Consider the following 49,130-nt stretch of genomic DNA (forward strand, 5'->3'; position numbering starts at 1 on the left):
CTCCCGACCCCCTCTTGACCCCCCTCCGCAGCCCACCTAGCCTCGGCTGGAAACAGCTGGACAGGCAGGGGTGCGACGATGACGGACCCGTACGACAGACCCCCGGCCGACGCGGCGGACGGTGCCGGCCGCCGGCCCCTTCAAGTGGAGACCCACGGTCTCGACGTCATCGGCGACGCCGAGCGCAAGGGCACGCCCCGCACGCTGTTCTGGCCCTGGTTCGGCGCCAACGTCTCGATCCTCGGCCTGAGTTACGGCGCCTTCGCCCTCGGCTTCGGCATCTCGTTCTGGCAGGCGCTGGCCGCCGGAGCGATCGGCATCGTCTTCTCCTTCCTCCTCTGCGGGTTCGTCGCGGTCGCGGGCAAGCGCGGCTCGGCCCCGACGATGGTGCTCAGCCGCGCCGCGTACGGCGTGCGCGGCAACCGGCTGCCTTCGGTGGTCTCCTGGGTGCTCACCGTCGGCTGGGAGACCGTCCTCATCGCCCTCGCCACCATGGCCACCGCGACCGTCTTCGACCGGCTGGGACCGGGCGGCGGCACCGGGACCGAAGTGGTCGCGCTCGTCGTGGTGGGCGCCCTGACCGTCGGCGGCGGCGTCATGGGCTTCGACCTGATCATGCGGTTGCAGACGCTGATCACCGTGGTCACCGGCGTCCTCACCGTCGTCTACATCGTGCTGGTCGCCGACCACATCCACTGGGACACCGTCCGCGCGATCCCCGCGGGCAGCGCAGAGGAGTTCATCGGCGCCCTCGTCTTCATGATGACCGGCTTCGGCCTCGGCTGGGTCAACGCCGCCGCCGACTACTCCCGTTACCTGCCCCGGAACTCCTCCAGCCGCGGCGTGGTCGCCTGGACCACGTTCGGCTCCTCGCTCGCCCCACTGCTCCTGCTCGTGTTCGGCCTGCTCCTCGCCGGGTCCTCCGAAGGTCTCAGCAAAGCCGTCGCCGCCGACCCCATCGGCGCGCTGACGACGATCCTGCCCACCTGGTTCCTCGCCCCGTTCGCCGTCGTGGCCGTGCTCGGCCTGGTCGGCGGCGCCGTGCTGGACATCTACTCCTCCGGACTCGCCCTGCTCTCCGCCGGGTTGAGGATCCCGCGCTACCTCGCCGCGGGGGTCGACGGCGTTCTCATGCTCGCGGGCTCGGTCTACATCGTCTTCTACGCCGACGACTTCCTCGGCCAGTTCATGGGGTTCCTCACCACACTCGGCGTCCCCATCGCCGCCTGGTGCGGCATCATGCTCGCCGACATCGCCCTGCGCCGCCGCGACTACGACGAGGGCGACCTCTACCGCCCGCGCGGCCGCTACGGCGACGTACCGCCCGCCCCGCTGCTGCTCACGCTCGCGGCCACCGCGGCCGGCTGGGGCCTGGTCACCAACACGGCTGCGGGCTGGCTGAATTGGCAGGGCTATCTGCTCGGTCCGCTCGGTCTCGGCGGCAGGTCCGGCGACTGGGCCTACGCCAACCTCGGAGTGCTGGTCGCGCTCGCCCTCGGCTTCCTCGGCGCCCTCCTCCCCGGGCGGACGCGGGTGCGCGAGCAGGAGACGCGGACGCCGAGCGGGGCCTCGGCCGAGGAGGCCCTGCGCTCGTGACCGAACGCGGACCCGAAGAGTCCGAACGCGGACGCGGATTCGGACCCGAATCCGCAGCCGAATCCGGACCCGAATCCGGACCCACTCCGCTGTCGGCCTCCGCGCATCTGGCCGTCATCGACATGCAGCGTGTCTTCGCCGACTCCGAAAGTCCCTGGGCGACGCCGGACTTCGACCGGGCCGCGGCCGGTGTGCGGCGGCTGCTGCCCGCGTTCGGGGACCGCGTCACGTTCACCCGGTTCCTCGCGCCGAAGGAACCGGCCGGGGCCTGGCGGGCGTACTACGACCGCTGGTCCTTCGCCCGCCGGCCACCGGACGCGGAACTCTGGTCACTGCACGAGGAGTTCGCCGCCACGGCCCATCATGTGCTGGACGCGACGACGTTCGGGAAGTGGACCCCCGAACTGGCCGCTCGCACAGGCCCGGTGGGCCGACTCGTCCTCGCCGGCGTCAGCACCGACTGCTGCGTGCTGTTCACCGCGCTGGCCGCCGCCGACGCCGGGATCGAGGTGCTCGTGGCCGCCGACGCGTGCGCCGCCGGGGACGACGACGCGCACGCCAGGGCGCTCCATCTGCTCGACCTCCACCGGCCGTTGATCCGTGTGGTGACGGTCGACGAACTGCTCGGCGCCGACGCCATCCCGGTCTGACCGGTCGAGGAGGACCGACGATGCCCGCGACACCGCCCCCGCGCCACGTCGCCCTGCTCGGCGGAGGCTTCTCCACCGATCGCGACGGCCTTCTCGACGACTGGGTTCTGGAGCGGGCCCGCAGCGGTCGGCCCAAGGTGTGCTTCCTGGCCACCGCGAGCGGTGACGCGCCCGCCTACGTCGAACTCTTCCGTACGGCGTTCGCCTCCCGGAGCGGGTGCGAGACCTCCGTACTGCCCTTGTTCCAACGGGACTTGGACGACGACGCGCTGCGCGCCCGGCTCCTCGCGCAGGATGTCGTCTACGTCGGCGGCGGCAACACGGCCAATCTGCTCGCCGTCTGGCGGGTGCACGGCGTGGACCGCCTGCTGCGCGAGGCCTACGACCGCGGCACGCTCCTGTGCGGTATCAGCGCGGGCGCCAACTGCTGGGCCGAAGGCTCCCACACGGACTCCTTCGGGCCGCTGACCTTCCTGCCCGACGGGCTGGGGCTGCTGCCGGGCTCGGTCTGCCCGCACTACGACAGCGAGCCGGGCCGCCGTCCCTCCTACCGCGCCGCGGTCGCCGACGGGTCGCTGCCCGCCGGATGGGCGGTCGAGGACGGCGCGGGCGCGCTGTTCACGGACGGTGCGCTCACGGAAGCCGTGAGTCGCGTTCCCGGTGCCGGGGTGTACCGGGTCGAGCCGGACGGTCGGGGCGGCAGCGTGGAACGGGCCCTGGCGGCTCGACTGCTGACCGCTTGAGGGAGGCGGGGCAGGGAGGTAAGGCCCGCCCGTCCCGTCCCCCGCCCCGCCCCGCCCCGCCCCGCCGCGGACGGGCGCACGCGGCCCCGCCTCCCAAGCGGCGGCACATAGCGCCGGCACATAGCGGCGGCACATCTCCGATTTCTTCCGATCATCCGATCTTCCGGTACGGCGGAATGCTCCCGTCCGGTGTGGGTAGGCGTTCGGGACCGCGCCCGTGGACTTGGGGGTACGGGACGGCCACGACCGCCGCGATCAGGGGATTGACCATGAACACACCCGCGAACGACAACACCGCCACACCGGCCCAGCGGGCACTGGACGCGCTCGCCGTGAACACCGAGGACTCGGTGGCGCTGGACACGCTCGCGAGCAGCGACGTCCTGGTGCCCGTCCCCGACGACGCCACCGACGAGGACGTCTCCAACCCGGCCGCCGTGGCCCTGCCCGTGCTGGAACAGCCCAGCGGCGAGCAGGTCGTCCCGGTGTTCACCACCGAGGACGAGATGGTGGAACTGCTGCCCTTCGTCTCCCGATACCGTCTGGTGCCGCTCGGCGCGCTGGCCTCCCAGTGGCCGACCGGCGATCTCGCCCTCACCATCGACGGCAGTTCGTCGCACGGCCTCACGCTCACCTCGGAGGGGGTGCGCACCCTGCTGGTCCGGCCGCACGGCTGAGCCCGCCGCAGGGCTCGTCCGGCCCGCCGCCGAGCCCGCCGCGGGGCCGTCCCGCCCGCCCCGCCGAGCCCAGCGCACCATCACGGCCGTCACACGGTTCACAATGACCCCATGGAATGGATCTCCGGCGTCGCGGGCGGGCTGATCCTGGGCGTGGTCCTGAGCAGCATCCTGCGCACGCTCGTGGTGCCGCGCGGTCTGTACTCCATGCTGGTCTTCCGGTGGTGGTGGGCGCTGCGCAGGGTGCTGCGCCTGGCCGCGCCCTCGGGCCGCTACGAGGCCATCGACCGCGCCCAGACCTGGCTCGCGCCGCTGATGCTCATCGGGATGCTCGCCACCTGGCTCGGCGGCGCGCTGCTCGGCTTCGGACTGCTGCTCTACGCGCTGTCCCCGCTGTCCTGGACGACCGCGTTCCGCGAGGCCGGCTCCAGCATGTTCACCCTGGGCTTCGCCAGCGGCGCCCGGCTGCGGCTGTCCGTGCTGGACTTCGTCGCGGCGGCCACCGGGCCCGTCGTCATCGCCCTCCAGATCGCCTACCTGCCCACCCTCTACGCCGCCTACAACCGGCGCGAGCTGGAGGTCACCCTGCTCCAGTCCCGGGCCGGGGAGCCCGCCTGGGGACCGGAGATCCTCGCCCGGCAGTGGCTGGTCGACACCGAGACGGCGCTGCCCGAGCTGTACCGCTCCTGGGAGCGGCTGGCATCGGACATGGGGGAGAGCCACTCCACCTACCCGGTGCTGCTGGCCTTCCGCTCGCCGCGCCCGTACCGAAGCTGGCTGGTGGGGCTGATCGCCGTCATGGACGCCGCGGCCATGCAGCTCGCGCTCGCGCCGCGCACCGCGCCGCCGGAGGCCCGGCTGGTGCTGCGCGCCGGGTTCACGGCGCTGCGCGACATCGCCCGCTCGGTGCGCGCGGACTTCGACGAGGACCCGGCGCCCGACGCCCCGATCCAGCTGACGTTCGTCGAGTTCGACGCGGCGGTGGCCATGCTGGAGGCGACCGGTTTCCACGCCGAACGCCCCATCAAGGAGGCGTGGCCGCACTTCCACGGCTGGCGGGTCAACTACGAGGCGGTCGCGTACGAGTTGTGCCGCCGCTGCGACGCGGTGCCGGCGCTGTGGACCGGCCCGCGCGACTTCGCGTCGGCACCCGTCGCACCGCGCAGACCGGTGGACCGGCAACCGGGCGCGGACGGGCAACCGGGCGCGGACGGGCAGCCGTAGCGCCGGGTGCGTCGATGTGCGGCGGCCGGACGGTCGTAGCGCGTGCGGGGTGTCCGTGTCCCACGGGCCGAGCGGACGGCCCGCCGCGGCGCCTCCCCGGCTGGATGTCCTACGGCCTGACCTGCGTCAGCATCCGCCCGAGGACCTCCCGTTGCAGCGGAAGCACCTCGGCGTGCAGCTCGCGACCCTTGCGCGTGAGCTCGACCCACACCCCGCGCCGGTCCTCCGCGCACACGGAGCGCTCGACCAGGCCCTCCTTCTCCAGGCGCCCGATCAGCCGGGACAGGGCGCTCTGGCTCAGATGCACACGGCCGACCAGGTTCTGCACACGGCAGTGCTCGCCCTCCCGGTGCGACTCGGTGGCGAGGATGTCGAGCACCTCGAAGTCGCTGGCGCCCAGTCCGTGCGGGTGCAGGACCCGGTCGATCTCGCACATCGTGCGCGCGTGCACGGAAAGGATGTCCCGCCACTGCTCCTCGAGCCGGGAGTCGGCCGTCTTCGCTGCCATACCCGCACGGTAACACCGTCCAGGACCGTCGTTGAGCGTGCAACTAGTGCGGGGGCCGGGGCGAGGGAGACCTCCGGGGGGCCTTCCTTCGCCCCGCGGCCCCACCCGCTCAGGCGCCCGTGTCCTCGAGCAGGCCGATGAAGTTGCCGTCCGCGTCCTTCACGGCGGCGATCAGGCGACCGCCGCCGACGTCCTTGACGTCCTCGTGCAGCTCCGCGCCGGCCTCCACGAGGGCGGCGACCCGCGCGCGGATGTCGTCGACGTGCCAGTACGGCACCGGGCCGGTGAGGCCGGCGGCGTGACCGTTCGGGTTGAGGCCGATGTCGATGCCCGCGTCCTTGAAGCCGACGTAGTACGGCTGGTCCGCGTACGGCTCGGTGCCGAGCAGCGTGGTGAACAGGGCCTTGGCGGCGTTGACGTCCTTGACGGGGTAGATGATCGTCTTGACACCGGCGGTCATGGTTGACTCCTCGGTCGAAGGCTGAAGGCTGAAGGCTGAAGGCTGAGGGCTGAAGGTCGAAGGTGGAAAACGTGGATCCGACGGGCTGCGTCGGTGATCCCACGCTAGGCCGCGGGGCCGTGAATCCGCTTCTTCGATCCTGACCGCTTCCCGGAACCGCCCGCTCGGCCCATCTCGGCGGGCTTCCGCCTCTCGCCCGCCCTCCGGAGCCCGAGTCCCGCCCGCGCCGCCGCCGGCATCACGTCGACTCGCGCCGCACCAGTTCCGTGGGCAGGATCACCGCCGCCGCGTCCTCGCCGCCTATCTGCGCGAGCAGCACCCGGACCATCTCCGCGCTGATGCGGTCCCACGGCTGGCGGATGGTGGTCAGCGACGGGGTGGCCGCGGTCGCCGCGGGGGAGTCGTCGAAGCCCCCGACAGCGATGTCATCGGGCACCCGGCGGCCGGCCCGGCGCAGCGCCGCCAGCACGCCCTGGGCCATCAGGTCGGAGGCGACGAACACCGCGTCCACGTCCGGGGCCTGCGCGAGCAGCCGCTCGCCGCCCGCCTCGCCGCTGGCCCGGCTGTAGTCGCCGGGCACGATCAGCTTCTCGTCCACCTCGATGCCCGCCTCGGCGAGCACCTCCTTGTACCCGGCGAGCCGCTCGACACCGCCGGGGGTGTCGAGCGGGCCGGTGACGACGCCGATGCGCCGGTGGCCGAGCGAGACCAGGTGGCGCACCATGTCCCGGGCGCCGTCCCGGTCGTCCGCGGCCACATAGCTCACCTTGGAGCCGATCCCTATCGGCTTGCCGCACGCGACCAGCGGCACGCCCGCCTCGCGCAGCTCCAGCGCCACCGGGTCCCCGGAGTGGCTGGAGACCAGTAGCACGCCGTCGACGTGCCCGGCGGTGATGTAGCGGGTGATGCGCCGCCGTTCGTCCTCGGTGCCCGCGAGCATCAGCAGCAGCGGGATGTCGTGCGCGGCCAGCGCCTGGGTGCAGCCGCGCAGCAGGACGTTGAAGTTCGGGTCCTCGAAGAACCGTTCCTGGGGCTCCGTGAGCAGGAAGCCCACGGAGTCCGAGCGTCCGGTGATCAGCGAGCGGGCGTGCCGGTTGACGACGTAGCCCGTCTTGCGGATGGCCGCGTTGACGGCCTCCTGGGCGGCCGGGCTGACGTAGTGGCCGCCGTTGAGCACGCGCGAGACGGTGCCCCGTGAGACCCCCGCCTCGCGCGCCACGTCGTGGATCGTCGGCGGTCTGCGCCGGCCCCCCGTTTGGTTCATGGTCACGACTTTACGGCTCCCGACAGCAGATCAAGACTCCAGAAGCGTTGTACGACAAGGAAGAGGGCGATCAGCGGGATCACCGCGAGGAACGCGCCCGTGATCACCAGTGTGTACAGCGCGGGCTGGTTGGATCCCTGGGCGAGCAGCGTGTACAGGCCGAGGGTGAGCGGGAAGCGCTCGTCGTTGCTGAGCATGATGTACGGCAGCAGGAAGTTGTTCCAGACCGCGACGAACTGGAACAGGAACACGGTCACCATGCCGGGGATCATCATCGGCAGGGCGATCCGCGTGAAGATCCGCCACTCGCCCGCGCCGTCCATCCGCGCGGCCTCCACCACGTCGCCGGGGACCGCCGCGGCGGCGTAGATCCGCGCGAGATAGACGCCGTACGGCGACAGGATCTGCGGGAGCAGCACGGACAGGTAGGAGTCCGTGACGTTGGCCTTGGCGAGCAGCAGGTACTGCGGGACCGCGAGGATCACCGGCGGCATGAGGACGCCGGCGAGCAGCACGTTGAAGACGCTCTCGCGGCCGCGGAAGCGGTAGGTGGCGAGGGCGAAGCCGCTGAGGGCGGAGACGCCGGTGGACAGCAGCGCGCCGAGGCCGGCGTAGAGGGCGGAGTTGCCCATCCAGCGCCAGTAGATGCCGTCGCGGTAGGCGCCGAGGTCCTTGAGGTTCTGGGTGAACCCGGTGCCCGGCAGGAAGGTGAACGTCGAGAACAGCTCGTGCCCCGACTTGGTGGAGGCGATCACCACCCAGGCGACCGGCAGCAGCGTGTAGACCGCGCCGAGGACCAGCGTGAGGGTGGGCACGAGCGCGATACGGCGGCGTGGGCGCGGGGCGCGGGCGGTGCCGGAGTCGGCTCCGGCCGCGGGTCCCGCCTCGCGCACGGCGAGCGAACTCATCGGGTTGCCTCCTGCTTGTTGCGGCGGTTCGCGGCGCGCAGGAACCCGAAGGACAGCACGAGCGTGGCGAGGGCGATCAGGACGGCCTCGGCGGCGGCCGCGTAGATGTCACCCTTGCCGAAGGCGTCCTGATACACCTTCATCAGCGGACTCCAGCTGGTGTTGACGGAGTTGGTGAGCGGCTTGAGGGTGGTCGGTTCGCTGAACACCTGGAGCGTCGCGATGATCGAGAAGAAGAAGGTCAGCACCAGCGACGGCGCCACCATCGGGATCTTGATCCGGACGGCGATCTGGAACGGGGTCGCGCCGTCCAGCTTCGCCGCCTCGTACACCTCGGCCGGGATGGCCCGCAGCGAGGTGTAGATGACGATCATGTTGAAGCCGGTGCCGCCCCAGACCGCGATGTTCGCGAGGGCGCCGTACAGGGCGCCGCCGTCGAGCAGGTCGGGCTGCGGCAGGTGCAGCGCGTCGAGGACGTAGTAGAACGGGCTGACGTCGGGCAGGTACAGAAAGCCCCACAGCAGCGCGGCGACGACGCCCGGGACGGCGTACGGCAGGAAGATCGCGAGCCGGCTGAACGACGTGAGGCGGACCCGCTCGGTGTCGAGCATCAGCGCGAACAGCAGGGCGAGGCCCAGCATCAGCGGCACGACGATGCAGCCGTAGCCGAGCACGCGCAGGGCGCCGTCCAGGAGTTCGGGGTCCTTGAGGGCGTCGGTGTAGTTCTCCAGGCCGGCCCAGACCTCGTTGCGCGCGCCGGCGCCGAGCCCGAGGCCGGAGACGTGCACCTTGCGGAAGCTGAGCCAGATCGCGTAGCCGATGGGCAGCGCGAAGAACAGCGCGAACAGGACGGCCGCGGGCACGAGGAAGGCGTACGGCGCGGCGGCCGTGCGGGCGCGGGCGGGGGCGGGGGACCGGCGGGCGTACGGGGCGCGCTCGGCCCCGTACGCCCGCCGCTGGGTGGCGCTGGTCACTGGGAGACCCCGAAGCCCTGCTTCTTGAGGTCGGCGACGGTGGCCTCCTGCATGGTGTCCAGGGCGGCACCGAAGTCCGACTTGTTCTTCGCGGCGGCGCCGAACGCGTCGTTGAAGCTCGCGTAGGCGACGTTGACGTTCGGGCCCCACGCGGACGGCGCGGTGGTCTTCGCTATCTCCGCGGCCTTCGCGTAGAAGTCCGGCTGGTTCGAGAAGTAGTCCGGCGCGGTGGTGAAGGCGCCGGAGGTCTGCGCGGAGGTGGCGGCCGGGTAGATGCCGCTGTCCTTCGCGAGGGCGCTCACCGCGTCGGCGTCGGTGTTGAGCCACGCGGCGAACTTCGCGGCGGCCGACCGGTGCGCGGAGTCGGTGGTGACGGCGGTCGACGAGCCGCCCCAACTGCCGGTGACGTTCTCGGACTTCGACCACTGGGGGAGCGGGGCCATGGCCCACTTGCCCTTGGTGTCGGGGGCGGCCGTGGTGAGCGTGCCCGGCGCCCACACCGCGCTGACCCAAGCGATCTGCTTGCCGGTGTCGAGCGCCTTGTTCCAGGCGGGCGTGTACATCGGCTGGTTGTCGATGACGCCCTCCTTGACGAGGCCGCCCCAGAAGTCGGCGACCTTCTGGGTGGCCGTGTCGTTGATGGCCACCTTCCACTTGTCGCCGGACGTCGTCCACCACTTGGCGCCGGCCTGCTGGGCGAGGCCCGCGAACAGGCCCGAGTCGTTGGCGGAGAACGTGGTGAGGTCCTTGTCGGGAGCGGCCTTCTTGAGCTTGCGGGCCGTCTCGGCGAACTCCTCCCAGGTGGTGGGGACCGTCAGCTTGTACTTCTTGAAGAGGTCCGCGCGGTAGTAGAACATCATCGGCCCGATGTCCTGCGGCACGGCGTAGACCGCGTCGGTGCCGAGCGTGGTCTGCTGCCAGACACCGGACGCGAACTTGCTCTTCGCGTCGCCGACGTCCTTGGAGATGTCGGCGAGCGCGCCGTTGCTCACCAGGGTCGGCAGCGCCTGGTACTCGGCCTGGACGAGGTCCGGCGCCTTCTTCGCCTTGTGCGCGGTGAGGATCTTGGTGACCAGTGAGTCGCCGGACGCCTGCTTCTTGACCGTGACGTGGATCTTGTCCTTCTTGCCCTCGCCCTGGTTCCACAGGTCGACGACCTTGTCCATGCCGGGCGTCCACGTCCAGTACGTCAGCGAGACCGGCCCGGATTCGGCCTTGCTGTCGTCGGACGAGCCGCAGGCGGCGAGTGCGGTGGCGCCGAGGGTGGCGGCGACGGCGGAAGCGGCGACCTTGAAGAGGTGGCGGCGCCTCGGGTTCGGCATGGATCTCTCCCCTGACCTGGGGCCCTCCGCCTTGTGCGGGGGCCCTGCCATGCGTGGACACGAGCTCGCGACAGGAGCTCGACGCGAGCACTGTGTGAGCGCTATGTGAGCGTTCACATGGGCGGGATGCCGACTGGCGTGACACCCTGCCCGGCGTCTGTGAGCGTTCACAGTAGAGAAACATCCCGGACACTTGTCAATGGTTGATGCTGTGCGGTTATGTTGGCCTCGCACCGCCGCCGCTGTGTGTGCACGTTCCCAAATGATCGATTCAACGGGAGAGATCCATGCCGGAGACCACCCCCAAGGGCCTCACCGGGCTCGCCTTCGGTGGGGACTACAACCCCGAGCAGTGGCCGGAGAGCGTGTGGCAGGAGGACGCACGGCTGATGCGGGAGGCCGGCGTCACGATGGTGAGCGTCGGGATCTTCTCCTGGGCGCTGCTCGAACCCGAGCCGGGCCGCCACGACTTCGGCTGGCTGGACCGGGTCCTCGACCTGCTGCACACCTACGGCATCCGCGTCGACCTGGGCACGCCGACCGTGGTTCCGCCCGCCTGGTTCTACCGGGCGCACCCCGACGCGCTGCCGGTGACCGCCGAGGGCGTGCGCCACGAGTTCGGCTCCCGCGGCGCCATCTGCCACAGCAACGTCCACTACCGCGCGGCCGCCGCGGACATCACCACCCGGCTCGCCGAGCGCTACGGCGACCACCCGGCGCTCGCCCTGTGGCACGTCCACAACGAGTACGGCGTCCCCGTCTCCGCCTGCTACTGCGACTCCTGCGCCGCCCACTTCCGCACCTGGCTGGCCCGCACCTACGGCGACGTCGACGCCGTCAACGAGGCCTGGGGCACCGCCTTCTGGGGGCAGCACTACACCGACCTCGGCCAGATCAACCCGCCGCGCGCCACCCCGACGGTGGGCAACCCGGCCCAGGCGCTCGACTACAAGCGGTTCGCCGACGCCACGATCCGCGAGAACTTCACCGCCGAACGCGACATCCTGCACCGCCTGTCGCCGGGCGTCCCGGTCACCACCAACTTCATGACCGCCCTCAGCCAGTGCGACTCCATCGACTACTGGGCCTGGGGCCGCGAGGTCGACCTCGTCACCAACGACCACTACCTGATCACCGACGGCCGCCGCACCCACGTCAACCTCGCGATGGCCGCCGACCTCACCCGCTCCGTCGCCGGCGGCGCGCCCTGGCTGCTGCTCGAACACTCCACCTCGGGCGTCAACTGGCAGCCGCGCAACCCCGCCAAGGCCCCCGGCCAGATGGCCCGCAACTCCCTCGCGCACGTGGCGCGCGGCTCGGACGGCGCCCTGTTCTTCCAGTGGCGGCAGTCCCGGCGCGGCGCCGAGAAGTTCCACTCGGCGATGCTGCCGCACGGCGGCACCGAGACCCGCGTGTGGCGGGAGGTCGTCGGCCTCGGCGCCGCGCTCGACTCCCTGAGCACGGTCCGCTCCACCCGCACCGAGGCCGACGTGGCCGTCCTGTGGGACTGGCACTCCTGGTGGGCCCAGAACCTCCAGTGGCGCCCCAGCGAGGACCACGACCCCCGCGAGCGCGCCGACGCCTTCTACGAGGTGCTCTACGACCGCCACCTCACCGTCGACTTCGCCCACCCGGAAGCCGACTTGTCGAGCTATCCCCTTGTCGTCGTGCCCGCGCTCTACCTCACGACGCAGGCGGCCGGGGACAACCTCAGGCGCTATGTCGAGGGCGGCGGCACGCTCGTGGTGTCGTACTTCTCCGGCATCGTCGACGAGCACGACGCCGTCCACGAGGGCGCCTACCCGGGCGCGCTGCGCGACGTCCTCGGGCTGACCGTCGAGGAGTTCTCACCGCTGCTGGCGGGCGAGCGGGTCCAGGTCACCGGCCCCGACGGCCTCGCACTCACCGGGGACGTCTGGACCGAGTTCGTGGTGGAGCGCGGCGCCGAGACCGTGTGGAGCTACGGCGACGGCCTGACCGCGGGCCGGCCGGCCGTGACCCGGCACCGGCTGGGCGAGGGCACCGCCTGGTACGTGTCCACCCGTCTGGACGCCCACGGCCTGGACGCGGTGATCGGCCGGGCCGCCGAGGACGCGCACATCGCCCCGCGCACCGACCTGCCCCGCGACGTCGAGGTCGTGCGCCGCACCGGCGCCTCGGGCAGCCATCTCTTCGTGATCAACCACACCGCCACCGACGCCAAGGTGCCGCTGGACGCGGCCGGCACCGAGCTGCTGACGGGCGAACGCGCCGCGGGCCGCCTCGCGGTCCCGGCGGGAGCCGTCCGGGTCGTACGACTCGACGGCTGAGCCGACTCCCCTCCGCCCGCGTGCGCCACCCGAGCCGCGGGCGGAGGGGGCCCGCCCCCATCCCCCCGCACCACCCAGGACACGTCGTCGCCCGGCACCTCCAGGGGTGCTTCGGCGTGCCCGCAGCACCCCGGGGGCACCCCCATCCCCATCACGTCGAAGGGACGACGGACGACCATGTTCCATCCCAGACGCACGATCAGACACACCATCAGGGCCCTGCTGCTCCCCCTCCTCGCCGGGCTCGCCCTGACCGCCCTGCCCGCACCCGCCGCCCAGGCCGCGAGCACCCTCACCAACGGCGGCTTCGAGTCCGACGGCGCGGCCGTGGCCGCCCCCAGCGGCTGGACCGAGTCCGGCAGCACCGGCGCCTCCTACACCGAGTCCGGCGGCCACAGCGGCAGTTACCGCCTCACGCACTACTCGTCGGCCGCCTACAAGGTGGAGACGTACCAGACCCTGACCGGGCTCACCAACGGCACCTACACCCTCACCGCCTGGGTCCGCTCCGGCGGCGGGCAGAACTCCGCCTACCTGGCGCTGAAGAACTGCGGGAGCACCGAGCAGCGGACGGATCTGCCGATCTCGTCCAGTGGGTGGATCCGTATCGTCACGCCCATCAATGTGACCGCCAACCAGTGCACGATCAGCGTCTACAGTGACGCGAACGCGGGCAACTGGATCAATGTGGACGACCTGACCTTCACGTCGGGCACCACCAGCACGTCGATCCATGGCGCGGACATCTCCTCCCTCGCCAAGAGCGAGGCCAAGGGCGGCGTCTACAAGACGTCCTCGGGCACGACGGGCGACGCCCTCGCCATCCTGAAGTCCGCCGGGATGAACTACGCCCGGCTCAAGGTCTGGGTGAACCCGGCCGACGGCTACAACGACAAGGCGCACGTCCTCGCCATGGCCAAGCGGATCAAGGCCCAGGGCATGAAGCTGCTCGTCGACTTCCACTACTCCGACACCTGGGCGGACCCCGGCACCCAGACCAAGCCGGCCGCCTGGGCGAACGACTCGTACAGTCAACTCAAGACGGACGTGTACAACCACACGTACGACGTATTGAACGCATTGAAGAGTCAAGGCACCACCGCCGACATGGTCCAGATCGGCAATGAGATCAATGGCGGCATGCTGTGGTCCGACGGCTCCACCGACAACTGGAGCCAACTGGCCGGGCTGCTCAACTCCGGCTACTCCGCGGCCAAGGCGGTCTCCTCCTCCACCGTGGTGGCGCTGCACCTGGCCAAGGGGGGCGACAAGGCGGGCACCGAGTGGTGGTTCGACAACGCCGTGTCCTACGGCATCAAGTTCGACGCGATCGGCCTGTCCTACTACGGCTACTGGCACGGACCGCTGTCCGACTTCCAGACCACCCTGGACGACGCGGCGTCCCGCTACGGCAAGCCGGTCTTCGTCGCGGAGACCGCCTACCCGTTCCGGCTGGACAGTGACGACTCGCTCGTCAACCAGATCGACACCACCGCGGAGCTGGTCTCCGGCTATCCGGCGACCGTGGCCGGCCAGACCAAGTGGATGAACGACGTGGCCTCGATCGTGGAGGCCGTGCCGAACGGCCGCGGCCTCGGGGTCTTCTACTGGGAGGCCACCTGGACCGCGGTGACCGGCAACGGCTGGGACCCGACGGACGCCACCTCGGGCAACGGCTGGGAGAACCAGGCGCTGTTCGGCTTCGACGACAAGGCGCTCACGTCGATGTCCTGGTTCAGCCACCGCTGAGCCGACGGCCGCTCGGTGCGGGGACCGGGTCCGGCGTCCGCCGGGTCCGGTCCCCGGCGGTCGCCGGGCTTGTCCAGCCGGGGGCCCGTCCTCGGCGGTCGCCGGCTTCGCCCCCAGTGGCTGTGGGGCCCGCCCCTATCGCCCGACTGCCGTGTACGCAAGGGCCGTTCGTCCCCTGTCGAAGGGCCTCGGAGCCTTGGACGAGGTGGCCGCACCCGCGGGACAGTGGGGGAGCGCGGTCCGCGGCGCCGGGACGGAGGGACGCGATGCTGGGGACACCCGTCGGCCGGAGGCGGCTGACCATCCTCGAGTGGCTCAAGGACCCGGCCACCCACTTCCCGCCCCAGCCGCCCGGCGACCTTCCTGCCGACGGCGTCACCGCCGGGGCGATCGCCGCGAAGCTCGGGGTGCCCCTCGCCCTCGTCGAGACCGACCTGCGACTCCTCGTCGCCGTGGGCGTGCTACGCGTCCGGCGCATCCGGCGGCGCGCCTACTACCGGCGCGACGAGGTGCGGATCGCCGAGGTCGCGCGGATGTTCGAGAAGGGCTGGTGAGCCCAGCAGCGCGCCGATCACCCGGCGGGCGTGCCCGGCCATCACCGGATGCGAACCCCGGTAGGCCTGCAGCTCCATGAGCGCGACCGACAGGGCCCAGCCCCGCCCCCGTTCCCAGGCGCCGGGGTCGGCGCCGGTGACGGTGCGGAACGTCTCGCGCGCCCGTGGCGGGAGCACGTACCAGGCCGCGATCAGGTCGACGGCGGGGTCGCCCAGGCCCAGGCAGCCGAAGTCGATGACCGCGGCCAGCCGGCCCGCACGCAGCAGGAGATTGCCCGGTTGCAGGTCGGCGTGGATCCACACGGGCGGGCCGGCGTGGGCCGGAGCCCGCAGCGCGGACTCCCACAGCGCGGCCGCGGCGCCGCCGTCGACCTCCGCGCGCAACTCGGCGATCGCGGCGCGGGTCGCGCCGTCCCGCTGGGCCAACGGCTCGCTGCGGTAGGACGCCGGACCGCCGGCCGGATCGGTCCCGTGCAGCGCGCCGACGCACTCCGCGAGATCCCGTGCCAGCGCGGACGCCTGAGGTTCCGTCAGGGAGTCGACGTCGGGCGGGGCGCCGTCCAGCCAGCGGTACACCGACCACGGCCGGGGGAACGCGTCGGTCGGCTCTCCCCGGCCGAGCGGCACGGGCACCGCGACCGGCAGCCGGGGTGCGAGCAGGGGCAGCCACCGGTGCTCCTTCGCCACGTCGGCCGCGGACCCGTCGGTCCGGGGCAGTCGTACGACCATGTCGGGGCCGAGCCGGTACATGGCGTTCGAGGTGCCGGCCGACGGGACCGGTGCAACAGACAGCCCCGCCCAGCGGGGGAACCGGTCGGCGACGAGACGCCGTACGAGAGCGGTGTCGGGCTGCGGGGTGCCGGTGCGCATCGGGCCATCCGAACCGCGGGCCGCCCCCTGGGTCAACTCCTTTTCCCGCGCCGCCGTTTCGTCCGCCGGGAGCCGGGCGGAATCCGGCCGCCGGGCAGGGGTGCGCCGGTTCCCCGTCTGACACGATGAACGACCGGAGACACCGAAGGGCAGGCGCGCATGAACAGTCCCACCGCTCTCGTTCCCCGTCACTACCTCGCGCTCGGCGGTCACGGCCCCGAGGACGTGGTGGCCGACCCCCGTGGCCGGGTGCTGACCGGCGTGGCGGACGGGCGCATCCTGCGGGTCGAAGGGGTGGGCGATCCGGTGGCGGCCCGGGTGAAGGTCGTCGCCGAGACCGGCGGGCGCCCGCTCGGTCTCGAACTCCTCCCCGACGGCGACCTGTTGGTCTGCGACGCGGAACTCGGCCTGCTGCGGGTCGGCGTCGACGACGGGGTGGTGCGGGTGCTGGCCGACTCGGTGGCGGGGGAGCGGCTGCGGTTCTGCAGCAATGTCGTCGCGCTGTCCGACGGGACGGTGTGGTTCACCGTGTCCAGCCGCCGCTATCCGCTCGGCCAGTGGCTCGGTGACGTGGTCGAGCACACCCGCACCGGGCAGCTGCTGCGGCTCGCGCCGGGCAGCGAGCGGCCCGAGGTGGTGCTGGACGGGCTCGACTTCGCGAACGGGCTCGCGGCGAGCGCCGACGAATCGTTTCTGGTGGTGGCGGAGACCGCCTCGTACCGGCTGACGCGCTACTGGCTCACGGGGCCGCGGGCCGGGCACGCCGAGCCGTTCGTGGAGAACCTGCCGGGTATGCCCGACAACGTGTGGCGGGGTGGGCCCGGCGGGCCGATCTGGGTGGCCCTCGCCGGGCCGCGGGTGCCCGCGCTGGACCTGCTGCACCGGGCGTCCCCCGGGGTGCGGGCGGGGGCGGCACGGGTGGCGGTGCGGGCGCCGTACCGGCCGGTCGGGGCGGCCGCGGTCGTGGCCGTCGACGACCGGGGCGAGATCGTCCACCATCTGGCGCGGCGCGGGTCCGGGTTTCGGATGGTGACGAGTGTGTGCGAGGTGGAGGGGGTGCTGGTGCTGGGGAGTATGTGGGAGCGGGGGATAGCCGTGTGCGGGGCGCCTCCGGCGTGAGGTGGGTTGGGGTGGGTTGGGGGGCCGGGGTGCCTTTGCGGCGGCGGGTGTCTGTGCGGGGTTTGCGCAGTTCCCCGCGCCCCTGGGGGCGGGGTGGCTGGTTTGGGTTTGTGGGGCCGTGGCGGTCTGTGGGGGCTGGTCGCGCAGTTCCCCGCGCCCCTGAGGGGGTGGGCCTGGTGGGTTGTGGTGCCGTGACGGTGCGTGGGGGCTGGTCGCGCGGTTCCTCGCGCCCCTGCGGGGGGTCGGGTGGGAAGTGGGGGGCGGTAGGCTGAGGGGGGCCGTGATCATCCCTCGCGATGCGGTGGTGGGGGCCGACGGAGGAGACGTACGACCATGACAGCCCCGGAAGCCGAGAGCCTCCGCGTCCCCGCGCGCTCTCCGCGACAGCCTGTCTGGCGCGGTCAGGCCCCCGTCGTCGGTGTCGTGGCGCTCGGCGGCGCCCTCGGGGCCACGGCGCGCTACGCGGCCGGCCTCCAGTGGCCCACCCCGGCCGTCGGCTTCCCCTGGACGACGCTCTGCGTCAACGTCGTCGGTTGCGCCCTGATGGGCGTCCTCATGGTCGTCATCACCGAGGTGCGCTCCGCGCACCGGCTCGTCCGCCCCTTCCTGGGCACCGGGGTGCTCGGCGGGTTCACCACCTTCTCCACCTACGTCGTCGACATCCGCCGGCTGATCGACTCGGGCCGCCCCCTCGTGGGTCTGGCCTATCTCGCCGCGACCCTGGTCGCGGCCCTCGCCGCGGTGTGGCTCGCCGCCCTGGCGACCCGCCGTGCCATGACCCGGAGGCAGCGATGACGAGGCTCACCGGCAGCGCCCTGCGCGTGACCGTCTTCATCGGCGAGAACGACACCTGGCACCACAGGCCCCTCTACTCGGAGATCGTGCACCGCGCCCACGCGGCCGGCCTCGCGGGCGCCAGCGTCTTCCGCGGCATCGAGGGCTTCGGCGCCTCCTCCCTGATCCACACCTCGCGGCTGCTGTCCCTCAGCGAGGACCTGCCGGTCGCGATCGTGATCGTGGACACGGAGGAACGGGTGCGGGCCTTCCTGCCGCAGATCGACGAACTCGTCTCCGAGGGGCTGGTGATCCTCGACGACTGCGAGGTGATCCGGTACGTCGGCCGCGGCGGAGAGCGGGGCGACACGGACGTGAAGGGTGAGAAGTCGTAGTGAACTGGCTGCTGGTCGTCGCGGGCGCCGTGGTCGGGGCCCCGCTGCGCTACCTCACGGACCGCGCCGTGCAGTCCCGTCACGACTCCGTCTTCCCCTGGGGGACCTTCGTCGTGAACGTCGTAGGCAGTACGATCCTCGGTCTGCTGACCGGCGCGGTGGCCGCGGGCGCGGCGGGGACCCACCTCCAGCTCCTGCTGGGCACGGGCCTGTGCGGGGCCCTGACGACATACTCGACGTTCTCGTACGAGACACTGCGCCTGACCGAGACCGGGGCGGGGCTGTACGCCGCGGCCAACGTCGTCGGAAGCGTCCTCGCGGGGCTGGGCGCGGCATTCGCCGGGGTGGCGATCGCCCAGGCCCTGTGGGCATAGCGGAGCGCGCCCCGAGCGGTTCGGGCGTCCACGTCCCACGGGGCACGCCCTTACGGGCCCGGACGTCCGTACCCGGGGGGCGTAGGCACGAGGGGCCTCCCCCTGGTAATAAGTTTGTCTACAGCACTGTCGACCAACCATCTCCTCAGAACTGGATCCCATGAGCGTCATCAACGTCGGTCAGGCCGCCGTCCTCGGAGTCGTGGAAGGGCTGACCGAGTTCCTCCCTGTCTCCTCGACAGGACATCTGAAGATCACCGAGGGCCTCATGGGCATCCCCGTCGACGACGACGCCGTCGTCGGCTTCTCGGCCGTGATCCAGGTCGGCGCCATCGCCGCCGTGCTCCTGTACTTCTTCAAGGACATCGTGCGGATCGTCACCGCCTGGTTCCGCGGATTGTTCAACAAGCAGGAGCGCTACCACCACGACTACAAGTTCGCCTGGTGGGTGATCGCCGCCACCATCCCGATCGTGGTGGTCGGCCTGGCGGCCAAGTCGCTCATCGAGGGCCCGCTCGCCTCCCTGTGGGTCGTCGCCGCGTCCCTGATCGTCGGCAGTGGCGTGATGTGGGCGGCCGACCAGATGGGCCGGCACAAGCGCGGTGAGGACGACACCACCTTCAAGGACGCGATGCTGGTCGGCAGTTCGCAGATCCTCGCCCTGCTCTTCCCCGGCTTCTCCCGCTCCGGCGCCACCATGTCGACCGCGCTCGTCCGCGACCTGGACCGCGTGGCCGCCACCCGGCTCTCGTTCTTCCTCGGCATCCCCGCGCTGACCGGCGCCGGCCTCTACGAGCTCAAGGACGCGCTGGGCACCGGCGTGGGCGTCACCCCGCTCGCCGTCGGCACGATCGTCTCCTTCGTGGTCGCGTACGCCTCGATCGCCTGGCTGCTGAAGTTCGTCGCCAAGCACTCCTTCAACGCCTTCGTGATCTACCGGATCGTCATCGGCGTACTGCTCTTCGGGCTGCTGGGCGCGGGCGTCCTGAACGCCTGACCGCGACCTGACCGCGATCTGACCGCGATCGGTGCGGTCCGCGGGGCACCGTACGGGGTGTGATGCCTGTTCCCGGGCGTCACACCCCGTTGTCGTGTCGTGCTCCGTCCGGTCCGAGCGCCGTCCGCCATCCGTGGTCTGTGACCGGCTGCCTTGACACCCGGGCCTCGCTCCCCGCACCATCGGCTCCGTGAACCTGTCAGACAGCCAGACAGCCGGGAAGGCCGGGACCCGTGCGGTCGCCGGTCCGCCCCGGCGGGTCAGCGCCATGGAGGCGGTCCTCGCCCACCTGCGCGGGGCCATCGAACGCGGTGACTACGCCGTGGGCGACAAGCTGCCCTCGGAGGCGGAGCTCTGCCGCACCCTGGAGGTCTCGCGCCCCGTGCTGCGCGAGGCCCTGCGGGCGCTCCAGACGATGGGTCTGACGGTCTCCCGCACCGGCCGGGGCACCTTCGTCGTGGCCGCCGCGGTGGAGAACCCCACCTTCGGCGACTACACCGCCGGTGACCTCATGGAGGTGCGCCGGCACGTGGAGATCCCGGTCGCCGGGTACGCCGCCCGCCGCCGTACCCCGGACGACCTGGACCGGCTCGCGGGCCTGCTCGACCGGATGGAGCGGGAGACCGACACCGCCGCCTGGGTCGCGATGGACACGCTGTTCCACCTGGCCGTCGCCGAGGCCGCCCGGAACCCGGTGTTCCGGCGGGTCATCGAGGAGATCAGGGACGCCCTGGCGCGCCAGTCGGCCTTCCTCAACGAGCTGGGCGGCCGCCGCGAGCAGTCCGACCGGGAACACCGGGCGATCGTCGAGGCCCTGACGGCGGGTTCCGAGACCGGCGCGGAGCGGGCCATGACCCACCACCTCGACCGCGTCGGGACCACCCTGACCACGCTGACGACTCTCGCGCGCCCGACTCGTCCGGACACCCCGGACACCCCGGCACGCGTCCTCGGTGCTCCGCCCGACGCCACCCCCGAGGTCCCCCACCAAGGTGGCCCCGGGGCGTGAGCGAGCAGTACCAGCAGTGCCTCCACGGCGGTCACCCCCGCCCCCCGCGCCGGCGCGCCACCCCCGTGCCGGTCCATCCCGTCCCGTCGACCCCGAAGGCGGCCATGCACACCAGCTCTCCCGCGGACGCGCCCGTCGTGCGCGAGCCGCTCCACACCCCCGTCGCCCACCTCATACGCGGTGGGGTCGTCGAGGGCGTCCACTACGGCTCCGTCGTCGTCCTCGACGCCGACGGGGAGGTCCTGCTGCGGCTCGGCGACATCGAGGCCGCCTTCTACCCGCGCTCCGCGCTCAAGCCCGTCCAGGCCGTGGCCATGCTGCGGTGCGGGCTCCCGCTCGACGGCGAGCTGCTCTCCCTGGCCGCGGCCAGCCACTCCGGGGAGGAGCGGCACCTCGCCGGGACCCGGCGCATCCTCGAAGGCGCCGGTCTCACCGAGGGGCATCTGCGCAACGTCCCGGACCTCCCGTTCGACCCGGCCGTCCGCGACACGTGGGTGCGCGCGGGCCGTACGGCCGACCGGCTGGCCCAGAACTGCTCCGGCAAGCACGCGGCGATGCTCTACACCTGCGTGCTCAACGGCTGGTCCCTCGACGACTACCTCGACCCCGCGCACCCGCTGCAGCGGACGATCGCCGAGACGGTCGAGGACCTCACCGGCCAGCGCATCGCGCGCGTCACCGTCGACGGCTGCGGCGCGCCCCTGTTCTCCGTCTCGCTGCACGGCCTGGCTCGCGCGCTCGCGCGGCTCACCACCGCCGCGCCGGGCACCCCCGAGGCGCGGGTCGCCGACGCGATGCGCGAGCACGCCGAGACCGCGTCGGGCGCCGGACGGGACGTCGCCGCCCTCATGCGGGCGGTGCCCGGCCTGCTCGCCAAGGACGGCTTCGAGGGCGTCCAGGTCGCCGCGCTGCCGGACGGCCGCGCCGTCGCCGTGAAGATCGCCGACGGGGCCGACCGGGCCCGGGTCCCCGTGGCCGCGGCCGCCCTGGTGCACGCGGGCGTGGACCCGGCCGCGCTCACCGCGTTCGCGGGGCAGCCGCTGCTCGGCGGCGGGACGCCGGTGGGCCGGGTACGACCGGTCCCGGCACTGGACCCGGACCCGCACGCGGCCTGCGCGTAGCGCCACCGCGGAACCCGGCGGCCCCCTGCCGGACGTCGCGGCCGTCCCCCTGCGGAGGCACAATGACGATCATGACCGCCACGTCGTCCTACGCCTACGAGCCGATCCTCGAGCGCATCGCCGAGGAGATCGAGCGGACGCCCGGCCGGGGCCGTCCCGCCGACTACATCCCGGCGCTCGCGGCGTGCGACCCGCGCCGCTTCGGCATGGCCGTCGCGGAGCTGGACGGCACCGTGTACGGGGTGGGGGACTGGCGTCAGCCGTTCTCCACCCAGTCCATCACCAAGGTCTTCACCCTCGCCCTGGACCTCGCCCGCGAGGGCGACGAACTCTGGGAGCACGTGGGTCGCGAGCCCTCCGGCAACCCCTTCAACTCCCTGGTGCAGCTGGAGTACGAGAACGGCCGCCCGCGCAACCCCTTCATCAACGCGGGCGCGCTCGTCGTGACCGACCGTCTCATGACCCGCACCGGGGACGCGGCGGGCGAACTGCTCACCTTCCTGCGCGAGGAGAGCGGCAACGCCTCCCTCGACTTCGACAAGGAGGTCGCCGCCTCCGAGACCGCCAACGGCGACCGCAACGCCGCGCTCGCCCACTTCATGGCGTCGTACGGCAACATCGACAACGACGTGCCGGCCCTGCTCGACCAGTACTTCCGGCAGTGCTCCGTGGAGGCCTCCTGCGCCGATCTCGCCCTGGCGACCGGCTTCCTGGCCCGGCACGGCATCCGCGCCGACGGCTCCCGGCTGCTCACCCGGAGCCAGGCCAAGCAGGTGAACGCGGTGATGCTGACCTGCGGGACGTACGACGCGGCGGGCGACTTCGCCTACCGCGTGGGCCTGCCGGGCAAGAGCGGGGTCGGCGGCGGGATCATCGCCGTCGTGCCGGGCCGCTGCACGCTGTGCGTGTGGAGCCCCGGCCTCGACGAGCGCGGCAACTCGGTCGCGGGAGTCGCCGCGCTCGACCGTTTCACGACCCTCACCGGCCTCTCGGTCTTCTGATCACACTGCGGTCATGCACCCGCCGCCGGGCCGAAGTCGGCATGTCGGTTCCCGGCCATCCCGCGTTGACACGCTTCCCGAGTGTTGGCCATGGCCTTTCCCGTCGATCTCCGCCGCTGTCAGGCCCTCGGGCTGGCCGGCACCGCCGTCCTCACGCTCGGCGGCGAGACCGCCGGTGCCCTGCCGGTGCAGAACCTGATCGCCCCCTCCTCCGCACGCGCCGCCGCCGGCCTCGTGGGGGTCTACTTCGGCGTGGTGCTGCTCATAGCGGCCTGGGCGCTGCTGGGCCGGGTCGTGCACGGTGCCGACCCGCCGACCCCGCGGGCCCTGCTGCTCGTCCTCGCCACCTGGGCCGCCCCGCTGCTGCTCGCGCCGCCGCTGTTCAGCCGGGACGTCTACAGCTATCTCGCGCAGGGCGCCATGGTCGACGCCCACATCGACGTGTACGCCCACGGCCCCGACCAGCTCGGCGGCCCGCTCGCCGCCGAGGTCGCCCCGCTGTGGCGGCACACCGCGGCGCCGTACGGACCCGTCTTCCTGGCCGTCGCCTCGGTGCTGAGCGGCCTGACCCGCGGCGCGCTGCCCGCCGGGCTGCTCGGCATGCGGCTGGTCGCGCTCGTCGGGGTCGCCCTGATGGCCGCCGCGCTGCCCAGGCTGGCCCGGCACAGCGGCGCCGACCCGGCCGCGGCGCTGTGGCTCGGCGCCCTCAATCCGCTGGTCCTGCTGCACCTGGTGGCCGGTGCCCACAACGACGCCATCATGCTGGGCCTGCTCGGCATCGGCCTGGTCGCCGCGCTCGGCCGCAGACCGTTCGTCGGCGCCGTCCTCATCACGCTGGCGGCGCTGGTGAAGGCGCCCGCCGCGCTGGGTCTGGCCGCGGTCGTCGTCGCGTCGGTCCGCGCGGGCCGCACGCCCGTCCGGGCCCTGCTCACCACCGCGCTGACCGCCGCCGTCACCACGGCCCTGGCCACCGCCGCCACCGGCACCGGCTACGGCTGGATACGCTCCCTCAGCACCCCCGTCTCGCCGCACAACTGGGCCCTGAGCAGCCTGCTGGGCCGCGCGACCGGGGCCCTGCTGACCCGGCTCGGCAGCGGCCTCGCCCCGCTCGCCGTCCCCGCCTGGCACGCCCTCGGCCTGGCGCTCACCGCGGCCCTCGTCATCGCCATATGGCTACGGCTGCGCCCCGCACCCGTCTACGCCCTGGGCCTGAGCCTCGCCGCCGTCGCCGCGTTCGGCCCGGCGATCCGCCCCTGGTACGCGCTGTGGGGCCTGTTCCTCATCGCCGCGGCCGCGCCCAGCACGTCGGTACGGGTCCGGGTCGCCGCCGTCACCGGCGTACTCGCCCTCGCCGTGCTGCCCAGCGGCGGCCCCGCGGACACCGGGCAGCTCGTGCTCGCCGTGTCCGGCGGGGCGCTCGCCCTCGTGGTCCTGTGGCAGGTCCATCTGGCCAACAGCGTCCCGGCCCTCGGGACCACGGCATGAGGGCCCCCGAGAGCGACCGCGGCCGCATCGCGCTCCTGCTGGTCCTGGCCGGCGCGGTGACCGTGTTCACCGCCACCGTGCCGCTGCTGCGCGACTGGTTCGACCTGCGCGTGTACTACGGCACCGTGCACACGTGGCTCCACCACGGGGGCCGCATCTACGACTACCACGTGCCCGGCACGGCGTACGGCTTCACCTATCCGCCGTTCGCGGCCGTCGCGATGGCGCCGATGGCCCTCGTCGGACTGCACACCGCGATCGTCCTCGCGCTGCTGCTGAACCTGGCCGCGCTGGCCGCCGTGCTCCGGCTGCTCGCCGGGCCGGACGCGCGCCGGATCGGCTGGTACGGCTGGGCCCTGACGCTGTGCGGGCTGGCCCTGTTCGAGCCGCTGCGCGACACCTTCAGCTTCGGCCAGGTCAACCTGGTGCTGCTCGCCCTGGTGCTGGCCGACGGGCATCTGCTCGCGACCGGCCGTGACCGCCGGGCGGGCGCCGGGATCGGGCTCGCCGCCGCCGTCAAGCTCACCCCCGCCCTCTTCATCGGCCTGCTGCTGCTCGCGGGCCGCCGACGCGCGGCGGCGGTCGCGACGGCCGTGGCGGTGGGCGCGACGGGGCTCGCGTACGCGGTCGCCCCGGACGCCTCCCGCTACTACTGGACCGAGGCCCTGTGGGACACGAGCCGGGTCGGCCGCCTGGACTACGTCTCCAACCAGTCCGTGCAGGGCGTCCTCGCCCGGCTGGGCGTCACGGACCGGCCGGCCTGGGCGATGGCCGCCGTGATCGTGCTCGCCGTGTGGGCCTGGCGGTCCCGCCGCGCGCTGGCCGCGGGGGACTGGCCGGCCGCCGTCGCCCTCACCGGGCTGACGGCGTGTCTGGTCAGCCCGATCACCTGGGTGCACCATCTGGTCTGGCTGCTGCCGTCGTTCGTGGTGCTGGTGCGCACCGGGCACGCGCGGGTGGCGGGCGCCCTCTACGCCGTGATGTGCACCAGCGTGGTGTGGCTGTGGTTCCACGACGCGTCCGGCGTCGACGGGTTCCTCGGCAGCAACCTCTACACCTGGATCACGCTGGGGCTGCTGTTCGGGCTGCCGGTCGGTCAGCCGCGCGCGGCACGGCCGTTCCTGACGCGCAGCGCCCAGGCGACCGCGGCCGCGCCCAGTACCGCGGCGGCGGCGATGGCACCGGCCACCGGCCACCCGGACCCGCCCCCGGCGGCGTCCTGAACCTCGGCGGCGGCCTGCGGGCCCCGGGCGCCCCGCGCGTCGGGCGAGGACGGCGCGGCCACCGGCCGGCCCGCCGGGCCCGCCTGCGGGTCGAGCGTGTGCGGTCGTACGGCCGTTGCCCGGGGCCGCAGGGCGTCGAGCGAGCCCACGGGGTCGACGTGTCCGGCGGCGGCGAACCCCCAGTCGAGCAGCTCCCGTGCCTCCTCGTACACCGTGAACCCGCCGCCGGCCTGCGGATTCATGACCGTGACGACGAGGGTGCGGCCTCCGCGGCGGGCCGCGGCCACCAGGGTGTTGCCCGCGTTGGTGGTGTAGCCGTTCTTGACCCCGATCAGACCCGGGTACGGCTCCACGCCGTTGGCGCCGGTGAGCAGCCGGTTGGTGTTCTGGATGCCGTACGTCGAGGTGCCGTAGCCGGGGAACCACGCGTCGGCCGTGGCGCAGTAGCGGGCGAAGTCGGCGTTGTGCAGCCCGGCCCGGCCGAACACGGCGAGGTCGTAGGCGGAGGAGACCTGGCCGGGCTCGTCGTAGCCGTCGGGGGTGACCACATGGGTGTCGAGGGCACCGAGGGCGCGGGCCTTGGCCTGCATCTCGGTCGTCGTCGCGTCGATGCCGCCGTTCATCGCGGCGAGCACGTGCACGGCGTCGTTGCCCGAGCTGAGGAAGACCCCGCGCCAGAGGTCGGAGACCTTGTAGGTGAGCCCCTCGGCGATGCCGACGAGGCTGCTGCCCTCCCCGAGGCCCTCCAGTTCCTGGTCGGTGACCGTGTGCCGCAGGCCCGCGGGCAGTCCCGGGAGCACGGTGAGGGCGAAGAGGGTCTTCAGCGTGCTGGCGGGCGGCAGTTGCCGGTGTGCCTCGGAGGCGGCGAGCACGTCACCGCTGTCGGCGTCGGCGACCAGCCAGGACAGCGCGGAGACGTCCGGTACCGAGGGGGCGCCGTCGTGGCGCCGGACCTGGGTGCCGTGTCGCTCCAGGAGCGAGGGCTGCGGCAGCTGCGCCGCCCTGGCCCGGGACGACGGGGACGCGCCGGGGCCGGTGCGGGCGGCCGCCGTGGCCGGCGTGAGGGCGAGGGTGCCTGCCAGGCAGAGGGAACAGGCCGACATAACGGTTCGAGCCGAGAATCCGATAGTCATACAAATCAACGTAGGAAGGCCCGCGCCGTCCGTGGCGATGCCGGGCCGGACCGGGCCCCGGGAGCACCCGGATGCCGCAGCGGGGCGCGGGGCGGGCCCGTCCCCGCCGGACGGTCATCCGGCCGGGAGCGTCGGCTGGATCCGGCGCAGGAAGGCCGCGTTGTCGGGGGTGTCCCGCATCCGCTCCAGCAGGGTCTCGACGCCGCCCTGGCCGTCGCGCGTCTGGAGCACCCGTCGCAGTCCGCGCACGGTGGTCAACTCGGCCGGAGGCAGAAGGAGTTCCTCGCGGCGGGTGCCGGAGGGGCCGATGTCCACGGCGGGGAAGACGCGGCGGGAGGCGAGGTCGCGGCTGAGCCGGAGCTCCATGTTGCCGGTGCTCTTCAGCTCCTCGAAGAAGTAGTCGTCGGCGCGGGAGCCGGTCTCGACCAGCGCGGTGGCGAGGATGGTGAGCGAACCGCCCTCCTCGGCGAGGCGCGCGGCGCCGAAGAACCGCTTGGGGCCGAGCAGCGCGGCCGCGTCCACACCACCGCTGAGGGTACGGCCGCCCGACGCGGCCGCGTTGTTGTGGGCCCGGCACAGCCGGGTGAGCGAGTCGAGCAGGACGACGACGTCCTCGCCGGCCTCGACCAGCCGCTTGGCGCGCTCGACGACCAGTTCGGCGAGGGCGATGTGCTGCTTGGGGCCGCGGTCGAAGGTGGAGGCGTACACCTCGCCGTGGACGGAGCGGCGCATCTCGGTGACCTCTTCGGGCCGTTCGTCCAGGAGCAGGACCATCAGCCGGGCCTCGGGATGGTTGCCGGCGACCGCGGCCGCGATCTGCTGGAGCAGAACGGTCTTGCCGGTCTTCGGCGGGGCCACGATCAGGCCGCGCTGGCCCTTGCCGACCGGGGCGAGCAGGTCCATCACGCGGCCGGTGAGGCCGGACGCGGGGTGTTCCAGACGGATGCGCTCGCGCGGGTGCAGGGGGGTGAGGTCGTGGAACCGGCGGCGGCCGCGCAGCTCGTCGGGGGTGCGGCCGTTGACGCGCGCCACGTCGGTGAGGGTGCGGCGGTCGCCGCGCGCGCCCTCGACGAGGTCGCCCTTGCGCAGGCCGTGCCGGCGCACGAGCGCGGCCGGGACCTGCGGGTCGGTGGGGGTGGCCAGGCAGTTCTCGGGGCGCAGGTACCCCTTGCCGTTCGCGTCGATGTCGAGGACACCGGTCACGAGCTGCGCCGAGGGCTGCTGCCGTACAGGAGGGTGTTCGAGTGTGGTGGTCATGGTGTGGGTGTCCTTTCACGGACCGATGGCATGGGACATGCGAAGGGAGGGGGTGAGGTCGCGCGGGGAGGGCCGTCGGGGCGCCTCGGGCGACGGGAAACAGCACCTCGGGTACGGCGGACGTCCGAGCCGTCGAGGTGGTGCTGGAGAAGCTGATCGCCGCACGTCCGGACGACGGGCTGATCAGCGGTGGAGGGTGATACCGGCACCGGCGCCCTCAAGCGGGGCGTGCACAGGTGCTGTTCGCACTGTAGCACCCGGTGCAGGGTACGGGGGAGGAGGCGGGCTCGCCGTCGTGCTCACCGGGTGGCGAGCAGTCCGTAGAGCAGCGGGATCCGCGGCTGTGGCAGGCGCCACCAGCCGGACGCGGTGCGCTCCATCCGGGGCCAGCGCGGCCAGGGCAGCTCGTCGTGCTCGCGGAGTCGCCTGACGGTCAGTCCCGCACCGGTCAACGCGTTGACGACCTCGTCTATTCCGTGCATCCACTCGTAACTGTCCGTGGCGCCCTCGACGGCTGGTCCGTCCGTGTACGTGTGCGTGGCGTCCCGGCGCACGGGCCCGCCGCCGCCCAGGTAGTCGTGGCGCAGCTGCAGTTCGGGGCCCTCGCCCGAAGCGGGCTTCGGACCCAGCGAGTTGAGCAGCGGATGGAACTCGGTCAGGCACAACCGGCCGCCGGGACGCAGCAGTTCGGCCACGACGGTTGCCCAGCGGTCCAGGTCGGGCAGGTAGCACAGGGCGCCCTTGCCGGTGTGCACGACGTCGAACCGCCGCCCGCCCAGCGCCTGGACGGCGTCGTAGACGTTCGCCTCCACGTAGGTGACGTCCGCGCCCGCCCGGGCCGCGATCTCGCGGGCGGCGGCGACGGACGCGGCGGAGAAGTCGAGCCCGACGGCGCGGGCGCCGCGCCGTGCGAGGGCGATGGTCTCGGTGCCGAGGTGGCACTGGAGGTGCACCAGGTCGCGCCCGGTGAGGTCGCCGAGGTCCGCCCACTCGAAGGGCGCGAACCAGCGCTCGGGGTCGAGGTCCTGGTCGAGGCCGTAGAACCTGCTGGCCACGTGGACGGGGGTGCGGGCGTCCCAGTTCGCCTGGTTGGCCCGCATGAGCCGGGCCGCCGGATCGGCGTCGGTGGTCATGGCCCCATCCAACCGTGCGGGCGGCCGCCGGGCGTGGAGAACCGCCGAGTGTGCGGTGATCCCGCTATTCCCATCTCGATAGATGCATCTTTCTTGATGTATCTCGATCGATGGGATAGCGTGAGGCGCGTCGGACCGGGCTTCCCGAAAGGGCCGCGAGAGCCGGCGCCCGGCCGTTACGACCGCATCCCCGTCCGTGTCCTGTGTCCGTGTCCGTGTCCTGTGTCCGAGGAGTCCGCCATGCCCGCCGCCACCCACACCGCCACGCTCCAGGTCCCCGGCGCCACGCTCTACTACGAGGTGCGCGGCAGCGGACCGCTGCTGCTCGTCTCGCAGAGCGGGGAGGGCGACGCCAACCGCAGCGACGCGATGACCGACCGGCTCGTGGCCACCCACACCGTGGTCACCTACGACCGGCGGGGACTGGCCCGCAGCGTGCTGGACCAACCCGGCCGCGGCGCGACCCTCGACGAGCACGTGGACGACGCCGCCCGCCTGCTCGCCGAGGCCGGCTCGCTCACCGGACGCGCCGGTGAGCCCGCGGCGATGCTCGGCTGCAGCATGGGCGCGGTGATCGGCCTGCGCCTCGCGCAGCGGCACCCCGAGCGGCTGCACACCCTCGTGGCCCACGAGCCCGCCATCCCCGGCCTGCTCCCCGAGCCCGAACGGGACCGCACACGCGCCGAGTTGGACGAGATGCGGACCGTCTTCCAGCGGGACGGCTGGCTCGCCGGGGTGCGCCGGATCGGTGAGCTGCTCGGCATCGACCCGGCCCGGCAGGAGACCGAACCGGGCGCCCGGCTCGCCCCGTTGGACGCCTCGCGCGAACCCGGATTCACCTTCTTCGTCCTCTACGACGCCTGGACCATGCGCTGCGCCGACCTGACCGGCGCGGAACTGCGCGCCCTGCGCGAGGGGCCCGTGCGGATCGTGCCGGCGGCCGGCCGCAGCACCCCGCGGACGGTCTTCGACTACCGCTGCGCCGAGGAACTCGGCCGCGGAATCGGCGCCGGACTGGTCCACTTCCCCGGCGGCCACAACGGCAACATCACCCACCCCGCCGGCTTCGCCGAGGTGCTGCGCGGACTGCTGTGACCGGTCCGCGGCGCCCCGCGCCCGATCGGTACGGCGGGCCCCGTGGTGCGCCGAGTGCGGGCGGCGGCACAATCGGGCGGCGGGGGCCGCCGCCCCCGCCGCCCGCCCCGAACCGGAGGACTCCGTGGAGCCGTCGACCGCCGCACCGCACCGCATCGACCCCGCGGGCGGCTGCCCGCACGCGGCCAACGCCCGGCTCCTCGCCCGCGGCACGGCGGCGCGGGTGCTGCTGCCCGGCGAGATCGAGGGCGCGGTGGTGCTCGGGCACGAGGACCTCAAGGAGTTCCTCGCGCACCCCGACGTCGCGAAGGACGCACGGCACTTCACGGCGCTCCAGGAAGGCCGCATACCGGTCGGCTGGCCGCTCGCGACCTTCGCGACCGTGCGCGGCATGACCACCGCCGACGGCGACGACCACCGGCGGCTGCGGTCCCTGGTGAGCCGGGCGTTCACCGTCCGCCGGGTGGAGGAACTGCGGCCGCGCATCGAGGAGTTGACCGACTCGCTGCTCGACGGACTGGCCGCGGCCGCCGCCGCGGACGGCGGAGCGGCCGATCTGCGACGGCACTTCGCGCTCCCGCTGCCGATGGGCGTGATCAGCGAACTGCTCGGCGTGGACGCGGAATTGCGGGACCGGCTGCACCACCTCACCAGTCAGGTCGTGGCCACCGACATCAGCCCCGAGGACGCCGTCGCCGCCAACCGCGAACTGGTCGAGGTCCTCGCCGCGGTCGCCGCGGCCAAGGCCGAACACCCCGGTGACGACCTCACCAGCGCGCTGATCGCCGCCCGGGACGAGGACGGCGACCGGCTCCGCCACGACGAGCTGATCGGCACCCTCATCCTCATGATCATCGCCGGGCACGAGACGACGCTGAACCTGGTCACCAACGCCGTACGCGCCCTGTGCGCCCACCGCGACCAGCTCGCCCTGGTCCGGCAGGGACGGGCGAGCTGGGACGACGTCGTGGAGGAGACCCTGCGCTTCGACGCCCCGGTCAGCTATTTCCCCTTCCGCTACCCGGTGCGGGACCTGACCGTGGGCACCACCCTGATCCCGCGCGGCACCCCCGTCCTCGCCGGCTACTCGGCCGCGGGCCGGGACCGCGCCGCGCACGGCCCCGACGCCGACCGGTTCGACGTCACCCGGCCGCGCCGTCCCGACGCCGTGCGCACCCTGTCGCTCGGCCACGGCCCGCACTACTGCCTGGGCGCGCCGCTGGCCCGGCTGGAGGCGGGCATCGCGCTGGGGCGCCTGTTCACCCGGTTCCCCGACCTCCGGCTCGCCGTCGCCGAGGAGCACCTCACGCGCCCCGCAAGCTTCGTGGGCAACAGCGTGCGGGTCCTCCCGGTGCGTTTGGCGGCCTGAGAGCTCCGAACAGCCGTATACCTGCCATACGAACGCCCGATGGCCCCCCTCTGACGCATTTCTTGTTCCGGCTCATCGCCCTTCCTACGCTGCCACCACCGCACCACGGCGGCAACGGACAAGGGACTTGGCAATCATGGGCCGACTGGCCGGGAAAATCGCTTTCATCAGTGGGACAGGAGCCGGAATAGGCCGGGCCGCGGCGCAGATATTCGCGGCGGAGGGCGCCCTCGTATTCGGTTGCGACCTCGACGAGAAGAGCGCGGCCCGGACCGTCGAACTCGTCGAGGAGGCGGGCGGGACCATGCGGTCCCTCGCGCCCGTGGACCTGTCCACCGAGGAGGGCGCCCGCGCGTGGATCGACGCGGGTGTCGCGGAGTTCGGCGGGGTGGACGTCCTCTACAACAACGCCTCCGCCCTGCGCAACGGCCCGTTCGCGTCGCAGCCCGCCGACGACTGGTACTTCACCATCAGGAACGAGCTGGACATCCCGTACTTCTGCACGCGGGCCGCCTGGCCGCACCTGATCGCGCGCGGCGGCGGAGTGGTGCTCAACGTCGCCTCGGTGGCCGCCGTGCGCGGGGCGCCGTTCCTGCCGATGGTGCCGCACGGCGCCGCCAAGGGCGGGGTGCTCGCGATGAGCAAGCACCTGTGCGCCGCCGGCGCCCCGCACCGCATCCGCGTCAACACCATCGCCCCCGGCATGACCCGCACGGCCGCGACGGCGCCGTTCCTCGACGACCCGGACGGCCCCCGCGCCCACCTGGAGGCGCGCATCCCCGTCGGGCGGGTCGCCGAACCCGAGGACATCGCCCGGGTCGCCGCGTTCCTCTGCTCCGACGAGGCCGCGTTCGTCAACGGCGCCAACCTCATGGTCGACGGCGGCGACAGCGCGATGGCGGGCTGAGCGCGCGTGAGCACACGATTCGACCATGTCGGCGTCAACGTCCGCGACCTGGCGGCGATGACGGCCTGGTACCAGGACGCCTTCGGTCTCCGCAGCGTCTTCGAGTTCCGTCTCGACGGCCCGGGTCTCGCCGGGGTCGTCCTGGAACACCCCGACGGCTGGCGCCTGGAACTCCTCGCCCGGCCCGGCTCCGCGCCCGGCCTCAGGGCGCCGGACCCGATGACCGCCGCCCTGACCGAGGGATACGGGCACTTCGCGGTCAGCACCCCCGAACTCGACTCCGTCCACCGGTCGTTGCTGGACCGTGGCGCGGACGAGGTGATGCCGCCCGGTCCCTCCCCGGAGCCCGGCGTGCGCATGGCCTGGGTCGGTGACCCCGAGGGAAATCTCATCGAACTCATGGAGCGCAGCACCGCTGTTTCCCCGAGATGGAGTACGGAATGAACAACGCTCTGAAGAAACTCGACACGGGCACGCTCATAGCCTGCTGTCTGGCAGTTGCCGCCGCGCAGCTGTGCATTACCGTTCCCTCGCCCATCAACGGGGAAATCCAGGCCGCATTCGGGGCATCCGGCTCCCAGGTCGCCTGGGTCACCTCCGCCTTCATTCTGCCGACGGCCATTCTGGAACTCAATTTCGGTGTGGTGGGGGACCTGTTCGGCCGCAAGCGGCTGCTGGTCCTCGGCGGATTCGTCCTCGCGCTCGGTGAACTCCTCAACGCCACCTCCCAGAACGTCACCATGCTCTGGGTCGGGCAGGCCCTCGCCGGCATCGGCGCCGCGGCGCTCTTCCCGAGCTCCCTCGCGGTGATCGCCGCCGCCACCCCCGAGGAGAAGAGCCGCGCGAAGGCCGTCTCCATCTGGGCGCTGAGCATCTCCCTCGCCTCCGCCGTGGGCCCGCTCTCCTCCGGCGTGCTCGCCACCGTCGCCGACTTCCGCTGGGCGTTCGTCCCGCCGGTCGTGCTCGGTCTCGCCGTCGGCGTCACCTGCTGGATCCTCGTCACCGACTCCAAGGCGCCCAAGGGCCGCGCTCTCGACTGGCCCGGCCAGATCACGGTCGCCATCGGCCTCACCGCCCTGCTGTGGGGCATCATCGAGGGCGGCGACCGCGGCTGGAGCAGCCCCGCGATCGTCGGCGCGCTCGCCCTCGCCGCGGTGGCCCTGGCCGGCTTCGTGATCGCCGAACGGCGCGCCGCCTCACCGATGTTCAACCTCGGACTGCTGAAGATCCCCTCCTTCGCCGCGGCCGCGGTGGTGGCGCTCACCGGGATGTTCGGCTTCATCGGCACCGCGTACTGCGTCTCGATCCGGCTCGGCGCGGTGATGCACCTCAGCGCGCTGCGCGCCGGAATGCCCTTCGTCATCCTCCAGTTGATCCCGTTGTTGCTCGCGCCGGTGCTCAGCCGGATGCTCACCCGGGTCGAGCCGCGCTTCCTGCTGATGGGCGGGCTGCTGCCGATGGCCGCCGGGCAGTTCTGGATCGCCGCGCTGCCCGTGACCACCACCTCGCTGGCCGCCTTCATCGGCCCGGTGCTGCTGCTCGGCGTCGGCTTCATCTGCGTGGTGTCCTCGCTGACCTCCGCCGCCGTCAACGCCGTACCGATCGAGATGACCGGCATGGCGAGCGGCGCGACCAGCCTGGTGCGCGAGTTCGGCCAGGGCCTCGGCCCCGCGGTGATCAGCACCATCGCGATGAGCCTCGCGTCGTCCGCGCTGGCCGGGAAGCTCACCGGGGCCGACGCGGGCATGGAGGCGGCGGCCGGACCGCTTGCCGTCGTCAACGCCGGCAGCGACAGCGCCCGGGCGGCCGCGCAGACCGCCCTCGGGCACGGCATGGCGATCGGCGTGGTGATCTGCGGCTGTGCCTCGCTGGCGGGCGCTCTGGTCACCCTGCTGCTGGTGCGGAGGAACACGGCGCGCGCGGCGGTCGGCGCGCAGGACGACACGGCGGTGCAGGCCGCGTCCGCCTGACGGCCGTCGCCGTATCGCCGTATCGCCGTACGAGGGAAGGCCGGAACCCCGGGTCCCGGCCTTCCCGTGTGCGTGCGGTGGCTGTCCCACGCCGACGTGTGACACCCGCGTAGCGATCTTGCATCGGATGTCCGAGGACCGTAACGATCCGTGATTTCAGGGGGACTTGAGCAGCCGCTTTGTACTATCTTCACGTCATGTCCACGCCACCACAGCCTCCGCCGATCCCGGAGCAGCCCGTACCGGCTGAGCAGTCCGTGCCGCCGGAGCAGCCCGTGACGCCCGCGGTGCCGCCGCAGCCGACTGCCTACCCGTATCCGAGCCCGCAGTCACCGGCCTCGCCGTACCCGCACGCGCAGCCGACCGTCGTGGGCCAGCCCCTGCCGCCCGTGCCGGGCCAGCCGCAGCCGCAGCCGCCGTATCCGGGCCAGCCCCAGCCGCCCGCGCCCGTCCAGCCCCAGCCGGGTAACCCGTACGCCCAGCCCGGCCCTTACGGACCCTACGGCCCCGTGGCCCCCGCGCCCTCGCCGGGCGGCGGCGGTGCCGGGAAGGCCGTCCTGTGGGCGGCCGTCGGCGCGGTGGTCGCCTCCGCCGCCTGGGCGGCCGGAGTCTTCCTGGTCGGCCACTCGTCGAGCGGCGGCGGGGACCTGCGCGGCTACTCGGCGCCCTCCAACCTCTGTTCCAGCGCGGACTATTCGGGGTTCAAGGGCGAGTACCCCGAGGAGGACACGGCGCCGAGCCACACCTCGCTCAAGTCCGACGCCCTCGACGAGGGTTTCTGCAGCCTCAGTCTGAAGAAGACCGGCTCCACCATCGCGGACGCCTACCTCTCCCTCCAGATGGACCTGCACAAGAAGACCGACCCGGCACCGGAGTTCACCGCCACGTGGAAGAACTACGGCGACAGCCACACCGGTTACGACGTGCAGAGCGTCGAGGGCATCGGTGACGAGGCCTACCTCGTCACCCAGGACACCACCAGCGGCACCAACACCGGTTCCCGCTACGGCACCCTGGCCGTACGGGAGGGCTCGATGACGTTCACGATGTCGTACAGCGCCTACCTGTCCTCCTACGACGAGGACAAGGACCCGCCGACCATCTCCGAGGTGTCCGGCTGGCTGAAGTCGGACACCAGGGCGACGCTGGAGAACCTCAAGGACTGACCCGGCCGTCCAGCGCGTCGACGATGTGCTTGACCCCGCCGTGCGCCGCGTAGCCGCCGTCGACGGTGATCTCCGCGCCGTTGATGTACGACGCCTCGTCCGAGAGCAGGTGCACGACGAGCGGGGCGACCTCGTCGACGCGGCCGGCGCGGCCCTGCGGGGTCAGCTCCAGATGGGCGCGGACGAAGACCGGGTCGGCCGTGGCCATCAACGGGGTCTCGATGTACCCGGGGTGGACGATGTTGGTGCGGATGCCGCGCGGGGCCAGTTCCAGGGCCGCCACCTTGGACAGCCCGCGCAGCGCCCACTTGCTGGCCGTGTACGCCACCGCGTGGTGCGCGGTCAGCCCGGCCACCGAGCCGACGTTGACGATCGAGGACCCGGCCGGCATCAGCGGGGCCAGGGCCTGGATGCCGAGCAGGGCGCCGGTGGTGTTCACCGCGAAGGCCCGGTTCCAGTCGGCCAGTTCGACGTGTCCGAGCCGCCCCCGCACCGGGATGCCCGCGTTGTTGACCAGCCCGTGCACGGCCTTCAGCGAGGCGGCGAGCGCGGCCCAGTCCCCGGGCGACGACACGTCCAGATGCGAGAAGCGCGCGTCGAGGCCGTCGCCGCGCAAGGACGCGGCCAGCTTCTCGCCCGGCTCGTCCAGCACGTCGGCCGCGATCACCGCGGCGCCCTCCCGGGCGCAGGCCGCCGCCTCCGCGGCGCCCTGCCCCTGCGCGGCTCCGGTGACGACGACGGTACGGCCCGCCAGACGCGTACGGCTCACGGCTCCTCCTGGTGGCTCGGGAATCCTCCCGTCCACGCTAGGAAGCCGCGCTCAGCTCCGGAAACGCGTGTTCGCCATGGCTGGCATCCGCGGCGGCGATCTCCGGCACGGGCGGCTCGTCCAGGGAGGCGCCCACCCTGCGCACCGTCTCCCGCAGCCAGCCGTGCGCGGGGTCGGAGTGCCGGTTGTGGTGCCAGTACATGGCCTCCACCAGCGGCACGTCCGGGAACGGCGTGGGGACGACCGTGCAGCGGGCGAAGCCCTCGTAGCGCCGGGCCAGCCGCTCGGGCACCAGGGCGACCAGGTCGGTCCCGCTGACCAGGAACGGCAGCACACTGAAGCCCGGCGTGCTGACCTGGACCCGCGGCGTGATGCCGAGGGTCTCCAGCTGGCGCTCGGCCGGCGTGTGGCTCTTGCCGATGGCGCACGCGGCGTGCGGCATCTCTGCCAGGTCGCGCAGCGCGAGAGCGCCGTCCACCAGCCGCGGATTGTCCGGGTCGACCAGACACACGAACCGGTCGTGCATCACGGCCTCGCTGACCCCGGGCAGCTGATAGCCGAGCGGCACGATCATCAGGTCGTGGCAGCGCAGATGGGTCTCGCTCTCCAACTGCCCGTCCACGATGGGATGGAAGTCGATGCGCACGCCCGGCGCCTCGGCCGCGATGGCCCGCAGCAGCGGCTCCACCAGCACCGTCATGACGTAGTCCGACATGACGACCGAGAACCGCTGCCGGCTGCGCGCCGGGTCGAAGTGGCGGGTCAGCGACAGCGCCTCGGCCGCCTTGCGCAGCGACGCCTGCACGACCGGCAGCAGCCGCTCGGCGAGCGGCGTCAGCTCGTACTCGCGGCCCACCCGCACCAGCAGCTCGTCGTTGAAGTGACGGCGCAGCCGGGCCAGGGAACCGCTCATCGCCGACTGGCTGGTCGACAGCCGCACCCCCGCGTGGGTGACGTTCTTCTCCTCCAGCAGGGCTTCCAGTGCCACCAGAAGATTCAGGTCGATCGCTCCGAGACCCACGGATGTCCCCTTCCGGCAGCCACGTCGTTGAAGCATCGGTGAAACGGGAGGTTAGCCACCCGATCGCGGTCGAGGAAGGCCGCGAGCCGCCCGGCTCACCGCTCCCAGTCGTTGGTGTTGGTGACGGTCCCGGCGCTGAGATACCCGGCGAACAGCCCCTTGGGGTCGCGGGCCGCCCGGATCTCGTTCAGCCGCCGCCACTGGGCGTCGCCCATGAACCTGAGCCGGCGCACCGTGAAGTCCGAGTCGCCGAGGTACTGGCCCGCGGTCACCGGCCGCAGCTCGGCCATCGCGCCGTCCAGCCAGGCACGCAACTCGGCGTCCCGGCCCGGGTCGTCGTGGACGACATAGCTCGCGCAGTAGATCTCCGACTGCAACGAGAACGCCATGTCCGGCAGGGGCCGCAGCGGCGCCATCGAGAACCAGATGGTGAACGACCGCCGGGTCGGCAGCTCGGTGAAGACCTTTCGCGCGGCGGGCACGACCCGCTCGGCGGGCCCGGTCAGCCAGGCGTTGTCCACGAAGTAGCGGTGCCCCTCCGGATTGGCCAGCCGCTGCCGGTCCGTCTGCTCGGCGAGGGTGGTGGGCCGCGCCTCCACCCGGAACAGGGCCCGGTCCGCGTACGGGCAGGCCGCCAGCGGCGCCAGCGCCTCCGCGGCCTGCCCGGCGGTGTCCGTCATGGACAGCCCGGTGACCAGCAGGACCGGCTCCTCGCGGTCCGGGAGCGTCTGCGTCACCGCGACGATCTCGACCAGCTCGGACACCGTGTGATGCATCCCGTGCAGCCACGTCATGACCTCGTCGAACAGGTCCAGCGGATAGGCGTGCACGGTGTGCGCGAGATGCCGCGGCAGCGGCCGGGTCCGCAGGTGGAAGCGGGTGACCACACCGAAGAAGCCGGGGCCCGCGCCGCGCGCCGCCCAGAACAGATCGCTGTTCGTCGTCGCGTCCGCGCGCACCGGCTCGCCCTCGGCCGTCACGACGTCGACCGCGACGACGCTCTCCGCCGCCCAGCCCCAGCCGCGCGCGTTCCACCCCTGCCCGCCCTGGAGCAGAAAGCCGCCGATACCGACGGAGGGGCAGTGCCCGCCGTTGAAGAACCGGCCGAACCCGGCGAGGAACGGATTGAGTTCGTCGCCGCCGCGCACACTCGGCGTGGCGGTCGCGATGCCGGTCTCCGCGTCGTACGACAGCTCGTGGAAGTCCCCGAGGTCGATCAGCAGCGCGTCGCGGCGCACCGACCACGCGGCCCAGCTGTGCCCGCCGGCACGGACGGAGACCCGCCAGCCACGGTCGACGGCGAGCCGAACCCCCTCGACGACGTCCCGCTCGTTCGCGGCCCGCAGCACCGCGGCGGGCGTACGGTCCGCGGGGCGGCGGGCGTTGAACACCCGCCCGAAGCAGGCGTCGTCGAAGTCCGGGTCGCCGGGCAGGTACAGGGTGCCGGTGAAGTCGTCCATGGGGAGGCTCACTTGATCGCTATGGGGTTGACGGGCGCGCCCACCGCGCCCGTGACCGGCAGCGGGGCCGCCACCAGCAGGAACTCGTACACGCCGTCGGCCGCGCAGTCCTCCGCCAGCGCCTCCAGATCCCACATCTCGCCCAGCGGCAGGCCCATGTTGGGGATGGCGATCTGGTGCAGCGGCGACATCGCCGGCTCCGCGAACTCGTACGGCCGCACCTCCAGCCCCCAGGTGTCGGCGGCGACCGCGGCGATCTCCGTGCGATGCAGCCAGCCCAGGGTGGTGAACGACAGGCCGGGCGCGTCCCCGGCGGCGTACGTGCCCCAGCCGCCCAGCCTGCGCACCCGGCCGAGCTGCCCGGTGCGCACCAGCACCAGGTCGCCGCGGCGCACGCTCGACGTGGCGCCCTGGGCGCCGATCGTGGCCCGCAGATGCTCCTCCAGGACGGGGAAGCCGTCGGGCAGTTCGCCGTGCCCGTCGCCCACGGCCCGGCCGACGTCGAGCAGCACTCCGCGCCCGGTGAACGCGTCCCGCATGTGCTCGATGCCGGTGACCGTGTCGCCGTCGCCGCCCACGACGGTGCACGGACGGCCGTTCCACGCCCGCTTGTCGTCGAAGACGTGGCCGAGGCCGTCCCACTGGGTGGAGGCCTGCAGCGGCATCACCACATGGTCGTCGGCGCCGCCGAAACCGTGCGGGAAACCCTGGGTCCCGGCGGCCGCGTCCGAGCCGGTGTCCTTCATGTAGTGCACGGGGTTGATCCGCCCCCGGAAGCCCCGTTGCGGGCCCGCGTCGTTGAAATCCAGCGCGAGCGAGAAGGACCGCCCGCGCCGGACCAGTCCGGCCGCGTGGGCGCGGATCGCGTCGTCCAGGTGGTTGAGCGTGCCGAGCACGTCGTCGTCGCCCCAGCGGCCCCAGTTGCGGTAGGCGGCACGGGCCTTGGCGAGTTCCTCCTCGATGGGACCGAGAGTCATCGGACGCGTCCTTCCGTGAGCAGGGCGAGGGCGTTGCCCCCGGCGATCGCGGCCCGCTGGGGCGCGTCGAAGCCGGCCTCGTCCAACTGGGCCAGCGGGTCGTCGACCCCCATGTCGAAGGGGTGGTCGGTGCCGAGCACCACCCGGTCCGCGCCCACCTCCGCGACCAGATGGCGCAGCACCCGCGGGGAGTGCACGAGCGCGTCGAACCACATCCGGCGCAGATAGGCGCTCGGCGGTTCGGCGCAGCCGCGCGCGTCCGGCCGTACCCGCCAGGCGTGGTCGGAGCGGCCGATGTACGTCGGCAGATAGCCGCCGCCGTGCGCCGCGACCAGCTTCAGGCGCGGGAAGCGGTCCAGGACGCCGGTGAAGATCAGCTGCGAGAGCGCGACCGTCGTCTCGACGGGCTGGCCCACGGTGTTGCCGAGATACCGGGTCGCCAGGCGCCCGGCCAGCGAGCAGCCCCACGGATGCACGAAGACCACCGCGCCCAGCTCCTCCGCGGCGCGCCACACCGGGTCGTGCGCGGGGTCGGCCAGCTCGCGGCCGTCGACGGAGGTGGCCACACTGACGCCGTACAGCCGGAGTCCGGTGACCGCCCGGGAGAGCGACTCGACCGCCGTCTCGGGGTGCTGGAGCGGGAGCGTGCCGAGTCCGTGCAGCCGCCCGGGGGCGGCGGCGCAGTGCTCGGCCACCGCCGCGTTCACGGTGTCGGTGAGACGGACGGCCAGGTCGCGGTCGGCCCAGTAGTGGTGCATGGGCATCGGCGAGACCACCTGGACGTCGACGCCCATCGCGTCCAGGGCGGCGAGGCGGGCTCCGACATCCGTCAACGCGTGCCGCAACCGCACGAGTTGAGCACGGTTGACGTCCATCGAGGCGGCGGAGTGGCCGCGTTGCTCCGCGGCCAGCTCGGCGGCGAGACCGGCACTGCCCGCGAGCAGCGCGTCGGCGGCGGGCACCGCGAGATGGCCGTGGAAGTCGACGACGGGCCCGCTCATGCGGCTGCCGTCAGGGAGTCGAGGGTCTCCGACATGATCCGTGCCGGATCGGCGCCCGGGGTGCCGGGGTGGATCTCCCACTCGGCGAGCCGCAGCGAGTTCTCCAGCACCATCCGCACCCGGGGCAGGCGACGCGCCATGAACCCGGCCAGCGCCCTCGGCAGTTGCTCCCCGCCGGTGACCAGCTCGGCCAGCAGGACCGCGTCCTCCATGCACATCGCGGCGCCCTGCGCGATCAGCGGCGGACAGGCGTGCGCCGCGTCGCCGACGACCAGCACCCGGCCCCGGTACCAGTCCCCGTCGACGAACAGCGCCTCGATCCAGCGGTGGTCGACGGCGGTGTCCGGCGCCAGCGCGTCGAGGACACGACCCCAGGTGCCGCCGTAGCCCGCGCCGCGCTCCCGCAGCACGGCCAGCGGCGCGCGCGGGCCGACTAGGGAGGCGTCGAGGTTCTCGTCCAGGAGGTAGGCGTAGCACTGGTCGGGGGAGATGGGGCTGTAGCCGGCTTTGAAGCGGGGGCCGCCGTAGTACACCTCGGCGCAGTCCATCTCCGGCGGGCGCGCGGCGACCACCCGGAAGATCGACATGCCGACCGGGCGCGGCCGTTGGGGCAGACCGATCAGGGCGCGGGTCGCCGAGTTGACGCCGTCGGCGCCCACCACGAGGTCGTAGCGGCCCGTGGAGCCGTCGGTGAACGTGACGTCCACATGGCCGGGCGCCTGGTCGAGGCGGCCCACGCTCAGACCGAGCCGCACCGTCACGCCGTGCGCGCGCACCGCCTCGCACAGCGCGTCCTGCAGGTCCGAGCGCAGCGCGCCCGCCGTGGACGGCAGGTCCGGGCCGCCGGTGTGCGGGGTGGGCAGCTCGGTGATCAGGCCGCCGTCGGCCCGCCGCAGCCGCATCAGGTCGAACGGCACGGCCCGCTTCAGCACCCGGTCCAGGACGCCCACCGAGCGCAGCGCCTTGAGCGCGTTGCCCTGGAGGGTGATGCCGTGGCCCACACCGAACCACTGCGGCGAGATCTCGACGAGCTCCACCTCGGCGCCCCGCTGGGCGAGCGCGAGACACAGCACGCTTCCGGTGATGCCGCCGCCGACGACGAGCACCTTGTGAACGGGCATGGGCGATCCTTGCGAACGTAGCGGGGGACGGTGACCGGGATGCTCCGAGCCTGGTCGGCCGTCCCGCGCCCGGTCAACGGACCGAGGCATCGGCAAGGGGGACGTCATCCATCCCGCAGGGCGATGGACCCGCGGTTCAGGGCCGGGCCCGGACCGCCACCCGGCGCGGCCGGCGATGGCAGGCATCGGCAACGGCCATTTCCGCCGATCCGCGCGCGTGCCTAGCGTCGGAGGGGAGTCCCCGCCGCACACGGAGATCGCAGGGGAACCTTCGCCGCACAAGGAGAGCCGCCGTGTCCGATCGACTGCCCAGCCACACCGGCCCGTTCGCGCTCGGCACCTTCGAGGGCGCCGCGGGCGGCGCCTTCCCGGGCCTGGTGACCGGGGCGTGGGTGCGCGACCTGAGCGGCCTCGTGCCGAACGTGCGCGCCCTGCTCGACGACTGGGCGGGCTGGCTGCCCCGCCTGGACGGCCTCGCCCGGACGGCCGACGGCCCCTGGCACGACCTCGCCGCGCTGCGCGTCCACGCGCCGCTGGAGCCGGGCCAGATCCTCCAGAGCGGCGCCAACTACCGCAGGCACGTGGTCGACCTGGTCGCCGCCGAGCGGCAGAGCGTGCACGGCAGCACGCCCGAGGAGGCCCGCGCCGACGCCGAGCGCATGATGGACCAGCGCATCCGTGACGGCGTGCCGTACGTCTTCCTCGGCTCGCCCCGCGCCCTGTGCGGCCCCTACGACGACATCGTGCTGCCCGCGCTCGGCGAGCAGCACGACTGGGAGCTCGAACTCGCCGCCGTGATCGGCCGGCCGGGCCGGAACATCCCGGCCGAGGAGGCCATGACGTACATCGCGGGCTACACGATCTGCAACGACCTCACCACCCGCGACCGCCTCTACCGGCCCGACCTGTTGGCCATCGGCACCGACTGGTTCACCGCCAAGAACGCCGACACCTTCCTGCCGACCGGCCCCTTCCTGGTCCCCGCCATGTTCGCCGGCGACCCGCACGACCTGCGGATCACCCTGCGGCACAACGGCGTGGTCCGGCAGGACGAGTCCACCAAGGACATGATCTTCGACATCCCCCGGCTCGTCGCGTACGTCTCCACGACCACCACCCTGCGCCCCGGCGACCTGCTGCTGACCGGCTCGCCCGCGGGCAACGGCGCGCACTGGGGCGTCTTCCTGCGCCCCGGCGACGTCCTGGAGGCGGAGATCACCGGCCTCGGCCACCAGCGCAACACCGTCAGGAGCGGACAGTGACACCGGACACCCCCTTCCAGCCGATCACCCATCTGCGCCATGTCGACCTCGCCGTACCGGACTTCGCCCGTCAGCGCGCCTTCTACGGCATCACCTGGGGCCTGACCGAGGTCGCCGGCGAGCGCGGACTCGCCTTCCTCGCGGCCGAGGGCAGCCCCGAGCAGTACGTCGTGCGCATCCGCGAGGACGCCCGCAAGCGCATGGACCTGATCGCCTTCGGGGCCGCCTCCCCGCAGGCCGTCGACGAACTGGCCCTGCGCCTGGGCCGGTCGGGGGTGCGCCTGGTCCACGAACCGCGCGCCCTCGACACCCCCGGCGGCGGCCACGGACTGCGCTTCTTCGACCCGGACGGGCGGGTGGTGGAGGTGTCCGCGGACGTCGCCACCCGCGCCCACCGCCGCATCGAGGAGCGCGAGGCGGTACCGGTCCGGCTGTCGCACTGCGTCGTCAACTCGCCCGACCCGGCGCGGCTGCGCGACTTCTACGTCCGCCACCTCGGCTTCCGCCTCACCGACACCCTGTACTCCGCGCACCTGGGCGACCTCATGTACTTCCTGCGGTGCAGCCCGCTGCACCACTCCTTCGCCATCGCCCGCGGACCCCATGTCTCCCTGCACCACGCCTCGTTCGAGATGCGGGGCGTGGAGGAGTACCTGCGCGGCACCGGCCGGGCGCTGCGGGCCGGGACCCGGCTGACCTGGGGGCCGGGACGGCACCTCGCCGGGGACAACACCTTCTCCTACTTCCACGACCCGCACGGCAACACCGTGGAGTACACCACCGAACTCGCCGTGCTCGAAGAGGACCTGTGGCACCCCGGCCGGCATGACGTGGACGACCCGCTGACCCAGGACCAGTGGGGCACCGCCGACCCGATGAGCGAGTCGGTCGCCAAGGAGCAGTTCAACGACCCGGACGTGCTCTTCGAGGCGCCCCCGGTCTGAGCGGACCGCGGCACGGCGAGGCGGACGGCCCCGGGCCGCCCGCCTCGAAGCGCTGTACCGAAACGGCGGTGATCGACGCCTGTGGCGACACTGTGTGACCGGCATGCAGTGGGCCCCGCGATCCGAGGCATCGGGCCTCGATATGCGTGTGCCGCCCGGCTATTGCCGTGATTTCAGGGCTGGTTCACTCCGTGCTGCGCACCTCGGGTGCCTTCGTCCGAGCCGGTGCGGCCCTGTGCCGCACGCCTTGGCGGTCACTGTGCGCGACGTCAACTCCGCATCTGGGAAGGCAAGTCATGACGCTGATCACCCGACGTTCGATCCTCATCGCCGGTTCCGCGGCGGCCGGGGCGCTCCTGGTCCCGGTCGGCTCCGCCTCCGCCGCCCCGGCATCGCCGGGCGGCAGACTCACGGTCGGCTCCGGCGAGACGTACACCCCGGCGATGACCACCCGGCTCTCCGCGCTGACCGTCGCCGAGGGCGGTGTGATCGCCGCGCCCGACGGCCACAGCGTCACGCTGACCGTCGACGGGACCGAGACCGGCCAGCTGCTGACCGGCACCGGCGCCACCGCCACCCTGATCAGGCCCGGCACCTACCGCGGCGACGTCGTCCTCACCGTCGCCCTGGCGAACGACGTCACCTACCAGACGCTCACGTTCCCCTTCCGGCAGGCGCTGTACGTCGCGGCCGGCGGGGTCGACCGCGACCGCTCGGTGCTCGCCGCGGTCCGCGGCGGACGGCTCACCGACTCCGCGGCCCGCGCCGTCGCGATCACCTCCACGGGCGAGTGCTTCGACGGCGTCTACGTCCGCGGCGCGGCCTACACCCTCGACCGGCCCGTCATCTCCCTGACCGGCAACGGCCGCAGCGACTTCGCCGGTTACGGCGCCGCGGTGGTCGGTGCGGGCTCCTCGACCACGCTGGTCGTGGACGGGGCCCGGATCGGCAACCAGGGCGTCGTCCGCACCGGGGTCGTGGCCGACGCCGGCGCCAACGTCGTCGTCAAGAACTCCACGATCCGCTGCCGCAACGGCGTGCTGCCCGCCGACTACCGGGCCACCGTGGAGACGCCGTACATGGAGTCCGTGCCGTGGATGCTCGGCCTCGACGGCAACGTCCGCGCCACCAACCTCATCGGCGCCGGCAGCCGCGCCACCTACCTCGGCTCCACCGTCTTCTCCGAGACCTGGGGCGCCCTGTCGGTGGAGGGCGGCAGCGGGCTCCGGCTGACCGCGATCGACAGCCACTTCGGGAACACGGGCGCCTACGGGTACGGCACCTACGCCATCGGGGACGCCACCGTCCGCGTCCTCGGCTCCCGGGTCGACGTCGGCAGCTACGCCACGATCATCGCGGGCCCGGCGGCCGTGGTGCACTACGGCGACAGCACCCGTTCCGCCGTGGCCGCCCTCGACACCGAACTCGAACTGGGCCTGACCGAGGCCGAACTGGCGCGCATTCCGGTGCGGCGCACCGAGGTGAACTCCGGGCACTTCGGCTTCATGTTCTTCGGCGCGGGCACCCTCACCCTGGACGGCGGCACCGTCGTCACCTCCGAGCGGGCCACGTTCCTCAACAAGGGCCAGCAGACCGCGATCACGGTCGACGGCTCGCGGGGCGCCCGGCTCCACCCGAAGGACGGCGTCATCCTCCAGATGATCGAACTGGACGACCCGGGCCCGGTCAACGTCGACGGCAAGATGATGAACACCGGCGTCTACACCGAGCCGACCGGCGACCCGGCCAAGGACACCACGTTCGACGTCACGGCCGTCCACACCGGCGACGGGGCCGCCACCTTCAGCTCGATCGCGCTGCGCGGCGACTTCTACAACGGGATGCGCAAGGGCAAGAACATGGTCCTCACCTTCGAGGACGCGACGATCGAGGGCGTCGTCTCCGCGACGGTGGCGAGGCACCGGGTGTCCCGCATCGACGCCGCCACCTTCTACGAACTCGGCATCGTCACCAACACCGCGGGCCCCGCCGTCAACAACGGTGTCGTGGTGCGGCTGAACGCCGGTTCGGCGTGGACCGTCACCGGGACGTCGTACCTCACCGCCCTGACCCTCGCCGAGGACGCGGCGCTGCGGGCGCCGCGCGGCAAGGCGCTGACGCTGACCGTCGACGGCATCGTCACGAAGCCGGTGCCGGGCATGACGTACACGGGCGCGCTCACCCTGACGGTGGCCTGACCGCGGACCGCGGATCGCGCGGGGGTGGTCGGCGGCCGGGTGACGGGGGGTGCGGGTCGGTCAGACGGACCGGGCCCGCGCCTCCTCGGCGATCCGCTCGAACCGCGCGCCCATCGCCTCCGCGAGCGCCTGCGCGCCGGACATCGGGCGCACCATCACCGTCAGCCGGTCGATCAGCCCGTCCTCGTTCAGGTGGATGAAGTCGCAGCCCTCCAGGGCCCGGTCGCCCACCCGGGCGGTGAAGACGAGGGCGTGGTCGCGGCCGTCGCCGCCGCCGAGTTCGCGGTCGTAGCGGAAGTCCTCGAAGACCTGGGCGACGTTGCGCAGGATCGCCGCGGTGATCGCCTTGCCCGGGTAGGGCTTGAACACGACCGGGCTGCTGAAGACGACGTCCTCGGCGAGCAGGGCCTCGACGGCGTCCAGGTCGTTCGCCTCGACGGCCTCGCGGAACGCGCGCATCGGATCACCTCATAGTCAATTAGTTGAGTAATCAGAGATGACAGTAGTGAGCGACCGGGGGTGTGTCCACACCTCCGGTCGTGCCGTGCGGCCCGGCCTAGCCCTGCCCGTCGGTCCGTTCCTCGGTGCGGACGCGCTCCGACTCCTCCGTGAACAGCACCCGGGCGCGGACGAAGAAGTCGGTCAGCACGTGGAGCTCGGCCGGTCCGTAGGTGCCGAACAGGGCGGTGAGGCGCTCGTAGAAGGGGCCGTAGACCTCCAGCAGGCGCGTCTGCGCCCGGGCGTCCAGGACGACGTACACCCGTCGGCGGTCGTGCGGATCGGGCTCCCGCCGGATGTAGCCCGCCTTCTCCAGGCGGTTGAGGACGCCGGTGACGGCGCCGGTGGTCAGGCGGGCGCGCTCGGCGAGGTCTCCGGCGACGAGGGGGTCGCCCGCCAGGGACGCCTCCGTGAGGAACCCGAGGCAGGTGAGGTCGGTGACGTTCAGCCCCAGCTGCCGGGCCACGTCCTGCTGCCCGAACTGCGCGCTCGCGATCAGCCGGTCCATGGCGGACAGCGCCTCGGCCGCGGTGGCGGGCCGGTCCGCCTTGCCGTGCTCCACGACATCCCCTTAGTCTCTAAGTATCTTAGCTCGCGAGTTAAGATGATTTCGGTGCCGAGCCCACGACGAGGCGCACCCCGACCGAGGAGAAGTCCATGCATGGAGACGACCCGTACGACCTGGGGCACACGGTCGCCGGATGGACGGGAACGGTCATCGCTTCGGCGGGATGCGCCCTGTGCGGCCTCGCGGTGATCACCGCGTCGGGCCTGCTCGTCGCCGCGGGCATGGCGGCAATCCTACTGGCGGCGCTCGTCACCTGGGCGCTCCACCTGGCCGGATGGGGCAAGGCGTCGGGGCCGCGGCCGCCCGGGGAGTGGGGCCTGCGGGTCAGGGACGGCGCCGCGGCACACGGCCATCGGGACTGCCTCGGCTGCCGGCTCGCGGGACGGCGACGGTCGGCGCGGACCACCGCCGAGGACGCGGACGTGATGCCGGCCCCCGGCGCCCCGGCCCGGGGGTAAGCTCGGCGGGATGTTCAGCCCCGAAGGCCCGAGCCTGCGTGAACTAGCCGTCCAGGCGCTGTCGTCCGTCGAGCACGGCTACGACCTGCTCGCCCCGAAGTTCGACCACACCCCCTTCCGTACGCCCGATCCGCTGCTCGACGCCGTGGCGACCGCCCTGCGCCGGATCGGGCCCTTCGATGACGGACTCGACCTGTGCTGCGGCACGGGCGCCGGCCTCGACGTGCTCTCCAGGGTCTGCCGCACCAGCGTGACCGGCCTCGACTTCAGCGCCGGAATGCTCGACGTGGCCCGGCGGCGGGCCGGGGCCGACGGGCCACCCGTCTCCCTCGTACGGGCCGACGCCCGCGCCCTGCCGTTCGGCGCCGCCTTCGACCTCGTGGTGAGCTTCGGGGCGCTCGGGCACTTCCTGCCGCGCGAACTGCCCGTGCTCTTCGCCCAGGCGCACTCCGTGCTGCGCCCCGGCGGCAGCTTCGCGTTCCCCGTTCTCGCGCCGCCCCGGCCGTCGACGCCCGCCTACTGGACCCTGCTCGGCTTCGACGCGGTGATGCGGGTGCGCAACGCCGTGTGGCGGCCGCCCTTCGTGATGTACTACCGCGCCTTCCGCCTCGGCGACGTGCAACGGGAGCTCGACCGTGCCGGGTTCGAGACGCGGACGCAGGCGCTGGAGGAGTTCGGGCGGCGCGACGACGGCAGCCCGCGGGTACGGCTGGTGGTCGCCCGCCGCGTCCCGGACCCCCGCCCGCTGTCGCCGGGACCCGGTGCTCAGCCCGCCGACGGCAGCGTGAACTCGTAGACCAACGCCTCCTGTCGGGCGTCCACCACGAGATCGGTGATCTCGAGCGGGCGGTCGTACTGGTCGTGCACGCGCCGGGTCACCCGCACCGAGGAGGTGTCGGCGAGCGGGACGATGGCGTCGCGGTGGTGCAGCGTCAGGCCCGCCTTGCGCATCCAGTCGTAGGCCCGGCGCAGTTGGGCCGAGCCGCGGCCGTCGGCCCGGTCGCGGTAGCGGCCCAGCTCCTCGACCTCAGCGAGCGCGACCGCGGAGAACGAGGTCACCGCCCGCCGCAGCCCGCGCCCGTCGGCCCCGGCCGACTCGTAGCGGTGCACCAGGGTCGGCCGGTGCGGGGCCAGCCCCAGCGCCTCGGCGTGCTCGGGCGGGGGCGCCTCCCAGGTGACGGTGGCGAGGTCGGCGGCGGCCGGGTCCGGGGTCCGGGCGCCGACCGGGAACGCGAGCGAGGAGGCGGGACCGGTCGCCGAGCCGGACAGCGTGGCATGGCTGCCGCGCCGGTCGGTGGTGACCAGGCCGTCGCGGCGCAGCACGTCCAGCGCCTGCCGCACGGTCTCCCGGCTGACCCCGAAGCGGTCCGCCAAGTGCCGCTCGCCGGGCAGCCGTTCGCCGGGCGGGACGGAGCCGTCGCGCAGGGCGTCGAGCAGTTGCCGGGCGACATGCCAGTACAGCGGCGGCCGGACGGCGGGGGAGTCGCGAGGGACGGGGGTGCGGCGGGAGGTGGGGG

47 protein-coding genes and 1 pseudogene are annotated in these 49,130 nt (G+C 72.9%); 29 read left to right on the top strand and 19 right to left on the bottom strand.

Going from position 1 to position 49,130, the window contains the following annotated elements:
- Positions 1-78 precede the first annotated feature (78 nt).
- The 5 genes from WN71_RS38230 (at position 79) to WN71_RS38250 (ending at position 4,890) form a co-directional block, all read left to right on the top strand.
- On the top strand, positions 79-1,596 hold the full coding sequence (locus tag WN71_RS38230) for a purine-cytosine permease family protein (RefSeq protein ID WP_046585269.1): 1,518 nt from the start codon (positions 79-81) through the stop codon (positions 1,594-1,596).
- Between the two features lie 122 nt (positions 1,597-1,718).
- Positions 1,719-2,246, top strand: coding sequence for a cysteine hydrolase family protein (locus tag WN71_RS38235; protein WP_079178433.1), 528 nt, complete (start codon positions 1,719-1,721; stop codon positions 2,244-2,246).
- A gap of 20 nt (positions 2,247-2,266) precedes the next feature.
- Positions 2,267-2,989 carry a Type 1 glutamine amidotransferase-like domain-containing protein gene (locus WN71_RS38240; RefSeq protein WP_046585271.1) on the top strand — a complete coding sequence of 241 codons (723 nt, stop codon included), beginning with the start codon at positions 2,267-2,269 and terminating at the stop codon, positions 2,987-2,989.
- A 269-nt stretch (positions 2,990-3,258) separates the two neighbouring features.
- Positions 3,259-3,666: an SseB family protein gene (locus WN71_RS38245; protein WP_046592527.1), complete on the top strand. Its 408-nt coding sequence runs from the start codon at positions 3,259-3,261 to the stop codon at positions 3,664-3,666.
- Positions 3,667-3,777: 111 nt separating this feature from the next.
- On the top strand, positions 3,778-4,890 hold the full coding sequence (locus WN71_RS38250; RefSeq protein WP_046592526.1) for a hypothetical protein: 1,113 nt from the start codon (positions 3,778-3,780) through the stop codon (positions 4,888-4,890).
- Positions 4,891-4,999: 109 nt separating this feature from the next.
- Here WN71_RS38250 and WN71_RS38255 read toward each other — a convergent pair whose 3' ends face one another.
- From WN71_RS38255 to WN71_RS38280, 6 genes are all read right to left on the bottom strand, one after another.
- Positions 5,000-5,398, bottom strand: coding sequence for a MarR family winged helix-turn-helix transcriptional regulator (locus WN71_RS38255; protein WP_046592525.1), 399 nt, complete (start codon positions 5,396-5,398; stop codon positions 5,000-5,002).
- A 109-nt stretch (positions 5,399-5,507) separates the two neighbouring features.
- Complete coding sequence (locus WN71_RS38260) at positions 5,508-5,858, bottom strand: VOC family protein (protein ID WP_046592524.1); 351 nt, start codon at positions 5,856-5,858, stop codon at positions 5,508-5,510.
- Between the two features lie 238 nt (positions 5,859-6,096).
- Positions 6,097-7,128, bottom strand: coding sequence for a LacI family DNA-binding transcriptional regulator (locus WN71_RS38265; RefSeq protein ID WP_046592523.1), 1,032 nt, complete (start codon positions 7,126-7,128; stop codon positions 6,097-6,099).
- A complete protein-coding gene (locus WN71_RS38270) occupies positions 7,125-8,030 on the bottom strand; it encodes a carbohydrate ABC transporter permease (protein ID WP_046592522.1) in 906 nt (301 codons plus the stop codon). Before WN71_RS38270 ends, WN71_RS38265 begins: the two co-directional genes overlap by 4 nt.
- Positions 8,027-9,004, bottom strand: coding sequence for a carbohydrate ABC transporter permease (locus WN71_RS38275; protein ID WP_079178431.1), 978 nt, complete (start codon positions 9,002-9,004; stop codon positions 8,027-8,029). Before WN71_RS38275 ends, WN71_RS38270 begins: the two co-directional genes overlap by 4 nt.
- Positions 9,001-10,326 carry an extracellular solute-binding protein gene (locus WN71_RS38280; RefSeq protein ID WP_046592311.1) on the bottom strand — a complete coding sequence of 442 codons (1,326 nt, stop codon included), beginning with the start codon at positions 10,324-10,326 and terminating at the stop codon, positions 9,001-9,003. The genes WN71_RS38275 and WN71_RS38280 overlap by 4 nt, the downstream gene beginning before the upstream one ends.
- 287 nt (positions 10,327-10,613) lie before the next feature.
- On the opposite strand from WN71_RS38280, the gene WN71_RS38285 reads away from it, so the two are divergent.
- From WN71_RS38285 to WN71_RS40565, 3 genes are all read left to right on the top strand, one after another.
- Positions 10,614-12,635: a beta-galactosidase gene (locus WN71_RS38285; protein WP_046592312.1), complete on the top strand. Its 2,022-nt coding sequence runs from the start codon at positions 10,614-10,616 to the stop codon at positions 12,633-12,635.
- 177 nt (positions 12,636-12,812) lie between these two features.
- Positions 12,813-14,384, top strand: a complete 1,572-nt coding sequence (locus WN71_RS38290; protein WP_046592313.1) for a glycosyl hydrolase 53 family protein — start codon at positions 12,813-12,815, stop codon at positions 14,382-14,384.
- Positions 14,385-14,650: 266 nt separating this feature from the next.
- Positions 14,651-14,938, top strand: coding sequence for a helix-turn-helix domain-containing protein (locus tag WN71_RS40565; RefSeq protein WP_046592314.1), 288 nt, complete (start codon positions 14,651-14,653; stop codon positions 14,936-14,938).
- Here WN71_RS40565 and WN71_RS38295 read toward each other — a convergent pair.
- The gene (locus WN71_RS38295) at positions 14,846-15,808 is read right to left on the bottom strand and encodes an aminoglycoside phosphotransferase family protein (RefSeq protein ID WP_063777745.1); all 963 of its coding nucleotides are present in this window, start codon (positions 15,806-15,808) and stop codon (positions 14,846-14,848) included. The genes WN71_RS40565 and WN71_RS38295 overlap by 93 nt on opposite strands.
- A 159-nt stretch (positions 15,809-15,967) precedes the next feature.
- On the opposite strand from WN71_RS38295, the gene WN71_RS38300 reads away from it, so the two are divergent.
- The 10 genes and pseudogenes from WN71_RS38300 to WN71_RS43110 form a co-directional block, all read left to right on the top strand.
- A complete protein-coding gene (locus WN71_RS38300) occupies positions 15,968-16,927 on the top strand; it encodes an SMP-30/gluconolactonase/LRE family protein (RefSeq protein ID WP_046592315.1) in 960 nt (319 codons plus the stop codon).
- A 333-nt stretch (positions 16,928-17,260) separates the two neighbouring features.
- Positions 17,261-17,722, top strand: coding sequence for a fluoride efflux transporter CrcB (crcB, locus tag WN71_RS38305; protein WP_046592316.1), 462 nt, complete (start codon positions 17,261-17,263; stop codon positions 17,720-17,722).
- Complete coding sequence (locus WN71_RS38310) at positions 17,719-18,096, top strand: DUF190 domain-containing protein (RefSeq protein ID WP_046592317.1); 378 nt, start codon at positions 17,719-17,721, stop codon at positions 18,094-18,096. The genes crcB (WN71_RS38305) and WN71_RS38310 overlap by 4 nt, the downstream gene beginning before the upstream one ends.
- The gene (crcB, locus tag WN71_RS38315) at positions 18,096-18,470 is read left to right on the top strand and encodes a fluoride efflux transporter CrcB (RefSeq protein ID WP_046592318.1); all 375 of its coding nucleotides are present in this window, start codon (positions 18,096-18,098) and stop codon (positions 18,468-18,470) included. Before WN71_RS38310 ends, crcB (WN71_RS38315) begins: the two co-directional genes overlap by 1 nt.
- Positions 18,471-18,630: 160 nt before the next feature.
- Positions 18,631-19,467 (top strand): undecaprenyl-diphosphate phosphatase, encoded by an 837-nt coding sequence (locus tag WN71_RS38320; protein ID WP_046592319.1) that lies wholly within the window; start codon positions 18,631-18,633, stop codon positions 19,465-19,467.
- Positions 19,468-19,735: 268 nt separating this feature from the next.
- Positions 19,736-20,476, top strand: coding sequence for a FadR/GntR family transcriptional regulator (locus WN71_RS38325; RefSeq protein ID WP_046592320.1), 741 nt, complete (start codon positions 19,736-19,738; stop codon positions 20,474-20,476).
- Positions 20,477-20,580: 104 nt separating this feature from the next.
- Positions 20,581-21,597, top strand: a complete 1,017-nt coding sequence (locus tag WN71_RS38330; RefSeq protein WP_046592327.1) for an asparaginase — start codon at positions 20,581-20,583, stop codon at positions 21,595-21,597.
- Between the two features lie 62 nt (positions 21,598-21,659).
- The gene (locus tag WN71_RS38335; protein ID WP_046592321.1) at positions 21,660-22,598 is read left to right on the top strand and encodes a glutaminase; all 939 of its coding nucleotides are present in this window, start codon (positions 21,660-21,662) and stop codon (positions 22,596-22,598) included.
- 90 nt (positions 22,599-22,688) lie between these two features.
- Positions 22,689-24,083, top strand: coding sequence for a polyprenol phosphomannose-dependent alpha 1,6 mannosyltransferase MptB (gene mptB, locus WN71_RS38340; protein WP_046592322.1), 1,395 nt, complete (start codon positions 22,689-22,691; stop codon positions 24,081-24,083).
- 230 nt (positions 24,084-24,313) lie between these two features.
- Positions 24,314-24,907, top strand: a pseudogene (locus tag WN71_RS43110) (glycosyltransferase family 87 protein); the annotation flags it as partial.
- A 272-nt stretch (positions 24,908-25,179) separates the two neighbouring features.
- Here WN71_RS43110 and WN71_RS40570 read toward each other — a convergent pair.
- The 3 genes from WN71_RS40570 to WN71_RS38355 form a co-directional block, all read right to left on the bottom strand.
- Positions 25,180-26,439 carry a D-alanyl-D-alanine carboxypeptidase family protein gene (locus WN71_RS40570; protein WP_079178432.1) on the bottom strand — a complete coding sequence of 420 codons (1,260 nt, stop codon included), beginning with the start codon at positions 26,437-26,439 and terminating at the stop codon, positions 25,180-25,182.
- A gap of 114 nt (positions 26,440-26,553) precedes the next feature.
- Positions 26,554-27,696, bottom strand: a complete 1,143-nt coding sequence (rho, locus tag WN71_RS38350; protein ID WP_046592323.1) for a transcription termination factor Rho — start codon at positions 27,694-27,696, stop codon at positions 26,554-26,556.
- Between the two features lie 299 nt (positions 27,697-27,995).
- Positions 27,996-28,829, bottom strand: coding sequence for a class I SAM-dependent methyltransferase (locus tag WN71_RS38355; protein ID WP_046592324.1), 834 nt, complete (start codon positions 28,827-28,829; stop codon positions 27,996-27,998).
- 240 nt (positions 28,830-29,069) lie between these two features.
- Between WN71_RS38355 and WN71_RS38360 the strand changes: the two genes are divergently transcribed.
- The 6 genes from WN71_RS38360 to WN71_RS38385 all read left to right on the top strand — a co-directional run bounded on the left by WN71_RS38360 (position 29,070) and on the right by WN71_RS38385 (position 35,336).
- Positions 29,070-29,924, top strand: coding sequence for an alpha/beta fold hydrolase (locus WN71_RS38360; RefSeq protein ID WP_046592325.1), 855 nt, complete (start codon positions 29,070-29,072; stop codon positions 29,922-29,924).
- A gap of 124 nt (positions 29,925-30,048) precedes the next feature.
- Complete coding sequence (locus WN71_RS38365) at positions 30,049-31,293, top strand: cytochrome P450 family protein (protein WP_046592468.1); 1,245 nt, start codon at positions 30,049-30,051, stop codon at positions 31,291-31,293.
- Positions 31,294-31,429: 136 nt separating this feature from the next.
- Positions 31,430-32,200, top strand: a complete 771-nt coding sequence (locus tag WN71_RS38370) for an SDR family NAD(P)-dependent oxidoreductase (protein ID WP_206300253.1) — start codon at positions 31,430-31,432, stop codon at positions 32,198-32,200.
- Positions 32,201-32,206: 6 nt separating this feature from the next.
- On the top strand, positions 32,207-32,644 hold the full coding sequence (locus tag WN71_RS38375; protein WP_052743241.1) for a VOC family protein: 438 nt from the start codon (positions 32,207-32,209) through the stop codon (positions 32,642-32,644).
- Positions 32,641-34,170 carry an MFS transporter gene (locus WN71_RS38380; RefSeq protein WP_046592469.1) on the top strand — a complete coding sequence of 510 codons (1,530 nt, stop codon included), beginning with the start codon at positions 32,641-32,643 and terminating at the stop codon, positions 34,168-34,170. The genes WN71_RS38375 and WN71_RS38380 overlap by 4 nt, the downstream gene beginning before the upstream one ends.
- A 197-nt stretch (positions 34,171-34,367) precedes the next feature.
- A complete protein-coding gene (locus WN71_RS38385; protein ID WP_240529914.1) occupies positions 34,368-35,336 on the top strand; it encodes a hypothetical protein in 969 nt (322 codons plus the stop codon).
- On the opposite strand, the gene WN71_RS38390 is transcribed toward WN71_RS38385, so the two are convergent.
- The 6 genes from WN71_RS38390 to WN71_RS38415 form a co-directional block, all read right to left on the bottom strand.
- Positions 35,326-36,105: an SDR family oxidoreductase gene (locus WN71_RS38390; protein WP_046592470.1), complete on the bottom strand. Its 780-nt coding sequence runs from the start codon at positions 36,103-36,105 to the stop codon at positions 35,326-35,328. The genes WN71_RS38385 and WN71_RS38390 overlap by 11 nt on opposite strands.
- 37 nt (positions 36,106-36,142) lie before the next feature.
- The gene (locus WN71_RS38395) at positions 36,143-37,126 is read right to left on the bottom strand and encodes a LysR family transcriptional regulator (RefSeq protein ID WP_046592471.1); all 984 of its coding nucleotides are present in this window, start codon (positions 37,124-37,126) and stop codon (positions 36,143-36,145) included.
- Between the two features lie 95 nt (positions 37,127-37,221).
- Positions 37,222-38,586 (bottom strand): FAD-binding oxidoreductase, encoded by a 1,365-nt coding sequence (locus tag WN71_RS38400; RefSeq protein WP_046592472.1) that lies wholly within the window; start codon positions 38,584-38,586, stop codon positions 37,222-37,224.
- Positions 38,587-38,594: 8 nt separating this feature from the next.
- Complete coding sequence (locus WN71_RS38405) at positions 38,595-39,563, bottom strand: cyclase family protein (protein WP_046592473.1); 969 nt, start codon at positions 39,561-39,563, stop codon at positions 38,595-38,597.
- Positions 39,560-40,564 (bottom strand): amidohydrolase family protein, encoded by a 1,005-nt coding sequence (locus WN71_RS38410; protein ID WP_046592474.1) that lies wholly within the window; start codon positions 40,562-40,564, stop codon positions 39,560-39,562. Before WN71_RS38410 ends, WN71_RS38405 begins: the two co-directional genes overlap by 4 nt.
- Positions 40,561-41,685, bottom strand: a complete 1,125-nt coding sequence (locus WN71_RS38415) for an FAD-dependent monooxygenase (RefSeq protein WP_046592475.1) — start codon at positions 41,683-41,685, stop codon at positions 40,561-40,563. The genes WN71_RS38410 and WN71_RS38415 overlap by 4 nt, the downstream gene beginning before the upstream one ends.
- A gap of 293 nt (positions 41,686-41,978) precedes the next feature.
- On the opposite strand from WN71_RS38415, the gene WN71_RS38420 reads away from it, so the two are divergent.
- The 3 genes from WN71_RS38420 (at position 41,979) to WN71_RS38430 (ending at position 46,089) form a co-directional block, all read left to right on the top strand.
- Positions 41,979-42,947, top strand: coding sequence for a fumarylacetoacetate hydrolase family protein (locus tag WN71_RS38420; protein WP_046592476.1), 969 nt, complete (start codon positions 41,979-41,981; stop codon positions 42,945-42,947).
- The gene (locus WN71_RS38425) at positions 42,944-43,891 is read left to right on the top strand and encodes a VOC family protein (RefSeq protein ID WP_046592477.1); all 948 of its coding nucleotides are present in this window, start codon (positions 42,944-42,946) and stop codon (positions 43,889-43,891) included. Before WN71_RS38420 ends, WN71_RS38425 begins: the two co-directional genes overlap by 4 nt.
- 296 nt (positions 43,892-44,187) lie before the next feature.
- Entirely contained in the window at positions 44,188-46,089 is a 1,902-nt protein-coding gene (locus tag WN71_RS38430) for a hypothetical protein (protein ID WP_046592478.1), read from the top strand.
- Positions 46,090-46,149: 60 nt separating this feature from the next.
- Here WN71_RS38430 and WN71_RS38435 read toward each other — a convergent pair whose 3' ends face one another.
- Together WN71_RS38435 and WN71_RS38440 are read right to left on the bottom strand one after the other, a co-directional pair.
- Entirely contained in the window at positions 46,150-46,548 is a 399-nt protein-coding gene (locus tag WN71_RS38435) for a nuclear transport factor 2 family protein (protein WP_046592479.1), read from the bottom strand.
- Between the two features lie 97 nt (positions 46,549-46,645).
- Positions 46,646-47,149, bottom strand: a complete 504-nt coding sequence (locus WN71_RS38440) for a MarR family winged helix-turn-helix transcriptional regulator (RefSeq protein ID WP_420856564.1) — start codon at positions 47,147-47,149, stop codon at positions 46,646-46,648.
- Positions 47,150-47,244: 95 nt separating this feature from the next.
- Here WN71_RS38440 and WN71_RS38445 point away from each other — a divergent pair, with 95 nt between their 5' ends.
- Together WN71_RS38445 and WN71_RS38450 are read left to right on the top strand one after the other, a co-directional pair.
- On the top strand, positions 47,245-47,613 hold the full coding sequence (locus tag WN71_RS38445) for an HGxxPAAW family protein (RefSeq protein ID WP_046592480.1): 369 nt from the start codon (positions 47,245-47,247) through the stop codon (positions 47,611-47,613).
- Positions 47,614-47,623: 10 nt separating this feature from the next.
- Positions 47,624-48,409 carry a class I SAM-dependent methyltransferase gene (locus WN71_RS38450; RefSeq protein ID WP_046592481.1) on the top strand — a complete coding sequence of 262 codons (786 nt, stop codon included), beginning with the start codon at positions 47,624-47,626 and terminating at the stop codon, positions 48,407-48,409.
- On the opposite strand, the gene WN71_RS38455 is transcribed toward WN71_RS38450, so the two are convergent.
- Positions 48,379-49,130, bottom strand: a 752-nt coding sequence (locus tag WN71_RS38455; RefSeq protein WP_420856565.1) for a GntR family transcriptional regulator, incomplete at its 5' end; no start/stop codon positions are given. The two genes, WN71_RS38450 and WN71_RS38455, sit on opposite strands and share 31 nt — an antisense overlap.

The organism is Streptomyces mangrovisoli, assembly GCF_000974985.2.
GTDB lineage: Bacteria > Actinomycetota > Actinomycetes > Streptomycetales > Streptomycetaceae > Streptomyces > Streptomyces mangrovisoli.

Coding starts and splice junctions, on each gene's coding strand:
- WN71_RS38380 (WP_046592469.1), top strand. CDS start 32,641: ATGAACAACGCTCTGAAGAAACTCGACACGGGCACGCTCATAGCCTGC.
- WN71_RS38405 (WP_046592473.1), bottom strand. CDS start 39,563: ATGACTCTCGGTCCCATCGAGGAGGAACTCGCCAAGGCCCGTGCCGCC.
- WN71_RS38355 (WP_046592324.1), bottom strand. CDS start 28,829: ATGACCACCGACGCCGATCCGGCGGCCCGGCTCATGCGGGCCAACCAG.
- WN71_RS38435 (WP_046592479.1), bottom strand. CDS start 46,548: ATGCGCGCGTTCCGCGAGGCCGTCGAGGCGAACGACCTGGACGCCGTC.
- WN71_RS38360 (WP_046592325.1), top strand. CDS start 29,070: ATGCCCGCCGCCACCCACACCGCCACGCTCCAGGTCCCCGGCGCCACG.
- WN71_RS38280 (WP_046592311.1), bottom strand. CDS start 10,326: ATGCCGAACCCGAGGCGCCGCCACCTCTTCAAGGTCGCCGCTTCCGCC.
- WN71_RS38370 (WP_206300253.1), top strand. CDS start 31,430: ATGGGCCGACTGGCCGGGAAAATCGCTTTCATCAGTGGGACAGGAGCC.
- WN71_RS38445 (WP_046592480.1), top strand. CDS start 47,245: ATGCATGGAGACGACCCGTACGACCTGGGGCACACGGTCGCCGGATGG.
- WN71_RS38270 (WP_046592522.1), bottom strand. CDS start 8,030: ATGAGTTCGCTCGCCGTGCGCGAGGCGGGACCCGCGGCCGGAGCCGAC.
- crcB (WP_046592316.1), top strand. CDS start 17,261: ATGACAGCCCCGGAAGCCGAGAGCCTCCGCGTCCCCGCGCGCTCTCCG.
- WN71_RS38450 (WP_046592481.1), top strand. CDS start 47,624: ATGTTCAGCCCCGAAGGCCCGAGCCTGCGTGAACTAGCCGTCCAGGCG.
- WN71_RS38410 (WP_046592474.1), bottom strand. CDS start 40,564: ATGAGCGGGCCCGTCGTCGACTTCCACGGCCATCTCGCGGTGCCCGCC.
- WN71_RS38385 (WP_240529914.1), top strand. CDS start 34,368: ATGTCCACGCCACCACAGCCTCCGCCGATCCCGGAGCAGCCCGTACCG.
- WN71_RS38335 (WP_046592321.1), top strand. CDS start 21,660: ATGACGATCATGACCGCCACGTCGTCCTACGCCTACGAGCCGATCCTC.
- rho (WP_046592323.1), bottom strand. CDS start 27,696: ATGACCACCACACTCGAACACCCTCCTGTACGGCAGCAGCCCTCGGCG.
- WN71_RS38400 (WP_046592472.1), bottom strand. CDS start 38,586: ATGGACGACTTCACCGGCACCCTGTACCTGCCCGGCGACCCGGACTTC.
- WN71_RS38260 (WP_046592524.1), bottom strand. CDS start 5,858: ATGACCGCCGGTGTCAAGACGATCATCTACCCCGTCAAGGACGTCAAC.
- WN71_RS40570 (WP_079178432.1), bottom strand. CDS start 26,439: ATGACTATCGGATTCTCGGCTCGAACCGTTATGTCGGCCTGTTCCCTC.
- WN71_RS38295 (WP_063777745.1), bottom strand. CDS start 15,808: ATGCGCACCGGCACCCCGCAGCCCGACACCGCTCTCGTACGGCGTCTC.
- WN71_RS38330 (WP_046592327.1), top strand. CDS start 20,581: ATGCACACCAGCTCTCCCGCGGACGCGCCCGTCGTGCGCGAGCCGCTC.
- WN71_RS38290 (WP_046592313.1), top strand. CDS start 12,813: ATGTTCCATCCCAGACGCACGATCAGACACACCATCAGGGCCCTGCTG.
- mptB (WP_046592322.1), top strand. CDS start 22,689: ATGGCCTTTCCCGTCGATCTCCGCCGCTGTCAGGCCCTCGGGCTGGCC.
- WN71_RS38310 (WP_046592317.1), top strand. CDS start 17,719: ATGACGAGGCTCACCGGCAGCGCCCTGCGCGTGACCGTCTTCATCGGC.
- WN71_RS40565 (WP_046592314.1), top strand. CDS start 14,651: ATGCTGGGGACACCCGTCGGCCGGAGGCGGCTGACCATCCTCGAGTGG.
- WN71_RS38245 (WP_046592527.1), top strand. CDS start 3,259: ATGAACACACCCGCGAACGACAACACCGCCACACCGGCCCAGCGGGCA.
- WN71_RS38240 (WP_046585271.1), top strand. CDS start 2,267: ATGCCCGCGACACCGCCCCCGCGCCACGTCGCCCTGCTCGGCGGAGGC.
- WN71_RS38285 (WP_046592312.1), top strand. CDS start 10,614: ATGCCGGAGACCACCCCCAAGGGCCTCACCGGGCTCGCCTTCGGTGGG.
- WN71_RS38230 (WP_046585269.1), top strand. CDS start 79: ATGACGGACCCGTACGACAGACCCCCGGCCGACGCGGCGGACGGTGCC.
- WN71_RS38430 (WP_046592478.1), top strand. CDS start 44,188: ATGACGCTGATCACCCGACGTTCGATCCTCATCGCCGGTTCCGCGGCG.
- WN71_RS38255 (WP_046592525.1), bottom strand. CDS start 5,398: ATGGCAGCGAAGACGGCCGACTCCCGGCTCGAGGAGCAGTGGCGGGAC.
- WN71_RS38320 (WP_046592319.1), top strand. CDS start 18,631: ATGAGCGTCATCAACGTCGGTCAGGCCGCCGTCCTCGGAGTCGTGGAA.
- WN71_RS38300 (WP_046592315.1), top strand. CDS start 15,968: ATGAACAGTCCCACCGCTCTCGTTCCCCGTCACTACCTCGCGCTCGGC.
- WN71_RS38325 (WP_046592320.1), top strand. CDS start 19,736: ATGGAGGCGGTCCTCGCCCACCTGCGCGGGGCCATCGAACGCGGTGAC.
- WN71_RS38235 (WP_079178433.1), top strand. CDS start 1,719: ATGCAGCGTGTCTTCGCCGACTCCGAAAGTCCCTGGGCGACGCCGGAC.
- WN71_RS38415 (WP_046592475.1), bottom strand. CDS start 41,685: ATGCCCGTTCACAAGGTGCTCGTCGTCGGCGGCGGCATCACCGGAAGC.
- WN71_RS38250 (WP_046592526.1), top strand. CDS start 3,778: ATGGAATGGATCTCCGGCGTCGCGGGCGGGCTGATCCTGGGCGTGGTC.